Source organism: Pelodictyon luteolum DSM 273, from assembly GCF_000012485.1.
Lineage (GTDB): Bacteria > Bacteroidota > Chlorobiia > Chlorobiales > Chlorobiaceae > Chlorobium > Chlorobium luteolum.
Window position 1 is genome coordinate 1979973 of record NC_007512.1, and the last position, 47528, is coordinate 2027500.

48 protein-coding genes (2 of these 48 cut by a window edge) are annotated in these 47528 nt (G+C 57.6%); 10 read left to right on the forward strand and 38 right to left on the reverse strand.

Annotated elements, in window-relative coordinates:
* Positions 1–559: the 3' portion of a sugar phosphate nucleotidyltransferase gene (locus tag PLUT_RS09145; protein ID WP_011358496.1), read on the forward strand. Its footprint begins 176 nt before the window's first position; only the last 559 of its 735 coding nucleotides appear in the window; the start codon falls outside the window, past its left edge; it ends in the stop codon at positions 557–559.
* Positions 560–824: 265 nt separating this feature from the next.
* Here the strand turns inward: PLUT_RS09145 and PLUT_RS09150 are convergent, their stop codons facing one another.
* From PLUT_RS09150 to PLUT_RS09205, 12 genes are all read right to left on the reverse strand, one after another.
* Positions 825–1301 (reverse strand): VOC family protein, encoded by a 477-nt coding sequence (locus tag PLUT_RS09150; protein WP_011358497.1) that lies wholly within the window; start codon positions 1299–1301, stop codon positions 825–827.
* Positions 1279–1632 carry a DNA-directed RNA polymerase subunit omega gene (locus PLUT_RS09155; RefSeq protein WP_011358498.1) on the reverse strand — a complete coding sequence of 118 codons (354 nt, stop codon included), beginning with the start codon at positions 1630–1632 and terminating at the stop codon, positions 1279–1281. Before PLUT_RS09155 ends, PLUT_RS09150 begins: the two co-directional genes overlap by 23 nt.
* 3 nt (positions 1633–1635) lie before the next feature.
* Positions 1636–2229, reverse strand: coding sequence for a guanylate kinase (gene gmk, locus PLUT_RS09160; RefSeq protein WP_011358499.1), 594 nt, complete (start codon positions 2227–2229; stop codon positions 1636–1638).
* 3 nt (positions 2230–2232) lie between these two features.
* Positions 2233–3120, reverse strand: coding sequence for a YicC/YloC family endoribonuclease (locus PLUT_RS09165; protein WP_011358500.1), 888 nt, complete (start codon positions 3118–3120; stop codon positions 2233–2235).
* Between the two features lie 127 nt (positions 3121–3247).
* The gene (gene rpsO / locus PLUT_RS09170) at positions 3248–3517 is read right to left on the reverse strand and encodes a 30S ribosomal protein S15 (RefSeq protein ID WP_011358501.1); all 270 of its coding nucleotides are present in this window, start codon (positions 3515–3517) and stop codon (positions 3248–3250) included.
* Positions 3518–3567: 50 nt separating this feature from the next.
* A complete protein-coding gene (ribF, locus tag PLUT_RS09175) occupies positions 3568–4530 on the reverse strand; it encodes a riboflavin biosynthesis protein RibF (protein WP_011358502.1) in 963 nt (320 codons plus the stop codon).
* Positions 4517–5386, reverse strand: coding sequence for a tRNA pseudouridine(55) synthase TruB (gene truB / locus PLUT_RS09180; protein WP_011358503.1), 870 nt, complete (start codon positions 5384–5386; stop codon positions 4517–4519). The genes ribF and truB overlap by 14 nt, the downstream gene beginning before the upstream one ends.
* Positions 5387–5412: 26 nt before the next feature.
* Positions 5413–5772, reverse strand: a complete 360-nt coding sequence (gene rbfA / locus PLUT_RS09185) for a 30S ribosome-binding factor RbfA (protein ID WP_011358504.1) — start codon at positions 5770–5772, stop codon at positions 5413–5415.
* A 16-nt stretch (positions 5773–5788) separates the two neighbouring features.
* On the reverse strand, positions 5789–8536 hold the full coding sequence (gene infB / locus PLUT_RS09190) for a translation initiation factor IF-2 (protein WP_011358505.1): 2748 nt from the start codon (positions 8534–8536) through the stop codon (positions 5789–5791).
* A gap of 70 nt (positions 8537–8606) precedes the next feature.
* Positions 8607–10268 carry a transcription termination factor NusA gene (nusA, locus tag PLUT_RS09195; protein ID WP_011358506.1) on the reverse strand — a complete coding sequence of 554 codons (1662 nt, stop codon included), beginning with the start codon at positions 10266–10268 and terminating at the stop codon, positions 8607–8609.
* A 38-nt stretch (positions 10269–10306) separates the two neighbouring features.
* Complete coding sequence (rimP, locus tag PLUT_RS09200) at positions 10307–10837, reverse strand: ribosome maturation factor RimP (RefSeq protein ID WP_049752383.1); 531 nt, start codon at positions 10835–10837, stop codon at positions 10307–10309.
* A gap of 151 nt (positions 10838–10988) precedes the next feature.
* Positions 10989–11213 (reverse strand): hypothetical protein, encoded by a 225-nt coding sequence (locus PLUT_RS09205; protein ID WP_157858177.1) that lies wholly within the window; start codon positions 11211–11213, stop codon positions 10989–10991.
* A gap of 142 nt (positions 11214–11355) precedes the next feature.
* Between PLUT_RS09205 and PLUT_RS09210 the strand changes: the two genes are divergently transcribed.
* Positions 11356–12684: an ATP-binding protein gene (locus tag PLUT_RS09210; RefSeq protein ID WP_041463900.1), complete on the forward strand. Its 1329-nt coding sequence runs from the start codon at positions 11356–11358 to the stop codon at positions 12682–12684.
* A gap of 7 nt (positions 12685–12691) precedes the next feature.
* Here PLUT_RS09210 and PLUT_RS09215 read toward each other — a convergent pair whose 3' ends face one another.
* On the reverse strand, positions 12692–13504 hold the full coding sequence (locus tag PLUT_RS09215) for a hypothetical protein (protein ID WP_041463901.1): 813 nt from the start codon (positions 13502–13504) through the stop codon (positions 12692–12694).
* Positions 13505–13973: 469 nt separating this feature from the next.
* On the opposite strand from PLUT_RS09215, the gene PLUT_RS09225 reads away from it, so the two are divergent.
* Entirely contained in the window at positions 13974–15068 is a 1095-nt protein-coding gene (locus PLUT_RS09225) for a Fic family protein (protein WP_238974581.1), read from the forward strand.
* Between the two features lie 150 nt (positions 15069–15218).
* Here PLUT_RS09225 and PLUT_RS09230 read toward each other — a convergent pair whose 3' ends face one another.
* The 5 genes from PLUT_RS09230 to PLUT_RS09250 form a co-directional block, all read right to left on the reverse strand.
* On the reverse strand, positions 15219–15458 hold the full coding sequence (locus PLUT_RS09230) for a glutaredoxin family protein (protein WP_011358511.1): 240 nt from the start codon (positions 15456–15458) through the stop codon (positions 15219–15221).
* Positions 15459–15471: 13 nt separating this feature from the next.
* Positions 15472–16764, reverse strand: coding sequence for a histidine--tRNA ligase (hisS, locus tag PLUT_RS09235; RefSeq protein ID WP_011358512.1), 1293 nt, complete (start codon positions 16762–16764; stop codon positions 15472–15474).
* 58 nt (positions 16765–16822) lie between these two features.
* Positions 16823–17293 carry a PTS sugar transporter subunit IIA gene (locus PLUT_RS09240; protein ID WP_011358513.1) on the reverse strand — a complete coding sequence of 157 codons (471 nt, stop codon included), beginning with the start codon at positions 17291–17293 and terminating at the stop codon, positions 16823–16825.
* A 372-nt stretch (positions 17294–17665) separates the two neighbouring features.
* Positions 17666–18481, reverse strand: coding sequence for a phosphatidate cytidylyltransferase (locus PLUT_RS09245; RefSeq protein WP_011358514.1), 816 nt, complete (start codon positions 18479–18481; stop codon positions 17666–17668).
* Between the two features lie 11 nt (positions 18482–18492).
* On the reverse strand, positions 18493–19404 hold the full coding sequence (locus PLUT_RS09250; RefSeq protein WP_011358515.1) for a CPBP family intramembrane glutamic endopeptidase: 912 nt from the start codon (positions 19402–19404) through the stop codon (positions 18493–18495).
* 293 nt (positions 19405–19697) lie between these two features.
* Here PLUT_RS09250 and PLUT_RS09255 point away from each other — a divergent pair, with 293 nt between their 5' ends.
* The 3 genes from PLUT_RS09255 (at position 19698) to PLUT_RS09265 (ending at position 23013) form a co-directional block, all read left to right on the forward strand.
* Positions 19698–20048, forward strand: coding sequence for a hypothetical protein (locus tag PLUT_RS09255; RefSeq protein WP_011358516.1), 351 nt, complete (start codon positions 19698–19700; stop codon positions 20046–20048).
* A 159-nt stretch (positions 20049–20207) separates the two neighbouring features.
* The gene (locus tag PLUT_RS09260) at positions 20208–21290 is read left to right on the forward strand and encodes a glycosyltransferase family 9 protein (RefSeq protein ID WP_011358517.1); all 1083 of its coding nucleotides are present in this window, start codon (positions 20208–20210) and stop codon (positions 21288–21290) included.
* A 64-nt stretch (positions 21291–21354) separates the two neighbouring features.
* The gene (locus tag PLUT_RS09265; RefSeq protein ID WP_049752387.1) at positions 21355–23013 is read left to right on the forward strand and encodes an ArnT family glycosyltransferase; all 1659 of its coding nucleotides are present in this window, start codon (positions 21355–21357) and stop codon (positions 23011–23013) included.
* Positions 23014–23101: 88 nt separating this feature from the next.
* Here the strand turns inward: PLUT_RS09265 and PLUT_RS09270 are convergent, their stop codons facing one another.
* Positions 23102–23953 carry an FkbM family methyltransferase gene (locus PLUT_RS09270; protein ID WP_011358519.1) on the reverse strand — a complete coding sequence of 284 codons (852 nt, stop codon included), beginning with the start codon at positions 23951–23953 and terminating at the stop codon, positions 23102–23104.
* Positions 23954–24065: 112 nt separating this feature from the next.
* On the opposite strand from PLUT_RS09270, the gene PLUT_RS09275 reads away from it, so the two are divergent.
* Both PLUT_RS09275 and PLUT_RS09280 read left to right on the forward strand, forming a co-directional pair.
* The gene (locus PLUT_RS09275) at positions 24066–25055 is read left to right on the forward strand and encodes a glycosyltransferase family 9 protein (protein WP_011358520.1); all 990 of its coding nucleotides are present in this window, start codon (positions 24066–24068) and stop codon (positions 25053–25055) included.
* 38 nt (positions 25056–25093) lie between these two features.
* Positions 25094–25822 carry an FkbM family methyltransferase gene (locus tag PLUT_RS09280; RefSeq protein ID WP_203415224.1) on the forward strand — a complete coding sequence of 243 codons (729 nt, stop codon included), beginning with the start codon at positions 25094–25096 and terminating at the stop codon, positions 25820–25822.
* 13 nt (positions 25823–25835) lie between these two features.
* Here the strand turns inward: PLUT_RS09280 and waaF are convergent, their stop codons facing one another.
* From waaF to PLUT_RS09315, 7 genes are read right to left on the reverse strand one after another with little or no spacing between them, the layout of a single operon-like run.
* Entirely contained in the window at positions 25836–26780 is a 945-nt protein-coding gene (gene waaF, locus PLUT_RS09285; RefSeq protein ID WP_011358522.1) for a lipopolysaccharide heptosyltransferase II, read from the reverse strand.
* The gene (locus PLUT_RS09290; RefSeq protein ID WP_011358523.1) at positions 26777–27640 is read right to left on the reverse strand and encodes a glycosyl transferase; all 864 of its coding nucleotides are present in this window, start codon (positions 27638–27640) and stop codon (positions 26777–26779) included. The genes waaF and PLUT_RS09290 overlap by 4 nt, the downstream gene beginning before the upstream one ends.
* A gap of 2 nt (positions 27641–27642) precedes the next feature.
* Positions 27643–28449: a glycosyltransferase family 2 protein gene (locus tag PLUT_RS11905; protein WP_011358524.1), complete on the reverse strand. Its 807-nt coding sequence runs from the start codon at positions 28447–28449 to the stop codon at positions 27643–27645.
* Entirely contained in the window at positions 28446–29195 is a 750-nt protein-coding gene (locus tag PLUT_RS11910) for a glycosyltransferase family 2 protein (protein WP_011358525.1), read from the reverse strand. The genes PLUT_RS11905 and PLUT_RS11910 overlap by 4 nt, the downstream gene beginning before the upstream one ends.
* On the reverse strand, positions 29174–30262 hold the full coding sequence (locus PLUT_RS09305; protein WP_011358526.1) for a glycosyltransferase family 9 protein: 1089 nt from the start codon (positions 30260–30262) through the stop codon (positions 29174–29176). The genes PLUT_RS11910 and PLUT_RS09305 overlap by 22 nt, the downstream gene beginning before the upstream one ends.
* Positions 30255–31184: a glycosyltransferase gene (locus tag PLUT_RS09310; RefSeq protein WP_011358527.1), complete on the reverse strand. Its 930-nt coding sequence runs from the start codon at positions 31182–31184 to the stop codon at positions 30255–30257. The genes PLUT_RS09305 and PLUT_RS09310 overlap by 8 nt, the downstream gene beginning before the upstream one ends.
* A gap of 14 nt (positions 31185–31198) precedes the next feature.
* Positions 31199–32077, reverse strand: a complete 879-nt coding sequence (locus PLUT_RS09315) for a lysophospholipid acyltransferase family protein (RefSeq protein WP_238974582.1) — start codon at positions 32075–32077, stop codon at positions 31199–31201.
* 191 nt (positions 32078–32268) lie between these two features.
* Between PLUT_RS09315 and PLUT_RS09320 the strand changes: the two genes are divergently transcribed.
* Positions 32269–34218 (forward strand): ABC transporter ATP-binding protein, encoded by a 1950-nt coding sequence (locus PLUT_RS09320; RefSeq protein WP_011358529.1) that lies wholly within the window; start codon positions 32269–32271, stop codon positions 34216–34218.
* On the opposite strand, the gene PLUT_RS09325 is transcribed toward PLUT_RS09320, so the two are convergent.
* The 12 genes from PLUT_RS09325 to PLUT_RS09380 all read right to left on the reverse strand — a co-directional run bounded on the left by PLUT_RS09325 (position 34179) and on the right by PLUT_RS09380 (position 47276).
* Positions 34179–35363, reverse strand: coding sequence for an O-antigen ligase family protein (locus PLUT_RS09325; RefSeq protein ID WP_041463904.1), 1185 nt, complete (start codon positions 35361–35363; stop codon positions 34179–34181). The two genes, PLUT_RS09320 and PLUT_RS09325, sit on opposite strands and share 40 nt — an antisense overlap.
* 577 nt (positions 35364–35940) lie before the next feature.
* Positions 35941–36438, reverse strand: coding sequence for a PIN domain-containing protein (locus PLUT_RS09330; RefSeq protein ID WP_041463905.1), 498 nt, complete (start codon positions 36436–36438; stop codon positions 35941–35943).
* A 26-nt stretch (positions 36439–36464) separates the two neighbouring features.
* A complete protein-coding gene (locus tag PLUT_RS09335; RefSeq protein ID WP_011358532.1) occupies positions 36465–37577 on the reverse strand; it encodes a helix-turn-helix domain-containing protein in 1113 nt (370 codons plus the stop codon).
* A 495-nt stretch (positions 37578–38072) separates the two neighbouring features.
* Positions 38073–38465 (reverse strand): hypothetical protein, encoded by a 393-nt coding sequence (locus PLUT_RS09340; protein WP_041463906.1) that lies wholly within the window; start codon positions 38463–38465, stop codon positions 38073–38075.
* A gap of 66 nt (positions 38466–38531) precedes the next feature.
* The gene (locus tag PLUT_RS09345; RefSeq protein ID WP_011358533.1) at positions 38532–38978 is read right to left on the reverse strand and encodes a hypothetical protein; all 447 of its coding nucleotides are present in this window, start codon (positions 38976–38978) and stop codon (positions 38532–38534) included.
* A gap of 6 nt (positions 38979–38984) precedes the next feature.
* A complete protein-coding gene (locus tag PLUT_RS09350) occupies positions 38985–39377 on the reverse strand; it encodes a helix-turn-helix domain-containing protein (protein WP_238974583.1) in 393 nt (130 codons plus the stop codon).
* A gap of 17 nt (positions 39378–39394) precedes the next feature.
* Entirely contained in the window at positions 39395–39877 is a 483-nt protein-coding gene (locus PLUT_RS09355) for a hypothetical protein (protein ID WP_011358535.1), read from the reverse strand.
* A 214-nt stretch (positions 39878–40091) separates the two neighbouring features.
* Entirely contained in the window at positions 40092–40778 is a 687-nt protein-coding gene (locus PLUT_RS09360; protein WP_157858178.1) for an Appr-1-p processing protein, read from the reverse strand.
* A gap of 106 nt (positions 40779–40884) precedes the next feature.
* A complete protein-coding gene (locus tag PLUT_RS09365; RefSeq protein ID WP_011358537.1) occupies positions 40885–44904 on the reverse strand; it encodes an NACHT domain-containing protein in 4020 nt (1339 codons plus the stop codon).
* A gap of 3 nt (positions 44905–44907) precedes the next feature.
* Positions 44908–46167: an ATP-binding protein gene (locus PLUT_RS09370; protein WP_041463907.1), complete on the reverse strand. Its 1260-nt coding sequence runs from the start codon at positions 46165–46167 to the stop codon at positions 44908–44910.
* Between the two features lie 454 nt (positions 46168–46621).
* A complete protein-coding gene (locus tag PLUT_RS09375; protein ID WP_011358539.1) occupies positions 46622–46867 on the reverse strand; it encodes a hypothetical protein in 246 nt (81 codons plus the stop codon).
* 13 nt (positions 46868–46880) lie between these two features.
* On the reverse strand, positions 46881–47276 hold the full coding sequence (locus tag PLUT_RS09380) for an MbcA/ParS/Xre antitoxin family protein (RefSeq protein WP_011358540.1): 396 nt from the start codon (positions 47274–47276) through the stop codon (positions 46881–46883).
* Positions 47277–47448: 172 nt separating this feature from the next.
* On the opposite strand from PLUT_RS09380, the gene PLUT_RS12190 reads away from it, so the two are divergent.
* Positions 47449–47528 carry the beginning of a hypothetical protein gene (locus tag PLUT_RS12190; RefSeq protein ID WP_420825882.1) on the forward strand. It continues 253 nt past the right edge of the window, so the window shows 80 of its 333 coding nt (coding positions 1–80); the start codon lies at positions 47449–47451; the stop codon falls past the right edge of the window.

Here is a 47528-nt window from a genome sequence, read left to right on the forward strand (position 1 = left end):
GAGGAACGCCGTCCGGCATTTCCCGGTCACCTGTGCCCTGCAGGAACCACAGCAGGGCACAGGCCATGCCGTCATGCAGGCCGAAGCGGCCCTCGCGGGGTTCGGGGGTGAAGTCCTCATCCTCTCCGGTGACGCTCCGCTCTTCACCGAAGAAACGCTCCGGAACCTCATCAGCTTCCATAGAGAAACAGGGGCAGCCGCCACCGTCCTCACCGCCGACATAAGCGACCCCACCGGATACGGCCGTATCATCCGAAAATCCGGCACCGACAGCGTTGAAAAGATCGTCGAAGAGAAAGACGCTTCGGAGACACAAAAAGCCGTTCCGGAAATCAACTCCGGCGTCTATGTCTTCGATGCCCACACCCTTTTCAGCTCCCTCAAGGAGATCACGACCGACAACGCCCAGGCGGAATACTACCTTACCGACGTCTTCGGGGTCTGTTTCCGGAAAGGCCTGCGTGTCGCCGCATGGAAGACCCCCAACCCCGACGAGATCCACGGCATCAACACCCCCGAGCAGCTGCTGCACGCCGAACGCCTCCTCCTGCAGTCGTAAAAAAACGAACACGCAACATCCATGCAAAAGCGCCCGTGAAACCCACGGGCGCCTTTGCTCATAGGCTTTTATAAAAGAGACCGCTCAGCTTTTCAGGGCAATAGCAAAATTATCTTACATCTCAATAACAAAGTAACCTTACACCAATCAAGAGGCCTAAGCAGCATGACGCACTGAGGGCCTTACGTAGAGAATTGGAAATGAGGACAGGCCGTATTGATCCCCTGATGAGGGGTCCCCGGCAGTGAAATGGTGGTACGTCGGCTTATTTGCGGGAACGGCGGGGCTTGTCTTCGGGTGCGCTCAAGGGGAGGGAGGCAGAGGGCGAGGAGGTGTCGATGCCTTCATGGCCTTTCTCGATGCCGCTGTCGCGCATGGAGTAGAACTCGACGAGGTTGCCGTCGGGGTCCATGACGAAAAATGCACGGCCTTCACGACGGTTCGAGGGACGGGTGACGAGGTGTACGCCTTTGGACTCCAGATATGCGGCAGCATCGTCGACCTCATGGTTGGAGGGAAGACGGAACCCGAAATGATCGACGCGGATGTCGCGCGCCTCACGGGTGCCCGGAGTCTCGGCCTTCACCAGCACCAGCAGATCGGAATTGATGCGCAGGTAGGTGATGTTGGCCCCGACCCGGTGATCGAGGCCGAGGCCCAGGATATCGATGTAGAACGCTTCGGCTTCACGCAGATCGTTGACCCGGAGCGTAATCTGGTTAATCCCCGTCAGTTTCATCATCTTCTTCGAGTTTTACCACTTTAGGTTCCGCCGGCTTCTCGAGGGTGTAATCAAACTTGTGGTTGAAGAACTCTTCAACAGCGCGGTGCGATGCTTTCTCACGGGTCTCGAACTCAAGGCTGATGGCGATCTGCTCCGGGAACACACGGTCGGATTCCGACTCGCTGCTCGGATTGCGGATCATCTCCTTGTATGGCATGAGCTTCTCTTCGAGTTCAGCCCGCTCTTCGTCGTGGATCTTCTTTGCACGCTTGGAAATGGCGACCACCGTTTCGTACAGGTTATCGTGGGAGCTTCTCAACTTGTTCAGGTCAACAGGTTTGACTGACATCGTTCAGGTAGTTTGCTTGGTTGAAAGAAAATTGCTGATGGCAAGAATCACGGCCTCGACCGCATCCTCCAATGTATCGTTGATGATGACGGTATCGAACCGGTCGGCAAATCCGAGCTCGAGCCGAGCGCGCTCGAGACGCAGCTTCAGGCTCTCTTCATCTTCGCTCTTGCGGGACTGCAGCCGCTCTTTCAGCACATCCATCGAGGGAGGCGCCAGAAAGACCAGAAGTGAACTGTCCGGAAAAAGCTTTTTCAGGTTCATGGCCCCCTTCACATCAAGATCAAGCAGAAGGTCCGTTCCCTGTGCCATGGCCTCGCGGGTCTTCTGGAGAAGGGTACCGTAATGGTTGCCGAAGAAGAATTCATGTTCGATGAACCCGCCGTTTCGGATCTCCGACTCAAAGTCCTCTTTCGAAAGGAAGTGGTAGTTCACCCCGTCAACCTCGCCCTCTCGCATGGGACGCGTGGTGGCCGACACTGAAAAACGCATGGAGGGGAAGCGCTCGAGCACACGGCGGGCAATCGTCGACTTGCCGGTTCCCGACGGTGCTGAAAACACCACAAGCCGACCCACTCTCTCTATCTCTTCTGCCATACGCTACTCTATGTTCTGGAGCTGCTCCCGGATTTTCTCGAGCTCCTCCTTGATATGGACAACTTTCTGGGAGATTTCCGCGCTCTGTGATTTTGATGCGATCGTATTTGCCTCGCGGAGCTGTTCCTGGAGAAGGAAGTTCAGTTTCCGTCCCGTTCCGCTCTCGTCGTTATGCATCTCCTCGAGGAAAAACTTGTTGTGGCTCCTGAACCGGGTCAGCTCTTCGGTAATGTCAAGCCGGTCGGCCGAGAGCACCAGCTCCATTTCAAGCCGGTCTCGGCTGTAGGCAATGTCCTTGCCGGCAACAGCTTCGACCTTCGCCGCGAGTTTTTTGCGGACCACCTCGAGATTGCCCCCGGCAAGGGTGCTGACAAGGGAGAGCGTGTCTTCAATTTCGGCTATCCTTTTGCCAAAATCCTGCAGCAGCTCTTCACCCTCCCGGCGGCGCATCTCCTTCAGGCGTTCGACAGCCTCCAGAACCAGGGGCTTTACCATCGGCCAGAGAACCTCGGTGTTGTCAAGCGGGGTGGTTCCGTTGTCGAAGACTTCAGGAAAACGGAGCAGATGCTCAAGGGTGACGGGAGAGTCGACGCCCGCGGCCTCACTGAGGCGGTCGAGAAGCGCCCGGCAGGCTTTAGCCTTTTCCGGGTTGACGCTCGCCGTTATCGGCTGATCGTCGTCCGACTGGACCTGCACATATACGGAGATCTTGCCCCGCTGGAACCGCTGGCGTACCAGCTCACGGACTTCGAGTTCGTAGGAAAGGAGCTGACGGGGAAGCTTGACGCTGATTTCAGCAAACCGGTTGTTCACCGAACGAAGCTCGACAAGGGCTTTCACCCCGCCCGCCACCAACTCGGCACTGCCGTATCCGGTCATACTTTCTAGCATAATCCCACCCGCGTCTTAAAGTTTTGCTGGTAACCGCCGTCCGTGTTGAAAGGCGCGCCCTGCAGGAAAGCGCACCCTGCAGGGCCTGGCCGGCAGAAGCGCGCCCGTCCTGAGCCGGTCGGCCTGCTTACTTGCGAAGATCGAGGTCGGCGAGAACCTGGCGGTAACGCGCGATGTTGACCTGCTGGAGATACTTCAGGGCTTTCTTGCGCTTGCCGACGATCATCAGAAGGCCGCGGCGCGAGTGCTTGTCTTTCGGATGCTGCTGCAGGTGGCCGGTCAGCTCAGTGATCCTGCGGCTGAACAGGGCGACCTGTACTTCGGTCTTGCCGGTGTTCTTGTCGTTGCCGCCGAACTGCGTAATGACTGCTGCCTTGTGCTCTTTTGAAAGGGTCATGTTCTCTTGCTGTTAGTATGGTAAATCGATTGACCTGCAATATAATATTCCTAACAATACAACTCCACCGTTTTTTTATCTTTTTCAAGCTGCTGGCGCAGCGCCTCAAGAGTCGGGAACTTCCGCTCCCTGCGGATGAAGTGAAGCAGATTGAAGGAGAGCTCCCTGCCGTATAGCGAACCCTCCCACCCGAGGATGTGTGCCTCCACCGATGTCCTCCCGCCGTCTTCAACCGTCGGGCGGACGCCAACGTTCATCATCGCCATCCAGGATAAGCCGTCGATATTCGATTCGGCAACATAGACGCCGCTCTGCGGCAGCAGCTTGTGCGGGTCCGGAATATGGATGTTTACCGTAGGGAACCCGAGCCCCCTTCCGCGTCCGTCGCCCTCTACCACCGTGCCGGAAATGGTGTAGAACGAACCAAGGAATGCGTTGGCCTCTTCTATCCGCCCCAGGCCGAGAAGCTGGCGGATGCGGGTGCTGGAGAAATGCTCGTCGGCGATGCGTACTTCGCTCTCCACGTCGACGGTGAACCCGAGTTCCAGGCCGAGCCGCCGGAGGTCATCTCCGCTGCCGCTCCGGTTCCGTCCGAACCCGTGGTCATAGCCGATGACAATGCTTTTGGCCCCGAGCAGCCCCACGAGCACGTTTTTGATGAACTCCTCTGAACTCTGCATGGCGAACTCGGGCGTGAAGCGGACGACGAACAGCAGGTCGACGTCGGCAGAGCGGAGCAGTGTGATCTTTTCTTCAAGGGTGGTGAGCAGGCCGAGCGGCCCGGTCACTTCCCCCCCGAGCACCCGGCGGGGGTGCGGGTCAAAAGTCACCACGACACTCCGCAGAGCGCGCTGACGGGCAATCGAGACCATCCGGGAAATGATCTTCCGATGTCCGCGGTGCACGCCGTCAAACGCACCCACCGTCACGGCGGAAGCCACAACGGGAAACTCTTCCGGCTCTTCTGAGCGGAAGGGAAACACCCGGTTGCTGCGGTACTCAACGATCTGCATGCTGGCGGCTGCGGTCTTCTCTGTTATTATCGGCTATTCTAGCTTCTTCTCTGTCATGCTCTGCATTACCCGCAGCACTGTCAAGCGCTCTGCTGCCCTCTCTTTCATGCTGCGCCAAAACACCACCCGGCTGCTGCTCATCCACCGCAATCTGGCTGAGGATGCGCGCCCTGGCATCCTCGACACTCATCGCATCCTCCACCCTGTACGGACCGACAGCCGTCCGCCGGAGACCGGCAAGGTATGCGCCGACGCCGAGCGCCATGCCGAGCTCATCGGCAATCACCCGGATATAGGAGCCTTTCGATACCAGGAGCCGGCAGTAGACGAGAGGGCCCTGCATATGGGTCACTTCGAACTGGTGAATCACGATCTCTTTGGCCTTCCGCTCCTTCACCTCTTCACCCTTCCGGGCCAGTGCGTAAAGGCGCTTGCCCTCATGCCAGGAAGCAGAGTGCATGGGCGGCTGCTGGAGGCGCGGGCCCACAAACGCCAGGGCGGCGGCGCGGACCATCGCAAGCGTGATGTGGCCGGCAGGGGTATGATCAGTCTCGGGGGTTTCAACATCGTGGCTTGCGGTCCGGGCACCAAGCTTGATGACGGCAAGGTACTCCTTGTCGAGCCCTTCGAGCGAAGCAATCTCTTTGGTCTTTCTGCCGGTTGCAAGAATGAGGAGCCCAGTGGCCTTCGGGTCAAGCGTGCCTGAGTGGCCCACCTTCCGTTTCAGGCCGCCCCGCTTGTAGGTGTTGCGGATCTTGGCGACGACATCGAACGAGGTCCAGTCGAGCGGTTTATCAAGGAGCAGGAACTCCCCCGCTTCCGGGACCCCTTTCGTGCTGGTGTGTTCTGCTTCCATTATCGGATTGCCCCCGAAGGGGGCCCTCAGGCGTTGTCCCCGTCGTCCTTGCGGACCGAGCGGAGCAGTTCCTCGATGCGGTTGGCCTGCTCGAAAAGCCGGTCCTCGAAAAACTCCAGTTCAGGGATGCGGCGGAACTGGTGGCGGATCCTGGTGGAAAGGATATGGCGGATGTTCTTGGTCTCATCCCGCAGGAACTCCATCGCAGCCGTCCGCTGTTCCTCCGACCCGATAATGGATACATAGGCCCGTGCCAGACCGAGGTCAGCGGTGACTTTCACATCAACCACGGTCAGCAGCGGTCCGCCGCGCGGATACTCCTTCTCAAGGATGGCTCCCAGCTCCTGCTGCAGGAGCGAAGCAACTTTCTCGGTTCGTCTCGACATGCCGTACTGCTGCAGTTCAGAGTTTGCGTTTCTTCTCGACGATGCGGTAGGCTTCCACCACGTCGCCGACCTTGATATCGTCATAGTTCTTAAGCCCCACGCCGCACTCATAGCCGGCATCGACCTCTTTCACGTCATCCTTGAAGCGCCGGAGCGTATCGAGCATGCCATCGTAAATCTGGACACCGTCGCGCAGCAGGCGTACCTTTGCGTCGCGAAGGATCTTGCCCTCGAGCACGTGGCAGCCGCCGACGTTGCCGACCTTCGGCACCCTGAACACCTGGCGGATTTCCAGCGAGCCGAGGCTCTCCTCGTGCAGTTCGGGGGAAAGCATGCCCTCGAGCGCCTTTTCGACATCCTCGAGCACATGGTAGATGACACTGTAGAAGCGGACGTCAAGGTCCTCCTTCTCGGCCAGTTTCTTGGCGTTGACGTTCGGACGGACCCTGAAGCCGATGATGATGGCGTCGGAGGCAGCTGCAAGCAGCACGTCGGTTTCGGTGATCTGGCCCACACCCTGGTGGATGATCTGTACCTTGACCTCCTCGTTCTGGATCTTCATCAGCCCGTCTGCAAGTGCCTGGATGGAACCGTCGGTATCGGCCTTGATGATGACGCTGAGCTCCTTCATCAGACCCTCCTTGATCTGGCGGGCGATGCTGTCGAGCTTCACGCGGGTGCTGCGGCGGAACTCATGCTCGCGGCGGATGATCTGGCGCTTCTGGGCAAGATCACGGGCCTCTTTGTCGGAAGCCATCACCGTCAGCACGTCACCGGCCTGCGGCAGGTCCTCGAAGCCGAGCACACTTACCGGCTGCGAAGGACCGGCACTCGGGATGCGCTTGCCGCGCTCATCCATCAGCGCCCGGACCTTGCCCATGATGTTGCCGGCAACGAACGGGTCGCCGACCTTCAGGTATCCGCGCTGCACGAGCACCGCGGATATGACGCCCTTGCCCTTGTCAAGCTCACTCTCGACGATGACGCCGGTAGCGGGAACATCTTTCGAGAAGTTGCCCTTCAGTTCGCGCATTTCAGCCTCGGTAAGCACCTTCTCCATGAGCTCCTCGATGCCGAGGCCTTTCTTGGCTGAAATCTCCTGGCACTGGCTTTCGCCACCCCACTCCTCGACGAGCACGCCGGCCTCGGAGAGCTGGGTCTTGATCTTCTCTGGGTTGGCCTCCGGCTTGTCCATCTTGTTGATGGCCACCACAATCGGCACTCCTGCCGCCTTGGCATGGTTGATTGCCTCGATGGTCTGCGGCATGACGCTGTCATCTGCCGCCACAACGAGGATGACGATATCCGTCACCTGGGCGCCGCGGGCTCGCATGGCGGTAAAGGCTTCATGGCCCGGGGTGTCGAGGAAGGTGATCTTGCGTCCGTTCGATGCCGTGACTTCATAAGCCGCCACATGCTGGGTGATGCCGCCGGATTCACCGGCCACCACGTTGCTGTTGCGGATGTAGTCGAGCAGCGAGGTCTTTCCATGATCGACATGGCCCATGATGGTGACCACCGGGGGACGGGTCTCGAGATCCTCGTCACGGTCCACCACCGCTTCGACAGCCGTGGCCTCGACTTCGGAGATGAACTCGGCCTCAAAACCAAACTCGAGCGCGATGAGCTCGATCGACTCTTTGTCAAGCCGCTGGTTGATGGTCACGAACTTGCCGAGAGCGAAACACTTCTGGATGATGTCCTTGGCCGTAACGCCCATCAGCTCCGCCAGCTCGTGCGGAGAAGCGTACTCGGTAACCCGCATGATCTGCTGTTCGGATTCGCGGAGCAGGTCTGCCTCCTCCTGCTCACGCTCACGCTCCATTTTGCGCTGCTTGCGGAACTTCGAGCGCGAGCCGGTGCCGGAGCTGTCGTCCATGCCACTGATGGTGGTACGGATGTTTGCCGAAATGACCTTGTCGTCAACGGCGGGTTTCTTTTTCTTCCCTTTCTTCTTGCCTACGCCGAACCCTTCCGGCTGCACACCGGCGACCGGTTTCTTCTTCGGCACACCGTCCTCATCGAGGGTGGTTGAGCTCGGGGTTTCGAACTCATCTTTGAGTGCGACGGCCTGTTCACGGAAATTCTTTTTCTTGCCCTTCTTCTTACGATCGGCCTCGCTCTGCATGTCGAGGGTGCCGAGCACCGTCAGACCGCCAATGTTCTTCGGTGCGTCGTATGATACAATCTGGTCGTTGGGAACGGCCTCCACGACCGCCACCACCTCAGGGGCCGGGGGCTCGGGAACGGGTTCAGGGACGGGTTCCGGGAGAGGAGCGGAAAGTGCTTCGGATACCGGTTCGGCGGCGGGTACACCAGCTGGTGCAACAGCAGGTGCGGACTCCGTTGCCGGAGCTGGCGTTTCGGGAGCAAGGGGAGAGGGCGCCTCTCCGGCAGCAACGGGGACCGGAGCCGGCTGTGCGGCGGCACGGACCGGGGGCTCATGTACCGGAGGGGCGGGGCTGGGGGTAAGGGTTTCACGGAGTATCTGCTCCTTCTCGACGGCGCGGCGGGACTGCTCCTCAAGGCGCGTCAGGCGGAGCTGTTTCTCGGCGCGGATCTTGCGGGTCTCATCGACCATCTTCTTCTCGTTGCTGAACTCAGCAAAAATCAGGCCGCGCATCTCCGAATCCACCATGGAGGATGTTGAAGCCACCTTTGCCCCTCCCTCTTTGACGAAGCGCAGGACTTCCTGCGGGCTAACCTGCAGCTCTCTTGCTATGTCACTGATCCGGTATTTCTTGTCCATGTCCTCAACGGCCATTACATCCTCCTCTGGATTAAAAAACTCTTTACTCTTTATCCGCCCCGACGCCGCCTGCCCCGCCGATTCATCACTCCTCGTCGGGGGCCGTTTCGCCGGCGGACAGGGGGGCCTGAGCCTCATCCTCATCCACGGCTGCATCCGCTATCCCGCTGGCTTCAGGGTCAGCAGGAACCTCAGGGGCCGCATCTTCTCCACCTCTGTCGGACGCATCGAAAAACAACGGTTCGGGCTCCTTGAACAGATCCTCCAGATCCTCGTCCGAGAACTGCTCCTTCACGGTGCGGTAGATCGTATCGGCAATCTTGTGCCAGTAGCGCTTTTCGTCATCGCTGATACGGCGTTCCCTCGGTTTGGCGGGACCGCGCATGCTCTTGCCGAACACGGTGACTTCTTCCTGTCGCTGCGGGCCGAGCAGTGCCTGCTCGATCTCCTCCACGCCGGCTTTCAGCGCTTTCTTGGCGGTATCGAGGCCGGCATCGAGCAGCTGGTAGATCATGTCGTCGCCAAACTCCTCGCGGAACTCGATGATGTCGATGTCGGTAGGATCCTCCATCGAACGGTCAATCACGTCGCGGTAGACATCGATCTCATATCCGGTCAGTTTCTCGGCCAGATGGATGTTGTTGCCGTTCTTGCCGATCGCGTATTTGATCTGGTCGGGCTTCAGCATCACACGGGCCTTGCGGGTCTTCATGTCGGCATGTACCGTAAGCGGGTCGATCTTTGCCGGCTGCAGTGCACGTGAAATATAGACCTGCGGTTCGTCGCTGTAGTAGATGACGTCGATGTTCTCGTTGTTGAGTTCCTTGACGATGCTCTGGATGCGTTTTCCCCGGTAACCGACCGTGGCGCCGACAGGGTCGATGCGTGCGCTCGTCGATTCGACGGCGACTTTCGCCCGCTCGCCCGGCACGCGGGCGATGCCCTTGATGACGATGAGGCCGTCAAGGATTTCGGGGACTTCCTGTTCGAAGAGTTTGTAGAGAAAGCGGTCGTCGACACGCGATACGATGACCTTCATGCCGCCGTCCGCCTTCTCCTTCTCTTCCATCGTACCGTCATCGAGGCGTACCTTCACCCGCTCGCGCTCGATGTTCTTCACATAGAGCTTCATGCGGGGGGTACGGCGGGGGTTGTCCTTCTTCATCATCTCAGACTTCGGCAGCACCAGTTCGACCCGGTGGTCTTTCGATGTGTTGTAGGTGAAGATCACCTCATTCGAACGAACCTGGTATACCTCGGCAGCGATCACCTCGCCGACCTTCTCGAGGCACTCTTCATACACAACCATACGCTCAAGGTCGCGCACCTTTTTCTGCACCGACTGCTTGATGATCTGGATGGACTTGCGCGTGAGGTAGTCGTCAAGCTTGATGGGACCCTCTTCATAGTAATCACCGACTTCAAGCGATTCGTCGATCCTGCGGATCTCCTCGAGGCTGATTTCGATCGGTGCGATGTCCACCTCTTCGACGATCTTCTTCAGGATATAGACCTCGAAGTCGCCTCTCTCAGGGTTGATGAAGATGTTGGCCTCGACCTCCGGGTCGTAGTCCTTGCGGAGCTGCTTCTGGATGATATCCTTCAGAAGGTCGGCAATGTCCATTTTCACCGCAGCGCTCTCAACGCGCTTGTCGAGGAAAATCTTCGACTGCTCGATTTCACCGAACGCGCTAGCGATCTGTGCCTTCCTGTCAGCTCCTTCAGCTTTTACCTGCTTTCTGGCCATCTCATTCTATGATTGTGCATTTATAAAAAAAGACAAACTCAAATTTCCGCTTCCGGAACCGCGCGGCTTACCGCATCGAGCTCCAGCGTCATATCTTCAGTCTCTTCCTGCCGTCCCTTCTTCTTTGCAGTCTGGGGCTTGAGGGTTATCGATCCGCCACCTTCCGTGAGCGACACCGCCTGCAGGTGCCCCGCCACCTCATGCTCAACGCCTTCCGTGTCGCGGTACCACACCCTCAAAAGCCTGCCCACATGCCGGCCGTACTGACGCCGGAGCACGAGCGGTTCACCGAGGCCGGGAGAGCCGACCACAAGGTCGAAATCCTCGCCCATCGTTCCCGAGAGAGCCTCGTCCTCCTCCAGCCGTTCACGGATGCGCCGTGCAAAAAAAGAGCACTGGTCGATACGCACGCCGGAATCGGCGTCCAGAATAACCTCGATCTTGCGGTGCACCGCCGAGCCCTTGACCGTCATCGCGACGAGGTAGACGCCCTCGCCCTTTGTGCCGACGGAGTCCTCGAGTATGTTCTGGACGATTCCTTCGATATGACTGTCAATCGAGCCCTGCATGGCAATAAAAATTGTGTTCGTGTGCCCTGAAATCGGGGAAAACAAAAAAGTGGGGATCCCCCACTTCACATAAGAAAAATTCCGGATCCTTCTTCCCCTCTTCAAACGCTGCACGCTAATGTACAAAAAAAGCCTGCAACAGTCAACAACATTACGCGCCGCCCCTCTCTTCGTCCCGAAGCCTGCTCTCCACCACCTCGAAATCAGCCTCCTCGGCCTCTTTCGGCCCCGGTGTGCGGCTCTTCGGCCCTAACGGTACGCGCCCTTCAGCCGCCCCCTGGAGAAAGGAGACGAACGCGCTCCTCAGCACCCGCATGAGCAGGCGTCCGATGAGCCAGAGTACGACGAGAAAAAGGAAGAATTTCAACATGTTCAACTATACAACACCGGAACTCAAAAAAAAAATCCCGGGGCGGAATGCCTGAACCGCCCATGAGCACACAGGAATGATCTCTTGGAAAGGGCGCCAAAAAGATTTATACTTTTTAAAAGTACGAATAAGACAAAAAGTTGTCGCCATGGAAGAACATTTTCGCGATACCATACGACAGAAGATCGTCGATTCGCAGGCCAGGGCCTATCCCTCCTTCACCCGGAGGGACACCCGCATACCGGCCGTTGCGGGAAAAGCCGTAGCGGTCATCGGCATGCGCAGGGCGGGCAAGACCACCCTGCTCTGGCAGCTCATGCAGGAGAGCGAGGAGAGCGGGACCGGCCGCGAGGAGATGCTCTACTTCAGCTTCGAAGACGAGCGCCTTGTGGGGATGCGGGCCACGGACCTCCAGCTGGTCGTCGAGGAGTACTACCGGCTGCACCCCCGGCTCAGGGACAACAGGAAGGTCCTCTTCTGTTTCGACGAAATCCAGGTGGTGGAGGGCTGGGACGCGTTCGCGAGGCGCATCCTCGACAGCGAATCCTGCAGGGTCTTCCTCTCCGGCTCCTCGGCGAAGATGCTCTCGCGGGAGGTCGGCACCAGCATGCGCGGCAGGGCGCTGGAAGCCACACTCTATCCGTTCAGCTTCAGGGAGTACCTGCGCCACCGGAGCCTCGAACCCCGGGAGGAGCCCGCACGGTGGACCAAGAGGGATCGCTCCGCCATCCGCCACGAGCTCGAAGAGTACCTCGTCTACGGAGGGTTCCCCGAAAGCCTGGGGGTGAGGGGGCGCGACCGGATGGAGCTCCTGAAGAGCTACGTCGACGTCACGCTGCTGCGCGACGTCATCGAACGGCACGAGGTCTCCAACCCCACGGCGCTGCGCCGGATGGTCCGCCACCTGCTCGCCAACCCTGCGGGCTCCTTCAGCGTCAACCGCTTCCACAACGATCTGAAGTCGCAGGGCATCACCGCCGGAAGGGAGAGCGTCTACGACTATCTCGGCTTTCTCGAGGACGCGTTCCTGCTCCGCACCGTCCCGATAAGCACCACCTCCGAACGCCGCAGGATGGTCAACCCGAGGAAGGCCTACCCGATAGACATGGGGCTGATAGGCCCCTACGACCGGTCGGGCAAAGCCAACACCGGCCATGCCCTGGAAACGTGCGTCTATCTGGAGCTCTGCAGAAGGGGATATGAGGTCGCCTACGTCAGGACCGGCGAAGGGTACGAGGTCGATTTCCATGCGACGGACCCGGAGGGGAACGAGATGCTGATCCAGGTCTGTGCAGCAGCGGCCGACAGCAAGACTCTTGCAAGGGAGGTGCGCGCGCTCGGGAAAGCGGCAGAAGAACACCCCCGCGCCGAACTGCTGCTGATTACGATGGAGCCGCCGGCTGGAAAGGGGCTTTCAGGAAAGGTCAAAACCGTGCAGGCCGAGGAGTGGCTGCTGGAAGAGCTGCCCTGGAGATGACGGCAGCCTAGCGCACCCTCATCCGAACATCAAACGGATCGCCGTTGAAACAGGTCAGCACACCCCCGACCGTCTGGACGACGGTCGAGCAGTTGGCGACGTTGAAGGAAAGATCGAGCCCCTGCGTGGCGCGAGTCACCGCGGCGTCAAGCTCGAACACGACGACCAGGCGGGCAACGTCGCCGAGACTGTTTTCGGCGATCCCGGAAGCAGGGATCTTGCCGCTTTCAGCCACAAGGAAGCGGCCTCCGGAGGAGTAGGACTGGGCATTGGACTCGAGGGAATTGAAATAGAAGGTCGTATAGCCCCAGTCGCCTAAGCTTGTGGCTATCTGGGCCGCCGTTTTCGGATCGCCCTTGTACCGGTATACCGTGGAGCCTGAACGGGAGTAACAGAGGGTGTTTACCGGCAGCGTCACCTGATCGCCGCCGCCGGGGTTATTGGTTGTATGCGCCCGAGAGAACTTCGCATGCGCCTTGACCTCCACCCTGGGAGCCAGGATCACGTAGCCGTGCGTGTATGTCCAGTCAGGCGGCCGCTCGAGCAGCGACGAGAGGAGTGAGGACTCGCCGTTCTTCACCTCCAGGAGCAGCGGCTCGGAGCCGCTCTCGAAAAGCTTTACTGCCGTATCGCCCGCATCGAAAGCCACGGAGGTAGTTGGCGACACCGGCGGCTCCGTGCAGAACCCAACCTCATAGATGAACACCCGGTAGCTGTCGGGCTCGATATAGCAGTTCCTCGCTGAAGTGATCTGGCCGCTGACGGGGTCGATCTGGCAGGCTTCGTCAGCTAATATAATCCCAGTAAAAAAGATGAACAAAAACGCCACTTGTAGTGGCAATAATAAACGCTTCTGCTTATTCACCGGCGAGATCCTCCGTCAGGATAGAAAAAAGCTCGGTCATATGGAGACCGAGCCCTTGTTGCCTTGAAAATAAAAATCACCGAACCTGAAGATTAATATCAAAAGGCCCCCCACCCAGCCCGTTAAGCTGTCCCTCTGAAGGCTGTTTGACGGTACAGCCATGGCCAACGTTAAAAGAAAGACTTGCAGATGTCGTGGCCGGAGTAATGAACACGCTTCCAAGGTCAATCATCGCAAACAGCTTCTCAATTGTCCGCCATCTGATCATTTTGAACATCTTTTCCAAGGCGATATTGACCGTCAACCAAGTACGCATGAACTGTCAAACCTGCTGTTGATGTGCCTTGAAATTCGTAAGTCTGGGTCTGTCCGAATGTATTCATATTCTCAACATATATTTTTCCCATCCGAGGCGCGGATGCTGATGGAAAACCTCACCCAGAGCCGCGGGACAGTCAAAAAAGCCGTGGGGCGCAAGGCTGTCGAAGAACGATTGGTAAATATTTATGAATCAAGGGGCCCCGAGGCTCTCAACCGCATCAGGGATGAGGCCCGCAACATCTCAGCCGCTCTGGGTTTCGAGAAGGAATGCGGTATGCTGCATGACCTCATCGGGAGCATTCCAGGAACAAAAAGTGCCCGACTTTCGACAGTAGCGGGTCGCGCTCTGGCAAGAGGGATACCTCTTGATGCCGCTCGTCTGGAACTGTTCGAAACATTGGCAGCTGCATTGCGGACAACGCCCCTCATGCAGAAACACACTCCGGCCACAACGGAAACAGCTCACTTCAATTTTGCTTTTCTGGAGTCCTATTTCAGCAACTTCATCGAAGGGACGGAATTTGATATCTCTGAGGCCCGCCAAATTGTGCTTGAAGGCAAAATCATCGACCAACGCCCGAAAGACTCGCACGATATCCTTGGAGTATTCTGGCAGGCCATCGATCCGGGATGGTCACTTCAATCGACAGCACCGGGAGAAGCCGTCCTGCAGCAATTGCGACAGCGCCACCGTACACTGATGAAAGAACGGCCGGAAACGGCACCCGGTGACTTCAAGGACCGCGAAAATGGTGCCGGGAACACCACATTCGTCTTGCCGAAGAATGTCCAGGGAACACTGATAGAGGGAAGCAAACTCCTGCCTTCGGTGCCGCCCGGCATGGCAAGGGCGCTTCTTGCAATGTTCATCGTCTCGGAAGTACATCCGTTCATCGACGGAAACGGCCGGCTGGCACGCCTGGTCATGAACGCAGAGTTGTCGCTCATGCAGGCATGCAGAGTGATTGTACCAACACTCTTCAGAGAAGAGTATCTTGACTGCCTCCGTGTCCTCTCGCAGCGGGGACAACCCGGACCGTTCATTGCCGCCATGCAGAAAATCCAGCAATGGTCCGCCGCGTTCGACTACAATGATCTGGACAGGGTGATCGGCCAGATGCAGGCATGCAATGCATTCGAAAAATCCACCAGACAGTACCAGTTGCTGAGCCCCCCCGAAAGTGGGCCTGAGAAATAAACACCGCCCGCCAGTGAACAAACCCAGCGCAGCCGCCATACATGAGGAAAAACGCTGAAACCAACAGATGAAAGGGCTCAGCACTCGACTGATAGAGTCTAACCTGCCGTCCAGTTCCAAACGGCAAGGATGACGCCGCATCTCCAACCCCTAATCCCGAAGGCGGGAAAGAATGTCAACTGCGGTAACGCGGTGTTTGAAGGCGAAGGCGCCGTCAATATGGATGACGGGGATGCTGAAGCGGTAGCGGGACTCCAGAACCGGGTCCTCCGTTATATCTTTTTTTTCGATGGTGAACGGCACCTCTTTCTGCACAGAGAGCAGTACTTCCATCGCCTCAACGCAGAGGCAGCATTCAGGCCTGCCGTAGATGGTTACCGTTCGGGGCATACAGCTCAGGCCCTCAAGCCTTGAGGCCTTCGCGGATGGAAGGCTCGCGGAGGATTTCGATGATGGCCTGGAGTTCAAGGGTGGTCTGCTCGGAGGTGACGAGGTTCTTCAGTGCGTACTGCCCCGACTCTAACTCCGACTGCCCCACGAACAGGGCATATCCGGAGCGGATCCGGTTGGCTTCGCGCATCTGCGCCTTCATGCTTCTTGCAGCAAGGTCGATTTCGGTGCTGATGCCGGAGCGGCGCAGCTTGAAGGCCACCTGCATACCATGGTCGGCAAGCTCAGACTGCTGCACCACCACATACACGAGGGGACCATGCGGATTAAGGGTAGCGAACAGCCCCTGCTTCTCCATGGCGATGAGCAGCCGCTCCATTCCCACCGCAAACCCTACCGCCGGCATTTCCTTGCCTCCGCCGAGTTCTTTTGCGAGCCCGTCATAGCGTCCACCGCCACCTATCGCATCCTGTGCACCGAGCGCCGTGCTCTGCACTTCAAAGGCCGTATGGCAGTAGTAATCGAGCCCCCGCACGAGGAGGTGGTCGACGTCGTAGTCGATACCGCGGTCCGCAAGGAACCGCAATACAGCCTCGAACTCCCGGACCCCTTCCGCCTTCACGAAATCGAACAGGCGCGGAGCGCCGGTGATCATGTCCCGGAGAGCGGGGTTCTTTGAATCAAGGATACGAAGAGGGTTCTTCTCGAGTCGCTCTTTCGAGGACTCGTCAAGCTCCCCTTCATACGGCTGAAAATAGGAGCGCAGCGCCTCACGGTAGCGCGCACGGTCCTCAAGGTCGCCGAGGGTGTTGATACGGAGGCGAAGGCCTGAGAGGCCGAGCGTTTCGAACACCTGCATCATGAAGGTGAGCACTTCGGCCACCGCCGCAGGAGAGGACACGCCGAGCAGTTCGGCGCCGAACTGCGAGAACTGCCGCTGGCGGCCCGCCTGGGGGCGCTCCTTGCGGAACAGTTCGCTGATGTAGTAGAGTTTATGGACAGGGGCCTGCGAGAGCAGGTTCCGCTGCAGGGCGGCACGCATCACGCCGGCAGTCATTTCGGGACGGAGGGTAAGGGAGCGCCCGCCGGGGTCGGGCAGGAACGTGAACATCTCCTTGCCGACAATGTCCGTGGTGGCCCCTATGCCGCGCTGGAACAGTTCAGTGTACTCGAACACCGGCGTGCGCACCTCGCTGAACCCGTAGAGGGAGGCCAGGGTATGCACCACCTCCTCAACATGTTTCCACTGTGCTGCCTCTTCAGGAAAGATATCCCGTGTTCCCTTTACTGCCTGATACTGCGACATAAGCCCCTTTTACCTCTCTAATAACCTTGCTTGCGTTTGTAATGGATAGATGGGCCGCTCAGATCTGCGGCAGATCCTTCTCCTCTTCCCTGAACATCTCGAGGACTTCAGTCGAAGACTCTGCCCGGCAAATCTTCTCCCTGACGTCCGCCCGCCCGGCAAGCCGCGTGATGCGCCCGAGCAGCTTCAGGTGTTCGGCAAGCATGTCCTCGGGAGTGGCCAGAAGGAATATGATCTCCACCGGCTCGCCATCGATGGCGTCGAAATTGATATCCTCTTTGAGGGTCGCGATGGCAAGCACGGGGTGGGTAACCGCTCCGGTCTTGGCATGGGGAAGGGCGATCTTCTTTCCGATGCCGGTCGACATCTCCTGTTCCCGCTTCAAGACATCAGCCCGAAGCCTGTCGATATCCCGCACCCCCGGATGCTCCAAAACGATCGAAAGCATTTTTTCTATCACCTGTTCCTTGGTCTCGAGTACGAGGTTCAGGGCAATGTACTTTTCGGAGAGAAGGCTTTCAATCTTCATTATGACATTCTTACGGGACCGGGTTGCTGGAGCTGCGGGGCAGGGCACGAAAGAGGGGCCCCACCATTCAAATTGAAACGCAAATATACGCAATAGGGAACGAACCTCTAAACGGAGAACACCCCCCAGACCGAACGGAAGAGAATCCATCTTCATCCCTACAAGGGAAAGCATGCAAGGATAGAGCCTTAATGAAATTCTTCGAAGATTACTTTGACACTGAGCCAACGGAGAACACCTATGGATGCAACGAGCGTTATCAACAGTGAAATCAGGAGGGTGCTCAAAGAGAGGAGAATGCGATGGCTCAAGAAATAACCTGAGGAAATCCGCCGTTCACGCTGCATGCAGCCCACCCGCAGAACGTAATCTTTACCGTGTCAAGAGGTAAACGAACGGTGCAACGAACATCACCGTGTCGAACCGGTCCAAGACCCCCCCATGGCCGGGGATCAGCGCGGAAGAATCCTTCACTCCGGCATCGCGCTTGAACATGGACTCTATGAGGTCACCGGCAGGACTGAACAGGCCGATGAGGGCACCGGCAAGCAGTGCGGTCTCACGGGTGAGGGAAGGAACGAAAGAGGAAAAAGCGAACGCTGCTGCAACACTCCCTGCCACCCCGAAAAAGAACCCCTCCCAGGTCTTGTGCGGGCTGTGGCGGGGGAACAGTTTCCGCCGGATCAGTTTCCCTCCGGCAAGACTCCCACCGAAATAGGCGGAAATGTCCGTCGCCCAGATAGAGATGAACATCAACAGCACCATGGCCTCCCCCGTACCGTTCATCGGTTCCATACGAAGGCGCAGAAGGGCACCGAACGAGAGGTTGACATAGAGCAGGCCGGCAAGAGCCGAACCGAGGTTCAGGAGCGGAGAGCCCGCCGTCATAAAGAGCTCAAGCAGGAACAGCAGCATCACCGCCAGAAGAAACGCCACCCACGGCTCCACAAGGCCGTAATAGAAATCCCCCTGCAGCAGAACGGTGGAGAGCAGCATGAGCCAGAGCGCAGGGGGATGGGCCCGGTGCGAAGCAAGGCGGTGGAACTCGTAGGTGGCAAGCAGCGCAAGCAGCAGGAAGAATGCAAAAAAGAAGTCGCCGCCCGCCCTGATGACCAGAAGCAGGAGCGGAATGCCCACCACAGCCACCAGCACGCGCTGCAGAAGATTGATGCTCAGAAGTTTACCCATACAGACACCTGTTACGAAGAGGAAGCAATGGCGGAAAAACGCCGCATCACCCAGATGAACAACCACAGCGACAGCAGCAGGAGCACCCACCACCAGACCTTGAACAGCAGCAGTTCCGGATCGGAACCCGCCACCGGCGAGCTGCCGGCCGACAGAAGAAGCAGGAGCGCGGCCATGTTGTTCACAAAATGAACCGACACCGGCACGGCAAGGTTGCCGGTTCTGCTGTAAATATAGCCAATATACCAGCCAAGCAAAGCAAGGGGAAGAAGATTGGCCGCACTCATATGGAAGAAAGCGAACATGGTGCCGGTAAGCAGCACTGCCGAAAACGGACGCATTGAGCGGGTATAGTTCCCCTGCACATATCCCCTGAAGAGCAGTTCCTCCGTCACCGCCGGAACCACAGCCAGTACCGAGGCCACCACAAGGAACTCCCCCACTGACCCGGCATGGGCAAGCTCGGCGATGAACACCTCCATCACCGCCTGCTGGCGCACCACCTCCGCGCCGGCAGCACCAAGCGCTGGCCAGAGAAAGAGGTTCTGCAGCCCGGCCACCGTAAACACGAGCGGCTGAAGCAGGAACACCCCGGCAACCGCAAACCCCGCAAGCCGCCAATCAAACCCTCCACGGACTCCAAGAAACCGCAGGCTTTCCAGTGAAAAGAGTGGGGCGCGCACATGCCATGCCGCAAGCAGCAGCACCGGCAGCGCAAGCATCATGAGTTGGCCCGAAGCCTGTGCCATCCGAAGCGGACCGAGCAGCCCGCCGATGCCGCCACCTCCAAGCACGGCCTCGCCACTTCCCCCCGCAAGCGAGAACAGCAGCGCACCGGCAACAGGGTATAGAACCATCGTTGCGAGCAGAAACAGGGTGGTGAAAAGAAAAGAAGGCCGGCGCACGGCGACTGGATCCATCATGCGGATGAAAAGCTTGAAACATTACAAGAAACTGCGCTCTCTGGCGCTCATGAATAGAGGCGGTCATAAAGGCGATCATAGAGGCGATTATAGAGGCGATCACTGGCTTCCTCGACAGCAATACCTACCATGACACCACCCTCAGTGACGAAGCACTGTCAAGTATGCAATATCAATACTGACGGCTCACATTCAAAACTCACTCAGTCGATGCGCCGGTTTTCCTGCCCGGCACTGGGCAAGTTGCTGTAATGGCAATACCCCCAAAGAAAGACTGAGCCGTCAATAAATGCATGTCGGTCGTTCCGGGCAGGCGGCAGCTGGAGATCAACCACCCGATCCTTGGCCTCTACCGGATGTACCCCATTGCGATTCAAGAAGGCGGTTTACTGGAGTCGGTCGAACGCATCACATTCAATGGACACGCAGCGCTGGTTGCCATGCCCCTTCGGGCATTGCTGGACATCATCTGCCGTCGAAAGCTCGCCCCCGAAGAGGTAAGGGGATTTGCCGATGCCATGCGCATTGATGTTGAGCATCTCCGGAACATAGCTCCTGAAGTTTGGCAGTCCATGGGCCGGGTGTATCGGCACAAACGGATGACTCTCTGCATCACGGCACTGCGCGAGGCATGCAAAAAGTAACCGGCAGTACAGAGAAAACAACCTGACCGGCCAACATGACACATTGGAGATCCTCCCGGCCATGCCGCAGAGGACCCAATGCGTCGCATCAAAAAAATCACAGAGAAACCGTACATTGCAGGGCATTAAAAAATCAACACCCAACGACACGCCCCCGTTTTGGAACAGAGTACCGACCCCAAACAAGGTCATGTGACCGGAAAGAGAAAAGCCGTTGCCCGGCTGCTCCAGGCAGTCTCCCGGTTCCGCTCACACCGGCTCAACAATCATGAAAATAAGCCGATCCGCTCCATCGCCATCCTCATGGTCGGCCGGTACGGCGACAGCATCCTTCTCACAAAACTGCTGCGCCAGCTGAAGGCAGCACTTCCGGATACCGAGCTCCATGTCATCACCTCGCGGACTGGAACGGAGGAGTTCTTCCGCTACTCACCCTATGTATCGGGGACCTTCTGCCTGAAAAGCGGGATAGGGGTCTGGGTGAAGTTCCTCCTCACCCACCGCTACGATGTTCTCTTCAACCCGAAAGACTCCCCCTCAACCAGCAACCTTCTCCTCTGCACCATCTTGAGGGCCAAGATCAAGGTCTCGCACAGCCATCCCCTGCACGAAGGCATTTTCGATCGGCTCGTCAAGATCGACCACCTGGATCATGTAACCGAGCAGAGCGCCGGCCTCCTCGATGCGCTCGGCTTCGACCGGAAGAAGTACGCCGCCTTCTATCCCGAAATGCCATGCTACCCCGTCGGCAGGAATGTCAGGGAGTTCAGCCGTTCGATTTCCCTGAAAGGGTGCATCGGCATAAACCTCAGCGCAGGAGGCCCGTCGCGCTACTGGACCCTCGAGAAGTGGGAGGCGCTCGTCAGGGAGTTCCCCCTCCATCAGTTCGTCGTGTTCTCAGCAGGGAACGACACTGCCGATAAAAAGCATCTTGAGGACACCCTTCCGAACATCATCCCCTCCCCGGCAACAGCGAATCTCGGAGAGGTCGCCACCATCCTGCAGCAGCTGGATCTGCTCGTAACCCCCGACACTTCGCTCGTGCACATGGCCGCATGCTTCGATACCCCGGTCATCGCATTCTTTCCCAGCGACCTTAAAGCCATGAAAGGCTATGGCCCACTCAGCACCACAAGCACCATCGTAGCCTCTGAAACCTACCTGGTTAGAGATATCAAGGTCGGAACCGTTGCCGAAGCCATCCGCTCGATGCAGAGCTCGCTCAGGCGGATTACGGGGTAATCTTCGTATATTCGGCCATTACCGGAACATGCCCTCTTCCAGGGCGCCTCAACCGTCCATACCCATGCAAGGCACCGCTTCCACCCAGAGAACATTCCTGCTGCTCCTCGCCTTCACGGCGCTGCTCTATGTTGTCAACTTCCACATCAATGACATCTGGACGGAAAACGAGAGTTTCTACGCGGACGCAGTCCGCGTTATGCTGCAAAAGGGAGACTTCCTCAACATCACCTACAACGGCGAACCGCGCTTTGTCAAGCCGCCGCTCACCTACTGGCTGATGGCCGCCTCGGCGTCCGTGTTCGGGCTGAACGAGTTCGCACTCCGCCTCCCCATCGTCGTGATGGCGTTCTGGACCGTACTGCTTACCTGGTCGATGGCGAGGATGCTCTACGGTGACAAAGCAGCCCTCTATGCTCTTGCCATGCAGGCGATCGGCATACAGTTCATCGCCGGCAAACAGTACGCTTCACCCGAAATCCCGCTGGCGTTCTTCTTCACCCTCACGCTCTGGCTCTTCCTCAAAAGCGAGAAAAGCGGCAACAGATGGTACAGCACCGCCGCCGCCGCGGCACTCGGCCTCACCGTCCTCACCAAGGGGTTCCCCTACTTCATCGTCATCGGGGGCATCATCATCACCTACATCACGGTTTATGCCCGCTTCAACGCAAAGAATATATTCCGCCGGATCTGGAGCCACCGCCCCCTGTCGGGCGCGCTCATTGCCGTGGCCATAGGCATGAGCTGGATCCTTGCCATGTACCTCTCCTACGGCAGTGAGTACCTCAAGGTACTCAGCAATGAAACCGTAGAGCGCGCGTTCAGCTATAACGGCAACCTCCTTAAAGACCTCTTCTTCTACCCGGAAGTCATCCTCTGGAGCTTCTTCCCCTACTCGCTGGTGTTCTATTTCGCGCTCATCGGCACATTCCTGCAGCCGAGCCGGCTCAGGAACATCGCACTCCCCATGGCATGGTTCACAGTCATGCTCGTCATCTTTACCGCCTCGAAAGGCAAGATCCCGACCTACTTCATCCAGGCCCACCCTGCCATGGCGCTCCTCACGGCAGCATGGATGAGCACAAGTCCCGCGCCTTCGAACAAAGCGCTCGCACTGCTATGGAATACCGCATTCATTCTACCTGCGGTGATAGGGGTAGCGCTCAGTGTGGCCATGGTGCAGGTGTTCAGTTTCCATCCGGCGTTCTATGCCATACCGGTCATTGCGCTCATCCTCATGCTGGCCCCCTACACCCGCTCGCTCTACTACGCCCCATTCATCGGCACCTTCAGCGCGCTTTTCATCTTCAGCACGGCACTCATGCCGCAGCTGGAAACGCGCCGCCCGATCGACAGCCTCGGCAGGGCGGTCGTCAATGAGAACCAGATTCCGGGCAACATCCCCATCCATGTGGAAAACGGAGATCTCTACAACGTCCCGTTCTACACCGGACGAAAAGCATTCTACTACGCCTCCACCGCAGACATGCCCCTGCAGTCCACACCGCTGCTCGCACTTGTTAAAACGACCAACCTCCCCGACTCGCTCAGGCAGTACGGCATATGGAGCGGCGACATCTATACCGCACGCAGCAGCGAATCACGCCTCATGATCTTCATCCGCTACCACCTCAACGCGCAGAAAGGAGACATGAGCGGGTTCACCAACTTTACGGCCATTTACCGGAAAGCTAACAACAAAGAGCCGGCAGACACCAACTGATCAAAAAGAAAAACCCTCCCGGGAACGGGTACAAATGCACCACGTCCCTGGGAGGGTCGCGCCGGACCAGTGCCAAAGGCTCACAAAGTCAGCCAGCGAGAACCGTCAGAACCTTCCCGATCGCATCAACCTGTTCGGTGGGCACGAAGACATGATCCTTCATGACTGAATCGGTATAATCACCCACATCGCTTACCGGCGCAATGCCGCGATAGGTATCAGCCTCAGTTTTCATGATCCGGTAGAACGAGTAACCGAATCCGCTTATCATTCCGACCATCTCTTTGCTCCGGCGTGCCTTCAGCTCGTTCTCCTGCCGATTCGGCAGCACTTCCATGATGATGACAGGCCGGTCCCGCTCGATGAGTCCCTGCAGGCTACGCACTACCTCCAGTTCAGCCCCCTCGACATCGATTTTAAGCACTGACACCCTGCCATCAAGCACAACGCCTTCAATGCTTTCGTGACGGAAAACCGGAACGAACTTCACCGTCTTTTGGCCTTCCGAACGAAGTTCGGCAACAATAGTCGATTCCGGATCAGTCCCGTCGCTACCATAGAGCGGCACCACGCCGTCACTATCCGAAAGGCCTGCGGGAACAACCTTGATGTTCTTCCACCGGTTGGATGAAACCAGTGCATCAAGGTAAGCGACGCAGGACGGGTTCGGCTCGAACCCCACATACTTCATGTCCGGGGCAAGCGTTTTCACCTTGATGAGGGTCTGACCGAGGTTAATCCCGACATCGTAAAAGATACCACCATCTGCATATCGGAATATCTCCGTCAATACACCCGACATCCACTTCTCTCCGCTCACGCCTACCTTTACCCCACCCAGCACGGGAACCGATACCGCTTTGCCGTTCACGGTCCTTGGAATGGAGAGATTGAGCGTCGACATCAGTCCGGCGGCTATGGTACTGAGGAAATCTGACATACTTGATACAAGAGATAAGTTTGGGACACAATGTCAGTGAATATACCACTCCATTCTTTCACCAAACGAAAATACCGTGAAAAGCGCTACATTATCACAAAACTTGATCGAGATGCAAAAACACACAGCCCCCATCGCATCAACACCGAAAAGCATCGTCGTCCTCGCCAGGGAGTGCTACGGTGACGCCATCATGCAGACCCCGCTCATCGCAACCCTCCGGCAAACCTATCCGGCATCGGCCATTTATGTCGTTGCCTTTACCCGCATCATCTGCGACTTCTTCAGCTCCGACAGCAACGTCACCGCCACCTATCACGCCAAACGAGACCTGCATCGATACTTTTTCAAGTTCCTCCTGAAAAAATACGACGTACTCTTCAACCCGAAGGACCACCCATCAACCACATTCAACCTCAACGCACGCCTTATCCGCGCCCGCTTCAAGGTAGGCCTCCGGAACAACGGCAACGAAGAATTGTACGACTACCTGCTCGACATACCCAAAAGCACCCATGAATCGATAAGGAACCTGTCCCTTATGCAGGCGCTCGGGCACCATGAGATCACCCCCTGCAGGCCGTATATACCTACCATGCCTGTATCGGACGAGATCAACACCTTCCTTGCTGAACTCCCGGACCGGCAATACGTCGGCATCAACATCAGCACCGGTACCCCGGGAGGCCACCGCACCATTGAACAGTGGTCCGACCTCATCAAGAGTTTCCCCGGCGAACGCTTCGTTATCTTCTCAGCACCGGGCGACCTAAACGAAAAACGGCTGATCGAACAGCCGCATAAGAATGTTGTCCCCTCTCCCGCAACGAAAAACCTCTATGAAGTTTCGGCAGTTGTACGGAAGCTCCGGTTCCTCGTAACCCCCGATACCTCACTCGTCCATATCGCAGCCTGCTCAGACACCCCGCTCGTGGCCATGTACCGCCATAATCCGGGCGACAGCCAGGCCTACGCGCCACTCAGCACCCTGCAGGAGGTCATCGTCTCCCCGACCCCTGAAGTCGTCGATATTGACACCGCATCCGTAACGGCAGGAGTCACACGTATGCATCAGAACACAGCAGAGAACAGCAAACAGTAATCATGGCACGTCAGCCCCAGGAAAACCGAACAAAAGAAATGGATATGGGCTCCGTTGATTTTCAGAACAGATATGTGCGAAACTTTAAAGTTTCCCATGCATACGAACAAGAACTTGAACGGAGCTTTTTCAACAATAAGCCACAAGGGTTTTTTGTTGATGTAGGCGCAAATGAGCCGGTCATTCAGTCCCAGACCTATCATTTCGAACAGCTGGGTTGGAGGGGACTGCTATTGGAACCGATCCCGCACTATGTACAGTTGCTGAAGGAGCAGCGGACCGGAAAGGTCATCCAGTACGCATGCTCATCACCACAAAACCATGGCAATACCCTTAAGCTCATTGTTGCCGGCGGGCATTCAACCCTGAATACCAACCCTATAGCTCTCGGCACCACCAGCAATGAAACCATCGACGTTACCTGCAGGACTCTGGATTCGATTCTCGAGGAAAACGGGGTAGAGCCTGGTTTTGACTTCATCTCAATCGATATAGAAGGCCATGAGATGGAGATGTTCAAGGGTTTTACACTCACGAAATGGAAACCAAAACTGGTACTGCTGGAAGACCATGTTACCAACCACCGAAAACACAACCATATGGTTTCGAACGGTTATCAGGTCATCATGAGGACCGGCTTGAACAGCTGGTATGTCCCGAAATCTGACGGGTACAGGTTATCCGTGGCAGCAAGGATTGAATTCATTCGCAAATACTGGCTGGGACTCGGCTTCAGGAAGGTAAAATATTTCAGGATGCCCTTATAGGGCGGTAGGATTCCTAACCGCACAACTCCTGAACAACTGATGCCACAGCGTCCGACATAAGGTTCTCCTGGCACCGGTAGTGGCCGTACCGGCAGGTCCGCTGGAAACAAGGCGCACATGGTTCGGTCGACTGCATGATGACGCTCCTGCTGCCGAGCGGACGGGTCCAGCCTGGGCTTGTCGAACCGAACAGGCCAATGAGCGGCGTACCGACGTACCCTGCGAGGTGCATCAACCCCGAATCGTTCGACACCACCGCTTTTCCTGCAGCCATGATTCCTGCCGCCTCCACAAGAGAGGTCTTCCCGGTCAGGTCTTCCACCCGGCCAGGCGCTGCTGCGGCAATCTTACGGGCCTCATCACTGTCGGCAGCAGTACCCAGAACCACGACCCTTTCACCTGCCTGCAATCGGGCCAGCTCGGCAAAATGGGGCCAGCGTTTCGCTGGGCCGTATGCGGCACCGGGACAGTAAACGACCACACCGCGATAACGTTCATCGGCTGGCACCGCTTTCCCGCCCCATGCTTCGGGTTCGCGGTACGGTACCTGCAGGATCTCGGCATACTCCTTCGTGATGTGCTGCGACTTGTCTCGGAGCCTGCCCGGAAGCCGCTCGGTCAAAAGCAACCCGCGCATCTCACGCGAAAGCCCCCGTCGAACCGGAATGCCAGCCTGGAAAGCGAACCACGCCGATGAGAAGGAATAGGGTAATAGGTAAATAGCGGAAAACCCCGCAGACTGCACGGACTCAAGCGTCCGGCTGCGCTCTGCACTGTCTGCCCGATCAAATGCAATCTGCGGCAACTCGGAAAGGAGCGCTACCAGCCCGCCCATCTTCTTCGGGACGAGCAAGGTTGTTTCCGCCCGGCGCCGAGCCGGTAGGCGTTCGACAACGGAAAGGGCAAGCAGGAGATCCCCGATCCAGTTCGGCAGGAGGATGGCGGAACGGCTCTTCATTTCACTGCAATAAAGTGTTTCTTGCTCAGCTCGAGCCCCAGCGCCCTCTCCAGCTTGAGCATGAGCCGATGCTTCTTCTCCCGTTTCGTCAGCACGTGGTCGGGGTTAGCTTGGAACAGTCCCTGTTCCTTCGCCAACCACTCCCTGATCACCTCCGGATGAGCGCCAGTGAACGGCCTGATAATCTGCTGGTCGATTTCGCCGTAGTCGATGCGCTTATGGCTGTTGCTCCAGTACTTCTGCACATTCTCCGACTTCCGGTTCATCTCCTCCTCGCTCCGCACCCAGCCGTAGTGGTAGATGTGCGCCCCGGTATGGGCGGCCCGCGGGTAGCGGGTCACCCTCCCCCGATCTGCCAGCACATGCCAGAAAAGCCCGTCAGGCGCACAGCTCTTCACAGAGTTTTTGATGATGCGCGCCTCGCGCCGGTACCAACCGGGAGAATCGAGCACGCTCTGGGCGTTGCCGTAGAAATGGTGGTAATCAAACGTCAGTGCCTCCACCCTGTCGTCATTGAGATGGCGGCGGCAGGCGTCAACTATCTTCTGCAGCTCATCCTCATGCACGACTTCATCGCCCTCAAGGTAAAAGGCCCAATCGCCAGAAGTGTTGAACTGCGCAATCATCTTCTGCTGGCCGTAGACGTAGCCGCCCGACTGCATTTTATCGTTCCACCTTGACTCGATGATGCGGATTTTCGGGTCCCCTATCGAATGCACCCTCTCGAGCGTGTCGTCGTCCCCATAACCCACGTTCACGACAAACTCGTCGACAATTGAGAGGACCGAGCGTATCGACTCCACGAAGGGAAATCCATAGATGGTTCCGTTCCTTATGAAGGTGAAGGCGCTGATTTTCATACTCACTGCTTCTCCAGATACTTGTCGATGCCGTTCGGGCACCACGTCTTTTTCACCATCATTGCCTCTTGAAGGATCCTGTCGTTCTCTGCAAGGGCGCCCCCTGTAGCTTCCTTGTTGTTTTCCCTGTGCCAGAGGTGCGCCGCGATGGCGCTGAAGCGCACGTTGCGCCGGAGCACGCCGCTGTTGATCATCCGCACGGCAAACTCGCTGTCCTCTCGCCCCCACCCCGTAAAATCCTCATTGAAACCGTTGACGCGGATGCAATCCGCCCTGAAAAATGACATATTGCAGCTCCGTATACCGCGGAGAGCCTCTGTCGGCCTTGCAAGCATACCTGCAAGCCAGGGGAGACGGACGGCGCTTTTGCGGTTGCCGACCCCCCTGCCGAAAGGAGATATATCGATATTCTTCGACACCAGACGCGCCTCAGTTGTCTGCCGTGAAAGCATCACCCGTGAACCCTGGACAAAGGTATTCTCGCGAGAAAGCTGTTTGTGATCCCGTATGAAATCGGAATGAAGCACCATGTCACCATCAATAATCACCACATACTCACCACAAGCCGCAGCGATTGCCCGGTTCCTTGATGCCGCCGCCCGAAAGCCGAGATCCTCCTGCCATACATGCACCACAGGAATGGAGGAGGACTGCCGGTACTCTTCGACCAGTCTGGCGGTATCGGACCGGCTCCCGTCATCGGCCACGATTACCTCGTCGGGCACTTCCGACTGCCGGAGCGCGCTCCTAAGTGAGAGCTCGAGCGCTTCCGGCCAGTTGTATGTTGTGATGACAAGACTGCACTTCATCGGCGGTTCGCTTCGTAGAGCTTGATGTACTTGTAAAAGACTCCGTTGGCGTTCGAGACAGAGATCAGGAGCCCCTCGTATCCGTATAGCCACCCCCTCTTAAGGATGTAGTACTTGAAAAACGAGAACGCAGCAAAGAGGAACGCCTGTAAAGCCGATGCGCTCTTCTTTCCCTTCCGCTCATCGGCCCAGAGGGTCGAGTAGTGCTGCAGCTTGGCAATCAGCTGCGAAGCGTTGTCGTATGCGTAATGCTTAAGGCGGCCACGCAGCCGGACAATCCGTGTCCCCTCGTTGATTTCGAGACCCTCATGAATCATCCTGTCGTTGAATCGAACGCGCTTCCGGTTGAAAAGGCGCTCCACCAGGTCGTTGTCCCAGCCGCAACCATTGATGAGGCGCCCGTGGTAATGGTTGTTGCGCCCGACCGCGTAGACACAATGCTCGTCGAGCTGCATCGACTGAATTTCTTCTGCAAGAAAGGAGCTCACGACCTCGTCGCTGTCGACGGAAAGGATCCAGTCGTTCGACGCCTTGTCGACTGCAAGGTTCTTCATCGGCCCGAAGCCGAGGAAAGGGTGCTCATGCACCACCACGTTCGGGAATCTGCGGGCAATCTCGAGCGTACGATCACCGGAGCCGCTGTCGAGCACGACCACCTCATCGAAGCCCCGCAAGGCTTCAAGACACTCCCTGAGGGTTGCTTCCGAATCCTTCGTAAGGATGGTTACCGTGATTTTTTCAGCCAAGAGGCAACTTCCTGATAAATGGTTTCAGGCTCAATACGGAAGAGGCAGTCGCTTTTGCCGTGATGGTCGTCGCACCCGGCCTTACCACACGGCACGCACTCCATATCCGCCTGGAACATGGTAATGTTGCCATAGGTCTGTAGCGGCATGCTTTCGCCGGTGGCGCGGTGCAGACTGTTGCACCATGGAGACCACATGGCCGGAAGGGTAGGGCCGAAGATGGCAAACACCTGCCGCTCCTGAGCGGTCGCTATGTGCATGTTCAATGTATCAGCACCAATATACGCCATTGAGCAGGCACTCAGTGCAATCAGTTCGTCGATGCTGGTGCACCCGATGAAATCATGCAGGTTCCGGAGCTTCGGTAGCGAACGCTTGATCTCCATATCCACCGCACTTTTCGAGCCCGTCACCACAATCGGGACCCCAAGCCCGTCTAGCTTCTCAAGGAGCTCAATGCGAAGCTCTTCGGGATAGACCTTGTAGCTGTACTGCGCCCCTGGATGGAAAAGGATGAACGAACCGATGCCCCGATCCGCAAGCATCCGCTCCACACTCGAAGAGGCGGAAGCAGAATGATGCGCCCGCACCTCCAGCGAACCGGCATCGATCCCCAGCAGCTCCAATGCTGCGGTGTTGTTCTCGAGGATATGCCGACCCGTATTGAACAGGTAATGATCTGAAAGCAGCGCCCGCTTCCACCAGGACTTCGCGGAATCCGGCTCGACCGCGCTGATTGCCCTCCGGCCGGCCGCGAGCGCAAAGAGCACCGAACGATCACTAGCCGTCAAACTGATTGCGAGGTCATATTTTCTGAAAAGCTTCCTATAGAGATCCGCGGTCTGACCTTTCTTCCCCTCAGCGCGCAGACGATACGAATAGGTATGGATCTCCCCGATATGAGGCAGCGTGTGTGCAATTGCCAGCGTGTCGTCGTTGATGAGCAGGTCGATGCGGGGACTGCCGTACGCCTCGAATAACCCTCTGATCAGGGGCTCCGAGAGGAAAACGTCGCCGTTGGAACGCTGGACGACAATCAGGATGCTTTTGGGGGTATGTTCAGCCAAAGACGTCCTCCCCGCCGAGCAAGCGTTCGTAGAGGGTGAGGTAATTGCCGGCACAGACCGCTGAGGAGAAATTGGCCATCGCCCACTCGCGGCAATCAAGAGGCCTGCAGGCCATTGCCCGCTCAAGCGCGTCGGGGAACTCCTCGTCAGTAGTGAAGAGTGCGCCCACTTCCGGCGGCACAAGCTCCGGCACGGCTCCGCGCGGTGTTGCCACGACCGGCGTACCCGACAGCAGCGACTCTACCAGAACCAAGCCAAACGGCTCCTCCCAGCTGATGGGAAAGAGCAGGGCTTTTGCGTTGGAGAACAGTTCCGCCTTCTCTTCGCCTGCGACCTTCCCTACGAACTTCAGCCCGGGATGGAAACTCTCCAGTAACCCGCCGCCCTTGATGAGGTCGAGACGCGTGCCGCCGGCAAAAATCGTACGGTGCCCATACCTGCGGGCCAGCCGTATTGCACGCTCGGCCCCCTTCGCCCTGCGCCGGATCAGTGAGAAGAAAAGCAGGTAATCCTGCTTCCGATCGCGGAAATGGAACTCGTCAGGGTTGACTCCGTTGTACACCACGACCTTGACGTTGTGCTGACGGGCATGGCTCCGGCTGATGCAGACCGTGTTCTTAGGCAGGACAGCTCCTTCGGCTACACCGTGCAGGGTATAAATCCACGGGCGGTCGAAATCGGGAGGCGGACCCCAGGAGTGGAAGTGGACGATATCGGCACTCTTTGGAATGACCTGCAAAGCATCCTCGTGGGTATCGGCGGGAATGCACTCCACCCCCGGCAGAGCCGTACCGGTCGGAGCCACCACGGAAACCCTGTGCCCAAGCTTCAGGTACTCCCCGATCAGCCAGGCAATCAGCCGCTCGGTTCCTCCGTACTTCTTCGTCGGAAGCCGGGTGTCATTGACGAGGCAGATGTGCATAGCTGTCCTCTCCCTCAGGCGTTTTTCCAGCGGTTGTGCAGCCAGAACCACTCTTCGGGCCACCTGTAGATGTACTCTTCCAGCACGTTGGTATAGCGGATGGTGAGGGTCTCGATATCCTCCCTGCAGAACTTCAGATCGGCAGTTTCAATCTCCCTTACATCCACCCGGTAGTGCCCGTTCTCGGCATGTCGGCACATGCCGACGAAAAGCGGTACCTTTGCTCGCAGCGCGAAAACGGCCGCTCCCTGGAACATGGTCGCCCTGCGCCCGAGGAAATCCCCGTAGGCGCTGGCTCCCGGATCTGACTGGTCGGCGAGGATGGCCAGCACCCCACCCTCGTTCAAGAGACGCAAACCCTCGCGCACCGCATCCCCCTGATAGACGATGCTGTTGCCGTTGAGGGTACGGAACCGGTTCATGGCCTCATCAAGTGCTTTGTTGGTGAGCTCCTTAACGATAATAGTCATAGGCTTGGCCTTCATCCCGAAGGCCATGGCCATAAGCTCCCAGTTGCCGTAATGGGCTGACAGCATCACCGCGCCCTTTCGACCGTTCTCGGTGCCCTGCCAGAATGGAGACACATCCATATCGACAAGAGCGTCAATGTCGGCCTGCTCCCTGATGAGGGGAAAACGGAGCACATCGATGAACGTCCTTGTGATGTTGCGGTATACAACCGTGGCAATCCGGCGCACCTCCTCCTGCGACTTTTCGGGAAAAGTCAGCGCGAGGTTCCGGTAGACAAGGTCCCTGCGCAGACCGACCACATGATGGATGGCGTCCCCTGCCAGATCGGCGAACCGCATAGCTGCAGGGCGACTCACCGCGCGCAGCAGTACGCCGAGCAGCATCACCGCCCAGGCGATCAGAGTCTCGGCGGACCTGCTCAACCGGCGTAACCGATCATCCTTTTTGCTTGTCAACTCTACCATGCACTCTCACTGCTGCTCGAAAAAAACTTCGAGGTAAAGGTACAAAACTTGTGGCCATCCGCCTATTGCCTCAATCGGAGGAAGTCTTCTTTCCGATTTATACAGTATATTAGCGCTTCAGCACCGATGAATCCACCCCGGGAACCTTCATGGCCGTACTGCTCAGAATCCTCCGATACCTTGCCCCCTCCAAAGGAAACGTCGTGCTCGTCGTCGTAGTCAGCATGATGACGTCCATCTTCAGTGTCATCTCGATCTACTCGATTCTGCCTCTCCTGAACGCCGTCTTCACCTCCAGTGAGAGCATCAGCATGCTGGAGACCACCGGCAAGCAGGCCACCCCCAATAATCTGGCACTCAGGCCAAACCAGCCCCGGACGCCTCCTTCGGAACCGGCACTGCATACCTCGCCCGGCAGCTTCGACTTCAAGCGCGATACCGGCGCACTCAAGGAGTGGGCACTCACCCGTTACCAAAGCCTCTTCAGGGCTGAAACGAAAGAGCTCATGCTCCTGAAGATCTGCCTTTTTCTGATTTCAGCCTTCGCCCTCAAGAACCTCTTCGTCTACCTGAACCAGGTCCTCATCTTCAGGATCCAGAGCAAGACCGCCAAGAAACTCCGCGACGATATCTTCGCAAACATCATCGAGATGCCGCTCGGCTATTTCAACCGCAACAAGGTCGGCAACCTGATGAACTACGTGTACAACGACGTTGAAAACGTCGACCGCAGCATCAGCACCACCCTCGTCAATTTCCTGCAGAACCCGTTCTCGATATTCGTCTATGTGGCCGTCCTGCTCGCCCTCAGCTGGAAACTGACCCTGTTCGCCGTCGGCAGCTCGCTCGTCATCTTCTTTTTCATAAGCCTGATCGGAAACGGCATCAAGGGCCATGCAGCGGCCCTGCAGGAGCGGCTCAGCGACATGAACTCTGTTCTGCAGGAGAAGTTCAACGGCATCAAGCTCATAAAGGCAACCGCCTTCGAGCACGAGGAGCTCGGTCGCTTCAGGGCATTCACCGACGATTTCCGCAAAACAACCATACGCATTTTCCGGCTGCGCGACATGACGGGGCCGCTCAACGAAACCCTCCTCATCGGCGCCATCGCCATGGTACTCTGGTTCGGCGGGCTGCAGGTCTTTGCCGGTGTCATGACAGCCAATGAACTGCTCGTCTTCGCCTTCACCCTTTACTCCGTCATGGGCCCCCTGAAAATGATCGGCAACGCCCATAACTCCCTGCAGATCGGCCGGGCATCGGCCGAACGGATCTTTGAAGTACTCGACACCAAACCGACCCTCGTCAACGGAAAGAAACCCATCAGTACCTTCCAGGAAGCTATCCGCTTCGAGAACGTATCCTTCAAATACCGCGAGGAAGCTGATGCACCCAACGTGCTCGACAACGTCAGCTTTGAAATAAAAAAGGGCGACAGTGTCGCACTCATAGGTCAGTCCGGTTCCGGCAAGTCCACCGTGGCGGACCTCCTCATGCGCTTCTACGATGTCGATTCCGGCCGCATCACCATTGATGGTACCGACATCCGCGATCTTGATTATAAGCAGCTGAGAAAGATGGTCGGCGTGGTAAGCCAGGAAGTGATTCTCTTCAACGACACCATTGAGCATAACATTGCCTACGGCATGCACGAAAAGGTCACCCGGGAGCGCATCGAACAGGCTGCCCGGCTCGCCAACGCCCACGGCTTCATCACGGACAAGCCCGATGGATACCTAACCCTCATAGGAGATCGCGGAATCCAGCTCTCCGGCGGACAGCGCCAGCGCCTTGCGATTGCGCGCGCCATGGTCAAGAACCCTGAGCTCCTCATCTTCGACGAAGCCACGAGCGCCCTCGACAATGAATCCGAGAAGGTGGTGCAGGAAGCCATCAACCATGCCATGGAGCACCGCTCCTCACTCGTCATCGCCCACCGCCTCTCGACCATCAAGAACGCCAGCATGATCATCGTGATGGAGCGCGGCAGGGTTGTTGAATCAGGTACCCACCCGGAACTGCTCGCAATGAACGGTGCCTATAAAAACCTCTACGACCTTCAGTTCTCGATCCCTTCCGACCCGGATAAATCCCTGTAGAGGAATGCGCTGAGATAGACGAAGAGCAGCGTCGAAAAGTGTCCGAACAGGTAGCTGTCGCTGAACATGATCACCCCGTATATCAGAGGCAGCGCCACGCCCACATTCCGTTGCAGCGGATTGTTCGATTTGCGTGCGAACGAAACCTGCAGATAGAGTATCCAAAGCAGGGCCGCAAGCCCAAGTACCCCGAACTGCACCATCTCAAGCGCGTACATGTCGTGCGGGTTATGGGTGGCTGGCATTGCTGGTGACATGCGCTCGTTCATTCTGGCATACTCAACCCTGAAGTCTCCTGTTCCCACCCCGATAAGCGGGTGTTCCTTGAAGATTTCCATTGAATTGAGCACGAAGGTGATGCGCGTGCCGACAGAAGTGGAATTGGTCATTTCGTAACCGTTGCTATCCGACACCGCCTGGCCAAGCCGCCCCTTGAAGGCATCGCTGAACGTGTAGGCCGCCGTGAAGAGGCCGGCCACCATCACAAGCGACACCAGTCCCGCCACCCAGCGCCGCCCGCTGAAATACTGGAAAACGGCAATAACGGCAACAACGAAAAACGCCACATGGCCTGCACGTCCCTGGGTCAGGAACAAATCGACCGCAAGGAAAACGCCGAGCGAAAGGGTAAAGAGTTTTTTCCCCCAACCGGCTCCCCTCTCGAGCACGCCGAGGGCAAGCGACAGATAGACGGCAATGGCAAGAAACGGGCTGTAGGTGATACGGCCCATGAACATGACCGGGTCCTCCGGACCGCCGAATGTCCCGGTAGGAAGCAGCTGCAGCCAGATTCCGTAAGACCAGATTGCCTGAACCACCATAGCCGCAAGAAAAGCCCAGAGGTAACGGCGCATGTGCTCAGGCTTCACTCCGAGCATGAAGATGGGGATAAGGAGCAGGTATGCCGCCTTGGCCACAACATGGAGACCTACCGGCATATCCTCTGTCCAGAGCAGCCCAATCAGGTGCAGAACAAAAAAGCCCGACACCGCAAGCACTACAGGACTATGCCGAACCCGTGTCCAGTCCTCCCGGCGCACACCGCCGATGAGAAGCAGGACAAGGAAGAGGGCGACTAGGATATTGCCCGCGGCAACCGAAAACGGCAGGGCAAAGCCGAGCAGGATGAACAGATAGGAACGCACATTCCGGACCTGCAGGCGAAACGTAGAAACCCAATGAGGAGAAGTCATAACGGCAAGGGAGTAAAATTGAAGCTGAATTTACGCAATCCTTCATGAAGTACCGCATCACCCGCAACGATTCCTCAGGGCATGCACGCCATAGAATCGCCAGCACGGCAAGGCCATGCCGAGGTGCCTGCTTCAGCTTTGCGATGGTTTCAAGGGTCAGGTGAAGTGGCCCCCTATCATCCGCTCTTGCATGCTCGCTGGAACTGCTTCAAGTCATGCCCATATCGTGAGGAACCTGATTACTTGCGCCCCGCAACTACGCCCCCAAATGACCCTCGGCGAGGGGAGCGTAGCATGAACGGACCCCACCTGCAGCATCACTTAACCCCCCCATTGGACCCGAGCTGTTCGGACTTCGGCTGTTCCGGACTTCGGCTGTTCCTTACGTAAGGGGGCCCGCAATATTAGCGGGATATGGGTGGGAAACGAGGGAAAGACTACTGCGTCCATAGAGCATTATGCGTATCAGCAGGCCAATCGAAACAATCGTAATGCACGCTCCGGATGCAGAAATTACACATATCCGATCTCACCTCTGACGACAGTCCTGGTGCCGGATGACTTCCTCGAAACGTTCAACAATCTTCGGGGTAATATGCTTTGGATTAGACTCCCGGATTGCTTGAGCAATTCCCACAACCTCCATGGCCGGCATACCACCAGCCTTATGCAAGGCCGCAAGAAGCTCAAGCCCCCACAGAACAGCCACGCCTTCAGGCTCGCATTCCCTGCGAAGACGCCTGTCATTGGTCACCAAAAGCAACCCATGCCGCTTGGCAGTAAGAAGAGAAAGGCGGTCTTCAAATGACAACGGGCCTCTTTGACTGCCGGCAGCATAAGCATCCTCAAGAGCCGGCTCCATAATGATCAGTCCGAGCTCGATAAGCTCATTGTCATCATTGATCTCTTTGACTTCATCGACAACGGGGCCAATGACAGAGAACGCTCCGACATACTGCACCATAAGCTGCAGAACCGCTTTGTCCGCCTTCAGGAAATCGATCAGCACACATGCATCAAGCAGCATCACCCGGCTTGATGATGGCTGGCCCGTCACAGCACCATCTCCCAATCCCGAAAAAGCTCCTGCATCTCCTCAACGCCTATACGGAGCATTTCAGCACCCCGGCTCAGCGAAATCTTCTCTTGTTCAAGAGCCTCCCGGACAAGACGGCTGAAACGGTCTTCGAAAAAGTCGACCGCCTTCATCCCGATGGGTTCAGAAGCACCCATCCCGGATGGCTCTTCCTTGTAGGAAAGACTCCTGTTGAAGCGGCGCAGATAGGCAGCATTGAATTTCCGCCAGATGGAGGCATCTGCTGCCCCCGACTCCACTAGGCGGTGGAGCACCGCTTTATAGCTGACCCGAAAAATGCGCTTGACCTTGAAGACCCTGTCAACAAAGTGCAGTCCCGCCGATTCCTCCCACTCCTTCTGAAACCCTTCGTCCGGCAACAGGAAATGGCCTGCAAAAGCATCGGCTTCACGCTCCTCCTCCTCACTCTCATCAACAAGACCAACAGCATAGGCTCCTGCATGCAGCATGAGATGACCAAGCTCATGTGCCGCACTGAAAATCCGGCGCTCCACGGTAATCCGCCCCCATATATTCACCACCACCGCCGGACCACCGTCCTCTTCTCCAACAGAGAGACCAAAAAAACCATCCGAAGCCATGGGAACCGACAGCACCTTCACCCCGGCATCTTCAAGAAGACCGCAGATATCGTGGATTGGCTCGGTCGGCTTCAGCCCCAGTTTTTCCCGACAAAGCGCAGCGGCTTCAACCGGCCGCGCCCTGAAACACGATGCCCTTTCTGCTTCAAGCCGAAACGGCAACTCCCTTTTCAGGCACTGTTCCAGATACTCGTAATCATCAAGCCATCTGGAAACATCAGCCAGAACATTTTCGCGATTCTGCATCCGCCTTCCGGAGCGGAAACGGACGGAGTGCAGTTGGCGAACCGGGCGGAAAAAATCCTGCAGGGGCACATCAAGCGCCCTTGCAATTGCCTGCAAGGAGCTCATGCGCGGCTCGCTTTTCTGAAGCTCAAGATTCTTGATGGCCGGCAAAGACATGCCGGCAGCTTCGGCAAGCTCTTTCTGGCTGAAGCGCTTCATACTCCTGAGGCGACGGACATTAGCGGAAAGCAACTGCAAATCCATGGTATCCTCCTGTGGTTCTGTTAACCAATAATATACCATGCCACATAAAATATTAAAATGGTATATGCAAGCAATCCGCAGAGACCGCCCGCCCGCGCTCACCCGAACCACGCCACATTATCCCCGGACCCGGCTCCGCCTCCTCAAGAGACTCGAGTTCCAGCACCCGAACGCTCTTGACCGGACCCCATCAAACACATCCACCTTCAACGCGCTGCCCGAGTTGAGTGATTGATAGAAACAGCCGGGGGTCCAACCCAGTATGCAGCATCACTTAAACCCCCACCGGATTTCGGCTGCTCTTACGTATAGAACAGCCGGGGTCCGTCCCAGTATGCAGCATCACCAGGGTTCCTCCGGACTTCGGCTGCTCCGGACTTCGGCTGTTCGGACTTCGGCTGTTCCTTACGAAAAAGGTGTTAGCGGGCGTGAGGGTGAGCTACAAAGAGGGATAAAAGAACGGCAGGGTGTGGAGGCGAAAACCTCCATGCTTCATCAGATCACAGAAATACGGCTAACATCACTTTGCAGAGCCTTGGCTAACTCTTCACAGGACAGCAGCTGCGTTCCCTCTGTTATGACCTTCTCAACCCGAGATTCCTGCAACACATTGAGTCTCAACAGCTCAATCAACTCATTGGGAAAAAAGGATGCATTTAATACCGGGCGAGACACCCCATCACCTTCATCCCTCAAATAGAGCCTGTACACGAAGTCATGTTGAGGAGCCTGACCTTCCGGCATTATCATCGGATCTTTCGTGTGCAATGGAACCTGCTCGATATCAACGACCACTGTGAGCTTCTCATCCAGCGTTGTCGTCTGTATAGAGAGACGCTGGAGATAGCTGTTATCGTCAAACATCACATCCACAACAGGTTGCGTCATAGTAGCAGATGAATGAAGAAACCGTGACTCGTGTAAACGCTCGTCATTGAACAATCACAACCCCAATCACCCGCCAACCGATGGCTTATTAGCCTCCATTATGGCGGGAACATAGGCCTTGGGATCGACAATCGGCAAAGGAACACGCTCAAGAAATGAACCGGCCCCCTTGACGAGCAAAGCCCCCCTGGTCGTCGAAATTGCCAGGGAAATCACCGTGGCATAGAAATCGGGAGGAACGTCCACAACGGCTCCCGTATGGCTATCGACCTCAAGCCCTTCGGTACTGAATAAGGATTCAGCAACCATGGTGGCACACCTGACCTGATCCAATGAGCGCTGCACGACAATGCCGACCTTGACGATGAGAGCGGAAGACTCATGGCTGACACCGACAGAGGTTTCAAAATCAAATGATTCGTTCTCACCCAAAGGCTCTTCTGGAGCCTTGAACGAAAATGCGGTAATCCTGAACCCCGAAAACTGAAACCCTATGTTCTTCTTCTGTTCCATCAAGGCTTATCCGGCTATGGAGTAATCATGATACAAGACTGCACGGGCGCCTCCGCCGGCACGGGCAGACTTCGTTGTATAACCCTCAAGTGACGAAGTTGCAGGAAATTGAAACTGAGACACAACAACCTTGTAGATAACAGCCTTCCCTTCGTAAGGGATCGAAAAGATATCCCGGCCGAGAGCGACCTCGAACTCCACCATGGTCTTGAGGGTCGGATTAGCAGAACCCGACAGGACCCGGCTGACATAGGATTCTTTCTTCCCGAGCTTTTCAGCCAACTGACGCTGACTCATCCCGCCCCTCTCCATAAGGTCGTGCAGGCGGACGGCAAACTCACCCTGCCGTCTGACATACTTTTTCGTCAGTGGTGACACCCCCTCGAGGGCTTTTTTCAAACATGATGGTTTCATAATCAATCCTCCCCTGAAAAGACAAGATCCCCGCCAATAAGCCCGGTATCGGGATCAATATGGATTTCACCGGTTTTCTGTCGCGCCGCCACCCTGGCATCGACTTCCTGCAAGAAGGCAACGGCCTCACGCAATACCGGATTCTCTTGATAGGTTCTTGTTGTCTTTACCCCCCCATACCCGACAATAAGAAGAACACCTGACCAGCGAAGGCAATACAGCCTGAGCTTTCCGTTCCCGTAATGCAACGCCTCAACCGAATCCCGTATCGAGCCCTCCTTTTTGAAGAACTGCTTCCTGAAACCGAGGCGCTCAACCATATCATCCAAACGCGTCACGAGAGCACGATACTCAGAAGCAGCCCGTACCTCCTCACTTTCCAGAAACCGATCAAACTCCGTCTTCTCCTGCCCGGACACCTGTACTGCGTACAACGAACCGCGCAGGCCATTCTCAACCGGCGTGATCTGGAACCCGGGATTCACTTATAAGTTAAGCTTTAATTCAAATAAACCACAACAAATCGGAGCCTGCCTGCAAGAATGACGATTTCGGAAGACATTGAACCGCCGCCACCTCCCCCACTAAACTGCCTTATCATCTCAAGATTACCCTATTTTCCTCTATCAAAAAAAAAGAAACAAGCACCGGCATCACACAGGCGCCCATCATGCCCCCCCCTCAATTGCAGGGCTCAATTCAGACTCCACACTGCACGGCGGAACATACCGCCTTCCCATCAAGCCAACCCTTATATACCAGAACGTCAACCGCCTTTCCGATCTGCCGCTCCCGGAACTGCTCCTTCCCCTTCCCCCAGGCATACACGCCCTTGACGACATCATCCAGAGAGGCAACATCCTGCTGGCTGGCCACCCAGTGCACCCTCGACAGGAGCTCAAGACCGAAGGAAGACTCAAAACCCTCCACCAGGTGCCCGACCCTGTCCAAACGCTCCCGCGTAGCCGCTTCCCCCTCAAGAAAACGCCGGGCATCATCCAATGCTCCGCTCATCAACGAAAGTGGCTTATCAGGCTGATCACCCCCATCATCATACCCCGAAATCCTATGCCCTTCGAGCACCTTGAGCACATGACGAAGGTTCTCTGCATAGGGGCCGTAATGCCCTTTGGTGAATGACAGCCGTAGCGGTTCCCCGCTCACCTGCATGAAGTACATCAGTTTATGCACCTCGAGAAGCGAGATAAACGGATCCAGCAAACCATCCCTATAGCGCGCCATCAAACAAAGCAGAGCTGCTCGCCCGGCGGTCATCTTCGGAACATCCCGGGTATCGTTGTTGCAACGAACGGCATTCGGATCTTCGGCAGGCTCAAACACGAACACACGAATCCCCTCGACGTCATGAAACGCCTCCTCGATCAATTCAAGCGCCCTGAAGGCGGCGCGAGAGTTCAGAGACGCCGCTCCTGCGGCGCGCGAATTGCGACAGAGGCCTCGCATCGCTTTAAACTGCGGTGCGGGGCTTTTTTTATCCGGGCCACGAAACGTCGAGGACGAAGACCTCTGTGCGCTCTTCCGACCTCCCGGCAGTGAAGGCTTCGAGCCGCTCCTGCAGTTCTCTGGGCGAGCGGGGCTTTTTGCCTCCGTCCCGCGGCGGGGGCTGCTCCCGTCCGCCGGTCCAGAGTACGAGATAGATGGCCCGTCCGCCGGTCATGGCCGGGGCGGTATAGCGGGGGAGCTGGCTTGTGGGGGCAGTCCAGAGCTCCCGGTGCCAGTCGCCCTTGATCTCGACGGGGATGGCGATCCTGTTTTTGAAGGAGATGCGGATGGCGGCCCGTTTGTCGCCTGCGTGGTCGACCTCCGGTTCGCTCGCTATGCCCCGCGGCTGCAGGCGCTGTCGCAGTATTCCGAGGAGGGCGTCGCGGCAGCTCTGTTCGCTCTTGTGGCGGTTGTTGTTCGCCGCTTCCGTCCAGAACTGCCGGTAGATGTCGCTGTTGCTTTGGCGGATGTCGGCGGCGACATGACCGAGCTGGTCGAGCACGATTGCCAGAAGGTCTTCGGGGTCGGCGGGCGCGCCGTTCTCGAGGACGGCGGCCACATCGGCGAGGGGCGGGATGGTGCGGACGCTTTCGCGTATGGCGGCGGTAGCCTTGTGCCTGCTCATCTGCAGGTGCGTTCGGAATTTCTGCAGCGCGGCGAGGGCGAGCAGGCGATCGATTTCGTGGAGGCTCTCCTCTGTTCCCCTGGCGGCAAGTTCGCTGATGAGGCTTTTGACCTGGTCGCCAAGCTCCATCGACTCTGTTATGGTACCACCGCCAAGCGGCCACTCCGGAGAAGCGAACGGGGCCTGCAGCTCGATGAGCTTCGAGAGTGTTTCGGGGCTGAGTTGAAGGTCGACCTGCAGTTCGCTGAAGCCCCGGCTGGTGAAGCTTGCTATGTGCCGCACGCGCTGCCAGGTTTCTCCGGCAAAATCCCACAGCGGTAGTTCGTAGCGTTGGGGCTCAAGCAGCATGCCGGCAAGCAGGTAGTAGATTTTTTGGCCGGGTTCGAGGGATTTGAGGGCGAGCTTGCGGGCTATGATGGCCGGCAGATCGGTCGGGGCGTATTTCAGGGCCGATTTCAGAAACGTGCCGAGATGGGCGAGGTGCGGGGCCCTGCAGCGGGTCGGGAAGTTCTCGAGCAGGGTCGGGGCAGCGATGGCGGCTACTTTTTTCCAAAGAGGATCATTGCCGAGTTCATGGATGCCGTCGATATGCATCTTGCGGGCCTTGAGCTGTGCGCCGACGAGCCGGGTGAGGATCCCGGCGACAAGCCGGGGTTTCGAGGCTGCAAGGTGGGCGAACCAGCCGGGGGTTTCTCCGGCACCGTTGACAAGGCGGAAGCAGATCATGCTTTCGAGAGTCTCGTCCGGGAGGAGATCGACGGCCTTCGGCTCTTCATCCCAGAGCAACTGCATGCCGAGCAGGCAGGCTTCGCCAATGCTGAAGGTCTCCTGCCGGGCCGAGTGCTTGATGATCTCGGCGGGCGTCGGCAGGTCGTTTCTTGTGATACAGGATTTCATGCCGCTTTCGGCAGCCCGGACTACCTCCTCGTCGTTGGTGCAATAGCTCCTGAACCGTTCCTCCGGTGAACTGCCGGCAATGTCGCTGAAGCGTCCGTTCCAGATCGATGCCAGTGTGGCCAAAAGCCCCATCGGCGCCGTACCGTTTGCTATCTCGTCGAGCTTTGCGGCAAGCTGTGAAGAGCGTTCCCGCTTGATCTTTTCCGGGTCGCGCAGCTCTCTTTCGGGTGATGATGCCGCAAGGATCCGGGCGCCGGGAATCGGGCAGCTGAGGAAGGCTCTCAGCCACTCCTGTTTCACCGGGTCCGTGCCTCGCCATTCGAAGAGCATCTCAAGCGTGAGTCCTTCCTGTCCCTTCCGGAAGAGTGAGCGGACGGCTGACTGAAGGTGTTCTCGTGCGAGGATGTCGTTTTGTTCCCGGCTGATCTGCAGGAAGTGCCAGAGCCCGAGGGTTCGGGGTTCGGCTGCTGCGCGAAGGATCTGCCCGCAGGCGTGGAGGGCATAGGCCGGCGAGGGTTCTTTCCTGCTTCGCTCAAAGCAGAGCTGCAGGAGCGCGAAGTACCGCTGCGGGCGCTTCTCGAGCCATCCGGCAACGCTCTGGTGGAACTCCGGGTTGTGGGGCCGCTGGCCGAACTCGTCGGTTCCGAGGCGGAGCCAGCTGAAAAGGATGTCGTCGGAAACATCGTCTCCATGGGTTTCGAGGGCACGGGTGACGAGCGTTGCCTGCATGTCATGGGTTTCCCATTCCGTTTTGTCGAGGGCTTGCAGCCGGGGGTTCCGGCTGAGCTCGTCGAGCACCCGGGGGAGATCCCCCTCCGGTACCTTCCTCGGGAACTCGTAGCGCCAGAAGAAGCGGTACATCCCGCTGATCCGCTCGTCGCTCCGGTGGAAGTGCCGCAACGCTTCGAGGGTGCCCAGCTTCTCCGGGAAGAGACGGTGGAGCAGTATTCCCGCAAGTTCGTTGAAAGGGTCGGTGATGGTTCCTTCCGTGAAATCGGTGAGGATTTCAATGGCATCTTCAGTCGCTGCGCCGCAGTCCATCCAGGCCTCAAGTGCAAGTTTGCGTACCCGTTCCCATCGGGAGCCATCGGCGGCAAGGCTTTTGAGCGCATCGCCGAGTCCGCTGCGGGCTATTGAGGTGCGGAGCGCTTTGAGGAGGAATATGGTATAGGTCTGTGTGGCGTCATCCCGCCCGGGATCCTCCAGGCCGTCCAGGTAAGTGTCGCGCAGGTCGGGATCAAACAGGGACCAGAGTGTTTCGATGTTTCCCGGTTCCCGGAGAATGGTCGGGTTGTCCCGGAATGCCGCATGGATTTCCTGCAGGAGCAGTTTTTTGTCATCCGTTCCCATAGCCCGGGGGTCGCCGTAGAGCGCAACAGAGAGTGGATCGCTCCGGATCATGGAGGTCCGGGCTGTATGCGTTTCAGTCGCCAGCCATCCATACAGGCCCCTGAGGCCGTCGACGGCCTTGCCGTCCCGGCCGCACATAAGGTTGAACACCCGCTTCAGCGGCAGCCCGTGTCTGTCTATCTCTTTTCCGATCCAGCGGGCGCCAAGGTATTCGGCAACGCTGCGGTGCGTCGGTTCGAGGCGCTCCTCCCGGCCTGCGGCGGGTACGAACAGCCTGCTTCCCAGTGCGGCTTCGGCTGACGGCATGTCTTTTGGCTGGAGTTTCCCGATGGTCGGAAAATGCTCGTTTTCGACTGACGGGTCAAGAGCGACGCCCTGCTTGCCGGCGAAGAGGAGCGTGGCCAGGATCTGGCCGGCGGCCCGAAGCAGTTGTTCTGTTTCATGCCGGTGCTGCCGGTGCCGGTCGCGATGGCTTTTGTTTCCTTCCTGGGCAAGCTTCCCGCAGGCGAACTCGTAGGTCTCTTTCCGGTTCGCCGGCCAGGATTTTCCATCCAGGGCCTCGGCGATGAGCTGCAGGGTCTGCGGGTTCCGGAGCAGGGCTTCGATGCCGTAGGTTTTGGCTTTTTCGATGAGTGCCTTGCCGTCGCTTCTGTTGAAGTTGTCGCCGAGGATCTGAAGGATGTTCTCTTCATTCAACGGCTCAAGCACGTAGAGGGGGAGCCGGGCGTCGGGAGATGCGCTGATGATCGCTTCTTTGTCTGATTGTCCGTACCAGTCTGTTGCCCGGCATGAGATCCTGAAATTCGGAGAGCCGAGTTGCCGGAGTTTCCGGTGAATCTGGTAGAGTATGGCCTGTTGATTGGTGCCGGTACTGCGGTTTTCATCCAGCCCGTCAAGGAAGAGCGTTCGGTTTTTCCACCCGCTCTCGGGGTCGGCGGAGATGAACCGGGCGATCGGAATGAGGATGCCCTCAGTTGCATCCGCTTCCATTCTGAACGCACTGCTTTTGCCTGCGCCGGGCTCTCCGAGGAGTACCCATGCAGGGATGGATCGCAATGCGTCAAGGTTGACCGGCTCCGCGTTTGGCTGCCCTTCAGGATCCGGAGCAATCGGTATTGCCGTGCGTTGGACAAGCATGGCTCAGTTCAGCAGGGTTTCGACGGGCTGCAGCAGGAAGTCCGCAAGAGCGATGCCTCCGTTTCCGATGACGACCGGCCTGGCGTTCCGGAAGGTTTCTGCGAATGCCTGCAGGCCTTTGGGGGTCCTGTAGTTTTCACCGCTTTTGACCTCTATGGCCAGGAGCGTGTCGGCGTGGCTCACGACGAAGTCGACTTCATGGGGCCCGTTGCGCCAGTAGAAGAGGCTGGTACCTTCGGGTTTGTTGTTGATGAGGTGGCTGCCGACGGCGCTTTCGACCAGCCGTCCCCAGTAGGAGCGGTCTTTCCTTGCCTGTTCGAAGGTATAGGTCGCCTGGGCTGAAATGAGCGCCGTGTTGTGGACGTTGAGTTTCGGCGCGGAGGCGCGTTTGCGGTGCTCCTGGCCCGCGTATTTCTGCAGGCCGGTCAACAGGCCGGCTTCCGAGAGCAGGTGCAGGTAGTGCGACAGGGTGACGGTATTGCCGGCGTCCTGGAGTTCTCCCTGCAGTTTCGTCAGGGAGATGATCTGGGCGGAGTATGCTCCGCATCCGAGCTCAAAGAGGTTTTTCAGGAGCGCCGGCTTGTCGACCCGCCGCATTTGGAGGATGTCGTTGTTGATGGTCGGCATGATCAGCGAGTCGTGGATATACTGCCGCCAGCGTGCTTCATTCGAGAGCAGTCTCGTCGATCCGGGATAGCCGCCGAAATAAATGTATTCATCAAGGGATAGATCGAAGGCTTCCTGCATTTCAGCGTACTGCCAGTGCGACAGGCGGATGGTTTCGTACCTGCCCGCAAGACTTTCGGAAAGCCCTTTCAGCATGAGCCAGGGCGAGGAACCGAGCAGGACGACATGCATCGGGAGGCCGTTTGCGCGGTCTTCATCCCAGAGGCCCTTGACGATCTCGGACCAGCGGGGGATTTTCTGGATTTCATCGATGGCAAGGACGTGGTGGCGTCCCGGTGGCAAGTCCAGGGTTGCGCTTCTGGCCTTTGACCATTGTTCCACGAGCCATTTGCCTGTCGGCCTGGCTCCGGGTTCCTGGCCGGTTGCCGGGCTGCTTCCCCTGAGCGGGTCGGCAGGGCGGGTCAGCGGCTGGTCGGTCGCGATGAAGGTAGAGTGGTGCCCCTCGAGGGCTTTTCTCACAAGGGTGGTCTTGCCGACCTGGCGCGGTCCGGCAACGACGATCATGAACGCCGGGGGCTCCTCGAGCCGGGCTCGGAGCGTTGCCAGATGCGGGCGCTGGTATGGTGTGCTTGCCATTGTATGATTATGAGTTAATTTACTCACTATTATACAATAAATGTTTTCCTGTCGCAAGCACCCGGCCGGTAGCACCTCCAAACGAAACCATGATCGCGTTCATCAAGGAAAGCATCGAGAATCAGGTCGCCATCTTAAGATGAGCCTCGGAGACCTCTTTCCCAAGAGTTTTCGGGAAGAGCATGCGACTCGCAACCTCAACACAGGCACCCTCCTCCTTCAATCAAACGCAGCCATCAACCCCCGGTCTCCACACGGTGGCGAAACCTGACCAAACCCCCGCCAGGCAAGGGCTTCGATTTTCACCGAACCGGCACGTCAGCCCCTCCACGAACAGCGGGGAAACCCTCCGCCGCACTCCTCTCTTCCACTCCATGTGCTGCGCGATGGTCTATGCGCGCCTCTTTGCCGAACCTGCAGATGAGTTTCCTGTGCTACCCACAGCTTCCCCCCTCTATGAAAAACCGGCGACGTCCAACGTAACCCACGCCACCCCAGGCTGCTTCTCCACCACTATTTCCGAGCCCTCCCGGTAGGGCGGCGGCTTGGTGTCACCTTCCACCCGTTGCGCCAGCACCCACTCTGCAGGATCGTCGGTAAGATCATCGAACAGGTCCTGCGGGTGCACGAGGGAAACGACGTTTCGGGCGACGTCCCCGTGGAAGTCGGCGAGCGCGAGCCGGGCAAAGAGGGAGTTCATGGCTCTGCCCGGCTCAAAGGCCCCGTGCGCGGTCCAGATACCCGCGCACCATCAGGAGGCCCGCAAACCCCCACTCCTTAATGACATCAACCGGAGTCAAATTGTCGAACGCCTTATTGCGGGTGGTCATCCAGCGGTATGCCAACTCCCTGTTCTGCGGAAAAAGAAGCCGCAGGTTCTTGTGGATACCCAACAGGTGGCCCACGCGCTCGTACTGGTCACGGCCGGTGCCGATCGGCTTGCCGCTGCGGTAGTTTGACAGCGCGGCCCTGTTGCTGGCGGCGATGCCCAGCAGCGCCGCCTGATCCTCGGTACTCAGCTTCCAATGCCCGAGCAGGACCATGACCATTTTGGCCAGGGCGCCACGGTCTTCCGACGCCATCACTTCACGCTCTGCTACGGCTCCCATGGTTCATCTCCTTGTTCTGGGTTGGGGTTCTCTTAGACTTGAGTATAGCGAGCCGTTTTCAAACAAACAGATATTGTTTTTACCGCAACAGATACCCCGCTCCACTCAACGGTCATATTGACGCGTTGCCAAAATCAGCAAGTTCAATACCCGCATACTTCCGATAGCAGCAATCTACGGCGGCAATACCTCAGGCAAGACCAACTTCTTCAAGGCACTGAACTTCGCCAGAACGCTCATCGTCAAAGGGAC

Bases quoted from the DNA above. Each gene is read 5' to 3' on its own strand.
- PLUT_RS09150 (WP_011358497.1), bottom strand. From the start codon at position 1,301: ATGATGAAACTGACGGGGATTAACCAGATTACGCTCCGGGTCAACGAT.
- PLUT_RS09155 (WP_011358498.1), bottom strand. From the start codon at position 1,632: ATGTCAGTCAAACCTGTTGACCTGAACAAGTTGAGAAGCTCCCACGAT.
- gmk (WP_011358499.1), bottom strand. From the start codon at position 2,229: ATGGCAGAAGAGATAGAGAGAGTGGGTCGGCTTGTGGTGTTTTCAGCA.
- PLUT_RS09165 (WP_011358500.1), bottom strand. From the start codon at position 3,120: ATGCTAGAAAGTATGACCGGATACGGCAGTGCCGAGTTGGTGGCGGGC.
- rpsO (WP_011358501.1), bottom strand. From the start codon at position 3,517: ATGACCCTTTCAAAAGAGCACAAGGCAGCAGTCATTACGCAGTTCGGC.
- ribF (WP_011358502.1), bottom strand. From the start codon at position 4,530: ATGCAGATCGTTGAGTACCGCAGCAACCGGGTGTTTCCCTTCCGCTCA.
- truB (WP_011358503.1), bottom strand. From the start codon at position 5,386: ATGGAAGCAGAACACACCAGCACGAAAGGGGTCCCGGAAGCGGGGGAG.
- rbfA (WP_011358504.1), bottom strand. From the start codon at position 5,772: ATGTCGAGACGAACCGAGAAAGTTGCTTCGCTCCTGCAGCAGGAGCTG.
- infB (WP_011358505.1), bottom strand. From the start codon at position 8,536: ATGGCCGTTGAGGACATGGACAAGAAATACCGGATCAGTGACATAGCA.
- nusA (WP_011358506.1), bottom strand. From the start codon at position 10,268: ATGGCCAGAAAGCAGGTAAAAGCTGAAGGAGCTGACAGGAAGGCACAG.
- rimP (WP_049752383.1), bottom strand. From the start codon at position 10,837: ATGCAGGGCTCGATTGACAGTCATATCGAAGGAATCGTCCAGAACATA.
- PLUT_RS09210 (WP_041463900.1), top strand. From the start codon at position 11,356: ATGGAAGAACATTTTCGCGATACCATACGACAGAAGATCGTCGATTCG.
- PLUT_RS09225 (WP_238974581.1), top strand. From the start codon at position 13,974: ATGGAAAACCTCACCCAGAGCCGCGGGACAGTCAAAAAAGCCGTGGGG.
- PLUT_RS09230 (WP_011358511.1), bottom strand. From the start codon at position 15,458: ATGCCCCGAACGGTAACCATCTACGGCAGGCCTGAATGCTGCCTCTGC.
- hisS (WP_011358512.1), bottom strand. From the start codon at position 16,764: ATGTCGCAGTATCAGGCAGTAAAGGGAACACGGGATATCTTTCCTGAA.
- PLUT_RS09240 (WP_011358513.1), bottom strand. From the start codon at position 17,293: ATGAAGATTGAAAGCCTTCTCTCCGAAAAGTACATTGCCCTGAACCTC.
- PLUT_RS09245 (WP_011358514.1), bottom strand. From the start codon at position 18,481: ATGGGTAAACTTCTGAGCATCAATCTTCTGCAGCGCGTGCTGGTGGCT.
- PLUT_RS09250 (WP_011358515.1), bottom strand. From the start codon at position 19,404: ATGATGGATCCAGTCGCCGTGCGCCGGCCTTCTTTTCTTTTCACCACC.
- PLUT_RS09255 (WP_011358516.1), top strand. From the start codon at position 19,698: ATGTCGGTCGTTCCGGGCAGGCGGCAGCTGGAGATCAACCACCCGATC.
- PLUT_RS09265 (WP_049752387.1), top strand. From the start codon at position 21,355: ATGCAAGGCACCGCTTCCACCCAGAGAACATTCCTGCTGCTCCTCGCC.
- PLUT_RS09270 (WP_011358519.1), bottom strand. From the start codon at position 23,953: ATGTCAGATTTCCTCAGTACCATAGCCGCCGGACTGATGTCGACGCTC.
- PLUT_RS09275 (WP_011358520.1), top strand. From the start codon at position 24,066: ATGCAAAAACACACAGCCCCCATCGCATCAACACCGAAAAGCATCGTC.
- PLUT_RS09280 (WP_203415224.1), top strand. From the start codon at position 25,094: ATGGATATGGGCTCCGTTGATTTTCAGAACAGATATGTGCGAAACTTT.
- waaF (WP_011358522.1), bottom strand. From the start codon at position 26,780: ATGAAGAGCCGTTCCGCCATCCTCCTGCCGAACTGGATCGGGGATCTC.
- PLUT_RS09290 (WP_011358523.1), bottom strand. From the start codon at position 27,640: ATGAAAATCAGCGCCTTCACCTTCATAAGGAACGGAACCATCTATGGA.
- PLUT_RS11905 (WP_011358524.1), bottom strand. From the start codon at position 28,449: ATGAAGTGCAGTCTTGTCATCACAACATACAACTGGCCGGAAGCGCTC.
- PLUT_RS09310 (WP_011358527.1), bottom strand. From the start codon at position 31,184: ATGCACATCTGCCTCGTCAATGACACCCGGCTTCCGACGAAGAAGTAC.
- PLUT_RS09320 (WP_011358529.1), top strand. From the start codon at position 32,269: ATGGCCGTACTGCTCAGAATCCTCCGATACCTTGCCCCCTCCAAAGGA.
- PLUT_RS09330 (WP_041463905.1), bottom strand. From the start codon at position 36,438: ATGCTGCTTGATGCATGTGTGCTGATCGATTTCCTGAAGGCGGACAAA.
- PLUT_RS09335 (WP_011358532.1), bottom strand. From the start codon at position 37,577: ATGGATTTGCAGTTGCTTTCCGCTAATGTCCGTCGCCTCAGGAGTATG.
- PLUT_RS09340 (WP_041463906.1), bottom strand. From the start codon at position 38,465: ATGACGCAACCTGTTGTGGATGTGATGTTTGACGATAACAGCTATCTC.
- PLUT_RS09345 (WP_011358533.1), bottom strand. From the start codon at position 38,978: ATGGAACAGAAGAAGAACATAGGGTTTCAGTTTTCGGGGTTCAGGATT.
- PLUT_RS09365 (WP_011358537.1), bottom strand. From the start codon at position 44,904: ATGCTTGTCCAACGCACGGCAATACCGATTGCTCCGGATCCTGAAGGG.
- PLUT_RS09370 (WP_041463907.1), bottom strand. From the start codon at position 46,167: ATGGCAAGCACACCATACCAGCGCCCGCATCTGGCAACGCTCCGAGCC.
- PLUT_RS09375 (WP_011358539.1), bottom strand. From the start codon at position 46,867: ATGAACTCCCTCTTTGCCCGGCTCGCGCTCGCCGACTTCCACGGGGAC.
- PLUT_RS09380 (WP_011358540.1), bottom strand. From the start codon at position 47,276: ATGGGAGCCGTAGCAGAGCGTGAAGTGATGGCGTCGGAAGACCGTGGC.